The sequence below is a fragment of the Phenylobacterium sp. genome (genome assembly GCF_036563285.1).
GTDB lineage: Bacteria > Pseudomonadota > Alphaproteobacteria > Caulobacterales > Caulobacteraceae > Phenylobacterium.
In genome coordinates, this window is record NZ_DATCMR010000006.1 from 651,262 (window position 1) to 694,835 (window position 43,574).

At 70.8% G+C, this 43,574-nt stretch carries 37 protein-coding genes and 3 tRNA genes (1 of these 40 running past the window's edge); 21 read left to right on the top strand and 19 right to left on the bottom strand.

The features are described from left to right. Positions 1 to 1,191 carry the 5' portion of a carboxylesterase/lipase family protein gene (locus VIL76_RS08100; protein ID WP_332044497.1) on the bottom strand. Its footprint begins 270 nt before the window's first position, so the window shows 1,191 of its 1,461 coding nt (coding positions 1-1,191); its start codon is at positions 1,189 to 1,191; its stop codon lies beyond the left edge, outside the window. Positions 1,192 to 1,267: 76 nt separating this feature from the next. After that, complete coding sequence (locus tag VIL76_RS08105; protein WP_332044498.1) at positions 1,268 to 2,824, bottom strand: PQQ-dependent sugar dehydrogenase; 1,557 nt, start codon at positions 2,822 to 2,824, stop codon at positions 1,268 to 1,270. 276 nt (positions 2,825 to 3,100) lie between these two features. Here VIL76_RS08105 and VIL76_RS08110 point away from each other — a divergent pair, with 276 nt between their 5' ends. The 3 genes from VIL76_RS08110 to VIL76_RS08120 all read left to right on the top strand — a co-directional run bounded on the left by VIL76_RS08110 (position 3,101) and on the right by VIL76_RS08120 (position 7,817). Then, positions 3,101 to 4,606: a sensor histidine kinase gene (locus VIL76_RS08110; protein ID WP_332044499.1), complete on the top strand. Its 1,506-nt coding sequence runs from the start codon at positions 3,101 to 3,103 to the stop codon at positions 4,604 to 4,606. A 68-nt stretch (positions 4,607 to 4,674) separates the two neighbouring features. Continuing rightward, positions 4,675 to 5,769: an AraC family transcriptional regulator gene (locus VIL76_RS08115; RefSeq protein WP_332044500.1), complete on the top strand. Its 1,095-nt coding sequence runs from the start codon at positions 4,675 to 4,677 to the stop codon at positions 5,767 to 5,769. A 77-nt stretch (positions 5,770 to 5,846) separates the two neighbouring features. Then, positions 5,847 to 7,817, top strand: a complete 1,971-nt coding sequence (locus VIL76_RS08120) for a TonB-dependent receptor domain-containing protein (RefSeq protein ID WP_332044501.1) — start codon at positions 5,847 to 5,849, stop codon at positions 7,815 to 7,817. A gap of 42 nt (positions 7,818 to 7,859) precedes the next feature. On the opposite strand, the gene VIL76_RS08125 is transcribed toward VIL76_RS08120, so the two are convergent. Then, positions 7,860 to 8,405: a hypothetical protein gene (locus VIL76_RS08125; RefSeq protein ID WP_332044502.1), complete on the bottom strand. Its 546-nt coding sequence runs from the start codon at positions 8,403 to 8,405 to the stop codon at positions 7,860 to 7,862. A gap of 120 nt (positions 8,406 to 8,525) precedes the next feature. Here VIL76_RS08125 and VIL76_RS08130 point away from each other — a divergent pair, with 120 nt between their 5' ends. Beyond that, complete coding sequence (locus tag VIL76_RS08130; protein WP_332044503.1) at positions 8,526 to 9,482, top strand: alpha/beta hydrolase; 957 nt, start codon at positions 8,526 to 8,528, stop codon at positions 9,480 to 9,482. Between the two features lie 42 nt (positions 9,483 to 9,524). Here VIL76_RS08130 and VIL76_RS08135 read toward each other — a convergent pair whose 3' ends face one another. After that, positions 9,525 to 10,220 (bottom strand): energy transducer TonB, encoded by a 696-nt coding sequence (locus tag VIL76_RS08135; protein WP_332044504.1) that lies wholly within the window; start codon positions 10,218 to 10,220, stop codon positions 9,525 to 9,527. A gap of 139 nt (positions 10,221 to 10,359) precedes the next feature. Here VIL76_RS08135 and VIL76_RS08140 point away from each other — a divergent pair, with 139 nt between their 5' ends. Next, a complete protein-coding gene (locus VIL76_RS08140; protein ID WP_332044505.1) occupies positions 10,360 to 11,187 on the top strand; it encodes a transglycosylase SLT domain-containing protein in 828 nt (275 codons plus the stop codon). A gap of 137 nt (positions 11,188 to 11,324) precedes the next feature. Here the strand turns inward: VIL76_RS08140 and VIL76_RS08145 are convergent, their stop codons facing one another. Together VIL76_RS08145 and VIL76_RS08150 are read right to left on the bottom strand one after the other, a co-directional pair. Then, positions 11,325 to 12,521: a CaiB/BaiF CoA-transferase family protein gene (locus tag VIL76_RS08145; RefSeq protein ID WP_332044506.1), complete on the bottom strand. Its 1,197-nt coding sequence runs from the start codon at positions 12,519 to 12,521 to the stop codon at positions 11,325 to 11,327. 50 nt (positions 12,522 to 12,571) lie between these two features. Continuing rightward, positions 12,572 to 14,347, bottom strand: coding sequence for an ATP-binding protein (locus VIL76_RS08150; protein ID WP_332044507.1), 1,776 nt, complete (start codon positions 14,345 to 14,347; stop codon positions 12,572 to 12,574). 172 nt (positions 14,348 to 14,519) lie between these two features. Between VIL76_RS08150 and VIL76_RS08155 the strand changes: the two genes are divergently transcribed. Together VIL76_RS08155 and VIL76_RS08160 are read left to right on the top strand one after the other, a co-directional pair. After that, on the top strand, positions 14,520 to 15,665 hold the full coding sequence (locus VIL76_RS08155) for a DUF2336 domain-containing protein (protein ID WP_332044508.1): 1,146 nt from the start codon (positions 14,520 to 14,522) through the stop codon (positions 15,663 to 15,665). 38 nt (positions 15,666 to 15,703) lie between these two features. After that, positions 15,704 to 16,489, top strand: a complete 786-nt coding sequence (locus tag VIL76_RS08160; RefSeq protein WP_332044509.1) for an NUDIX domain-containing protein — start codon at positions 15,704 to 15,706, stop codon at positions 16,487 to 16,489. 1 nt (position 16,490) lies between these two features. Here the strand turns inward: VIL76_RS08160 and VIL76_RS08165 are convergent, their stop codons facing one another. From VIL76_RS08165 to VIL76_RS08180, 4 genes are all read right to left on the bottom strand, one after another. Further along, complete coding sequence (locus VIL76_RS08165) at positions 16,491 to 17,720, bottom strand: alpha/beta hydrolase (protein WP_332044510.1); 1,230 nt, start codon at positions 17,718 to 17,720, stop codon at positions 16,491 to 16,493. Between the two features lie 102 nt (positions 17,721 to 17,822). Beyond that, complete coding sequence (locus VIL76_RS08170; protein WP_414695421.1) at positions 17,823 to 18,284, bottom strand: Hpt domain-containing protein; 462 nt, start codon at positions 18,282 to 18,284, stop codon at positions 17,823 to 17,825. 102 nt (positions 18,285 to 18,386) lie between these two features. Beyond that, positions 18,387 to 19,169: an NAD kinase gene (locus VIL76_RS08175; RefSeq protein WP_332044512.1), complete on the bottom strand. Its 783-nt coding sequence runs from the start codon at positions 19,167 to 19,169 to the stop codon at positions 18,387 to 18,389. A gap of 44 nt (positions 19,170 to 19,213) precedes the next feature. Continuing rightward, the gene (locus VIL76_RS08180; RefSeq protein WP_332044513.1) at positions 19,214 to 20,338 is read right to left on the bottom strand and encodes a DUF2336 domain-containing protein; all 1,125 of its coding nucleotides are present in this window, start codon (positions 20,336 to 20,338) and stop codon (positions 19,214 to 19,216) included. 113 nt (positions 20,339 to 20,451) lie between these two features. Between VIL76_RS08180 and glpK the strand changes: the two genes are divergently transcribed. The 6 genes from glpK (at position 20,452) to VIL76_RS08210 (ending at position 30,852) form a co-directional block, all read left to right on the top strand. Then, positions 20,452 to 21,948: a glycerol kinase GlpK gene (glpK, locus tag VIL76_RS08185; protein WP_332044514.1), complete on the top strand. Its 1,497-nt coding sequence runs from the start codon at positions 20,452 to 20,454 to the stop codon at positions 21,946 to 21,948. Between the two features lie 17 nt (positions 21,949 to 21,965). After that, positions 21,966 to 22,874, top strand: coding sequence for an aminoglycoside phosphotransferase family protein (locus VIL76_RS08190; protein WP_332044515.1), 909 nt, complete (start codon positions 21,966 to 21,968; stop codon positions 22,872 to 22,874). 56 nt (positions 22,875 to 22,930) lie between these two features. Next, positions 22,931 to 23,701 (top strand): class II aldolase/adducin family protein, encoded by a 771-nt coding sequence (locus VIL76_RS08195; RefSeq protein WP_332044516.1) that lies wholly within the window; start codon positions 22,931 to 22,933, stop codon positions 23,699 to 23,701. A 156-nt stretch (positions 23,702 to 23,857) separates the two neighbouring features. Then, a complete protein-coding gene (locus tag VIL76_RS08200; RefSeq protein WP_332044517.1) occupies positions 23,858 to 25,324 on the top strand; it encodes an efflux RND transporter periplasmic adaptor subunit in 1,467 nt (488 codons plus the stop codon). Next, entirely contained in the window at positions 25,324 to 28,566 is a 3,243-nt protein-coding gene (locus tag VIL76_RS08205) for an efflux RND transporter permease subunit (protein WP_332044551.1), read from the top strand. Before VIL76_RS08200 ends, VIL76_RS08205 begins: the two co-directional genes overlap by 1 nt. 15 nt (positions 28,567 to 28,581) lie before the next feature. Then, entirely contained in the window at positions 28,582 to 30,852 is a 2,271-nt protein-coding gene (locus VIL76_RS08210; RefSeq protein ID WP_332044518.1) for a TonB-dependent receptor, read from the top strand. 227 nt (positions 30,853 to 31,079) lie between these two features. Here the strand turns inward: VIL76_RS08210 and VIL76_RS08215 are convergent, their stop codons facing one another. Both VIL76_RS08215 and VIL76_RS08220 read right to left on the bottom strand, forming a co-directional pair. Continuing rightward, positions 31,080 to 31,610: a cytochrome c family protein gene (locus tag VIL76_RS08215; RefSeq protein WP_332044519.1), complete on the bottom strand. Its 531-nt coding sequence runs from the start codon at positions 31,608 to 31,610 to the stop codon at positions 31,080 to 31,082. 63 nt (positions 31,611 to 31,673) lie between these two features. Continuing rightward, positions 31,674 to 32,126 carry a YaiI/YqxD family protein gene (locus VIL76_RS08220; protein ID WP_332044520.1) on the bottom strand — a complete coding sequence of 151 codons (453 nt, stop codon included), beginning with the start codon at positions 32,124 to 32,126 and terminating at the stop codon, positions 31,674 to 31,676. Positions 32,127 to 32,187: 61 nt separating this feature from the next. Here VIL76_RS08220 and VIL76_RS08225 point away from each other — a divergent pair, with 61 nt between their 5' ends. Next, positions 32,188 to 33,207 (top strand): glycosyltransferase family 9 protein, encoded by a 1,020-nt coding sequence (locus VIL76_RS08225; protein ID WP_332044521.1) that lies wholly within the window; start codon positions 32,188 to 32,190, stop codon positions 33,205 to 33,207. Between the two features lie 4 nt (positions 33,208 to 33,211). Here the strand turns inward: VIL76_RS08225 and VIL76_RS08230 are convergent. Then, a tRNA-Thr gene (locus VIL76_RS08230) sits at positions 33,212 to 33,284 on the bottom strand. 103 nt (positions 33,285 to 33,387) lie between these two features. On the opposite strand from VIL76_RS08230, the gene VIL76_RS08235 reads away from it, so the two are divergent. Continuing rightward, entirely contained in the window at positions 33,388 to 34,791 is a 1,404-nt protein-coding gene (locus VIL76_RS08235) for an amidase (protein WP_332044522.1), read from the top strand. A gap of 135 nt (positions 34,792 to 34,926) precedes the next feature. Here the strand turns inward: VIL76_RS08235 and VIL76_RS08240 are convergent, their stop codons facing one another. The 4 genes from VIL76_RS08240 to VIL76_RS08255 are packed head-to-tail and all read right to left on the bottom strand — an operon-like array spanning position 34,927 to position 38,610. Further along, complete coding sequence (locus tag VIL76_RS08240) at positions 34,927 to 35,715, bottom strand: ABC transporter permease (protein ID WP_332044523.1); 789 nt, start codon at positions 35,713 to 35,715, stop codon at positions 34,927 to 34,929. Then, positions 35,712 to 36,560, bottom strand: coding sequence for an ABC transporter permease (locus VIL76_RS08245; protein ID WP_332044524.1), 849 nt, complete (start codon positions 36,558 to 36,560; stop codon positions 35,712 to 35,714). Before VIL76_RS08245 ends, VIL76_RS08240 begins: the two co-directional genes overlap by 4 nt. Next, positions 36,557 to 37,507 (bottom strand): ABC transporter ATP-binding protein, encoded by a 951-nt coding sequence (locus tag VIL76_RS08250; protein ID WP_332044525.1) that lies wholly within the window; start codon positions 37,505 to 37,507, stop codon positions 36,557 to 36,559. The genes VIL76_RS08245 and VIL76_RS08250 overlap by 4 nt, the downstream gene beginning before the upstream one ends. Continuing rightward, complete coding sequence (locus tag VIL76_RS08255; RefSeq protein ID WP_332044526.1) at positions 37,504 to 38,610, bottom strand: polyamine ABC transporter substrate-binding protein; 1,107 nt, start codon at positions 38,608 to 38,610, stop codon at positions 37,504 to 37,506. Before VIL76_RS08255 ends, VIL76_RS08250 begins: the two co-directional genes overlap by 4 nt. Before the next feature lie 84 nt (positions 38,611 to 38,694). Here VIL76_RS08255 and VIL76_RS08260 point away from each other — a divergent pair, with 84 nt between their 5' ends. The 3 genes from VIL76_RS08260 (at position 38,695) to VIL76_RS08270 (ending at position 41,338) form a co-directional block, all read left to right on the top strand. Continuing rightward, positions 38,695 to 39,048: a DMT family protein gene (locus VIL76_RS08260; RefSeq protein ID WP_332044527.1), complete on the top strand. Its 354-nt coding sequence runs from the start codon at positions 38,695 to 38,697 to the stop codon at positions 39,046 to 39,048. A 183-nt stretch (positions 39,049 to 39,231) separates the two neighbouring features. Beyond that, positions 39,232 to 41,052 carry a methionine--tRNA ligase gene (gene metG, locus VIL76_RS08265; protein WP_332044528.1) on the top strand — a complete coding sequence of 607 codons (1,821 nt, stop codon included), beginning with the start codon at positions 39,232 to 39,234 and terminating at the stop codon, positions 41,050 to 41,052. Positions 41,053 to 41,110: 58 nt separating this feature from the next. Further along, entirely contained in the window at positions 41,111 to 41,338 is a 228-nt protein-coding gene (locus VIL76_RS08270) for a hypothetical protein (RefSeq protein WP_332044529.1), read from the top strand. Between the two features lie 6 nt (positions 41,339 to 41,344). Here the strand turns inward: VIL76_RS08270 and VIL76_RS08275 are convergent, their stop codons facing one another. Together VIL76_RS08275 and rlmB are read right to left on the bottom strand one after the other, a co-directional pair. Beyond that, complete coding sequence (locus VIL76_RS08275; protein WP_332044530.1) at positions 41,345 to 42,067, bottom strand: TerC family protein; 723 nt, start codon at positions 42,065 to 42,067, stop codon at positions 41,345 to 41,347. Positions 42,068 to 42,107: 40 nt separating this feature from the next. Continuing rightward, entirely contained in the window at positions 42,108 to 42,905 is a 798-nt protein-coding gene (rlmB, locus tag VIL76_RS08280) for a 23S rRNA (guanosine(2251)-2'-O)-methyltransferase RlmB (protein WP_332044531.1), read from the bottom strand. Positions 42,906 to 43,041: 136 nt separating this feature from the next. On the opposite strand from rlmB, the gene VIL76_RS08285 reads away from it, so the two are divergent. From VIL76_RS08285 to VIL76_RS08295, 3 genes are all read left to right on the top strand, one after another. Beyond that, positions 43,042 to 43,127 (top strand) — tRNA-Tyr (locus VIL76_RS08285). A gap of 53 nt (positions 43,128 to 43,180) precedes the next feature. Beyond that, positions 43,181 to 43,254 (top strand) — tRNA-Gly (locus VIL76_RS08290). 38 nt (positions 43,255 to 43,292) lie between these two features. Continuing rightward, on the top strand, positions 43,293 to 43,574 hold a 282-nt coding region (locus VIL76_RS08295; RefSeq protein WP_332044532.1), incomplete at its 3' end, for a GTP-binding protein.

Sequence of the window (43,574 nt, forward strand, 5' to 3'; positions counted from 1 at the left end):
GCTCAGGCCCACGGGGATGGCGCCGAACACATAGGACAGCTCCAGGCCGTGGAAGGCGACGCAGCCCTTCTCCTGGCGCCAGCCCAGCGGCAGCTGCGAGAAGTTGTAGACCCAGGTTGGCCCGCCGGCGGCGCTGTGCAGGTTGGCCATCTCCGGCACGTCGCGGCGCAGCGAGGCCTCGCCGGTGTTGGCGCCGACGATCAGCGGGACCTTGGCCTGCCGACCGGCCTTGAAGATCTCGTGGACCGGAGCCGGGATGACCTCGCCGTCGACCACCACGTTGGCGGAGAACTCGGCCTTGGCGGCCGCCGCAATGACGTCCTGCCAGCTCGCCGCGCGCATGGCGGCGAGCGGGTTCGCGCCGTCCGCGCCCAGCGCGCGGGCAAGCGCCGCGCCGCGGGCCTCCGCAGTCTGCCGCGTCGTGGTCCGCTGGGCGGACACCAACGCCGAGCCGCTCTCCACGATCGCCTTGTGGAACAGGCCGCGGCTGAGCGGCGAGGCCATCTGCGAGATCACCTTGGTGCCCCCGCCGGACTCCCCGAAGATGGTGACGTTGTTCGGGTCGCCCCCGAACGCGGCGATGTTGTCACGCACCCATTCCAGCGACGCGCGGATGTCGAGGGTGCCGAAGTTGCCCGACCCGCGGCCCTCCGCGGCCAGCGCCGGGTGGGCGAGGTAGCCCAGCGGCCCCAGCCGGCTGTTGGCCGTCACCACCACGACGCCCTGGCTGGGCAGCTTGGGGTGGTTGTAGGTGGTCGAGCTGGACGTGCCGGTGGTCAGCCCGCCGCCATGGTAGAAGACCATCACCGGCAGCCGCGCGCCGGGGCTCCGCGCCGGGGTGACCACGTTGAGGTAGAGGCAGTCCTCGCTCAGCGGGGTGGCCGCGCCCATGCTGCTCTCGCCTTGCGGGCAGCGGTTCGGCCACCCGGTGGCGTCGCGCACGCCGCTCCACGCCTGCGCCGGCTGCGGCGGCTTCCAGCGCAGCGGGCCAACCGGCGGGGCGGCGTAGGGGATGCCGCGGAAGATGCGGGCCGTGGCGCCCACATCCGAGACGGTCTCGCCGCGCACCGCGCCCAGCCGGGTCTGCACGACCTCGCCGCCCGCCGCGCCGGCGCCGGGGCCGGAGGGCGCAGTGGCGCAGGCGGACAGGACGATGGCGGCGCCCACGAGCGGCAGCATGGTCTTGGACATGGCGTTTCCCCTTTGGTTTGTCGTTGCGCGCGACCCTAGCGCCATCGGGTCGAACCGTCACCGGTGACGGTTTCCTTCATCGCGCCTCCGCCGGCTCCAGCCGCATCAGGACGCTGTCCTTGCCCTCGTCGGTGGTCACCCAGATCAGGCCGTCGGGGCTCTGCTCCACGTCGCGGATGCGCTGGTGCAGGTCGTAGAGCAACATCTCCCCGCGCACCTGCTCGCCGGCCTCGTTCAGCACGATGCGCAGCAGGTGGCCGGTCCGCGGCGCCTCGTTCAGGCGCATGGCGCCCACGAACAGGTTGCCCTTCCAGGCCGGGAATTTGTCGCCGGTGTAGAAGATCAGGTTGCCCGGCGCGATCGACGGCACGAAGGCCAGGTGCGGCGAGGCGACGCCCTTGCGGGTTGAAACGGGCGAGACCCGCGGGCCGGCGTAGTACCGCCCCTCGCTCACCAGCGGCCAGCCGTAGTTCTGTCCGGCCTTGAGGATGTTCACCTCGTCCCCGCCGTTCGGCCCGTGCTCCGACACCCAGAACTGTCCCGTGCGCGGGTTGAGCGCCAGGCCCAGGTTCACCCGGTGGCCAAGGGTGAAGATCTCCGGGTTGTAGCCCTTGCGGCCGACGAACGGATTGTCCCGCGGGACCGTCCCGTCCGCGTTCAGCCGCAGCACCTTGCCGGCATAGTCGTCGGGCTTCTGCGCCCGGCCGATGGACTCGTCGGTGCCGACGCCCGGACAGCCGATGGTGGCGTAGAGCTTGCCGTCGGGACCGAACATCAGCCGCGTGTAGAGCGCGTCCAGGTCGTCGGCGACGAACAGCTCCTGGCCGTCGACGAGCTCGGCGCCGGTCCAGCGGGCGCGGTAGATGGTGTTGCGGCCGTACGAGCCGTAGGCCGGCTTGTGGTAGGCCAGGTAGACCAGGCCGTTCTTCGCGAAGTCCGGGTGCAGCTTGATGTCCATGAAGCCGGTGGCCGTGCCCAGCGCCGCCACCGCCGGCATGCCCTTCACCGGGTTGGGGTCCAGCACCCCGTCGCGCACAATCCGCAGCCTGCCGGCGCGCTCGGCCACCAGGACGTCCCCGTTCGGCAGGAACTCGATGGCCCGCGGAGAATCCAGCCCCCGCGCCACCACCACCGCGCGCAGGTTCCTCTGCTCCCAGGTCTCGGAGACGAACGGCCCCGCGCCCAGCTTCGGCGCGGCCCAGGCCTGGGCCCGGGGCGCCGTGCTGGCCGTGTCCCGCGGATCGCGCACGCGGCGCAGGGGATAGCTGAAGCCCGGCATGTCCGGCCGGCTGTTGCGCGCCGCCATGGCCAGCGCCACCCGCCGCTCGGCCGGCGCGCCCAGAAAGGCCACCAGCTGTCCGTGCTGCTCCGCCGTCAGGCCCGAGGCCTGGCTGGCCATCAGCCCGCCTGGCTTCAGCGCCGCGCGGACCCGCTCCGGGTCGAGCCTCTGCAGCTGCTCCAGCTCCGGCGCCCGCTCGTCCCCGCCGTCGTGACAGGCGGCGCAGGCGGCCTGGTACGCCGCCACCCCCGCCATCTCCGGCCCCCGCGACGGCGCCCCACGCGGCTGGGCCAGCGAGGCGAAGGCGGCGAACGTCAAGGCGGCTGCGCCCACGGCGGCAGTCAGATGGCGCATGGAGTTCCCCCGTGCTTTCCCGAACCCGCGCGTCCGCCCGACGGGGAGATCGGACCAACGCGCAAAGGAATTGATACCCGGCGTTCCGCCGCCGTCAAAGCCGAGAGGCGGCCCGGGCCAAAACCATCGGCGTCAGCCTCCTTCGGGCAGGCGGGGTGACGGTTGATCAGTTGGGGTTCCATGTCTGCCACGTTCGGCGCGGCGACCCCATCACTGGTAGGCGGCGCGGTAACTAGCTCTGGAAATATGAGCCGCCCTATACAACAAGCTTCCCTGATGACGACCGGCGCCGAGACGACCAAGCCTTCGTTGAACGTAGTTGCGCCGCCAAGCCAAATGGCAGCGCTCGTGGGAGAACACGACTGGGCCTCGTCCCCGCTCGGCGACGCTGACCGGTGGCCGCAACAGCTCAGGACCCTGGTCGGCGTCCTGCTCTGTTCGAAGCAGCCCATGTTCCTGGCCTGGGGCGCCGAGCAGACGCTGATTTACAACGACGCGTACAGCGAGATCCTGGCCAACAAGCATCCGGCCGCCTTGGGCCGCCCTTTCCTAGAGGTCTGGTCCGAGATCCGAGCTGACCTGACCCCGATCGTGGACCAGGCCTACCGTGGCGAGCCGGTCCACATGGACGACATCGAACTGCTGATGCATCGCCGCGGGTACGCCGAAGAAGCCCACTTCGCGTTCTCCTACACGCCGATCGCGAGCGACGACCGCGAGGTTCTCGGCTTCTTCTGCGCCTGCATGGAGATCACGGGCCAGGTCATGGCTGAACGGCGCCTGGTGCAGGAGACGGCCCGGCAGCGGCGGCTGTTCGAACAGGCGCCGGGCTTCATCACCATACTTGCAGGTCCGGAACACAGGTTCGAGTTCGCCAACCAGGCTTATCGCCGCCTGTTTGGGGATCGGGACTACGTCGGCCGTTCCGTTCGGGAAGCCTTCCCGGAGCTGGAAGGCCAGGGCTTCTTCGAGATGCTTGACCGGGTGTGGGCGACAGGCGAGCGGATCGTGGCCGATGGCGTGGAAGCCCGCATCGACGCCGGCGGCGGCGAGCTTCGGAGCCTCTATCTCGACTTCTTCTACGAGCCGGTGACCGACGAGCGGGGCGAGATCACCGGGATCTTCTGCGAGGGCTACGACGTCACCGCCCGCAAGCGCGCGGACGAGCAGCTGCGTCTGATGGTCCTGGAGCTGAACCATCGCGTGAAGAACAACCTTGCGACGGTGCAATCCATAGCCAGTCAAACCCTCCGCGGCACGGAAAGCCTTCCTGCCGCGAGGACGGCGTTCCTCAACCGCATCATGGCTCTGGCGACGGCGCACGACATCCTCACGCGCGAACAGTGGGACGGCGCCGGGGTCGGCGAAATTGCGCACGGGGTGCTTGACCCGATGGGCGCTGCGGAAGGGCGGGTGCGGATCGGCGGGCCCAAGACCCCCCTGCAAGCACGGGCCGCCCTTGCCCTGTCGATGGCGTTCCACGAGCTGGGCACCAATGCGTTGAAGTATGGCGCCCTGAGCAGCGCCGGCGGCTGGGTTGAGCTCACCTGGACGAACCGCGATGGGGAACTTGAACTGACCTGGCGGGAACATGGCGGCCCGCCGGTGACGCCTCCGGAGCGCACGGGCTTTGGCTCGCGGCTGCTGGCGCGGGGTCTTGCTGCCGAACTCGGCGGCCAAGTGGAGCTGCGCTTCGAGCCGGGCGGCGTGCAGTGCTTCATCCGAGCCCGCCTCGACGGCCAGCCAGATGAGCGTCCGGAGACGCACCGCGCGCTGGCCTAGACTGCGAGGTTGGCGGGCCCGCGGACGCGAATATTGCCTTGCCCAGTCGATCTTATCAGGATGACCCCATGCCGGACTTCCTGGAACTGGTGCTGAGGGGCGGGGCGGCGACCACCTTCCTGCTCCTGAGCCTGATCCTGCTGCGTGACGGCGGCAACCGCACCCTGGCCCGTCTCGGCGCCCTCTTCGCGCTCAGCACCGCCTGGTGGGCGCTGAACACCGCCCCGTTCGCCCAGTGGAGCTACCGCTGGGCCTTTCCCCTGGTGGTGATCACACAGGGCAAGACAGCCGCGTTCTGGCTGTTCACCCGCGCGCTGTTCGACGACGACTTCAGGATGAAGCCGCTGGATTGGGCCGTCTGGGGAGGCATGGTGGCGCTCGGCGGCGCATGGATGCTGGCCAGCCAGCTTGGGCTTCCGACCGATCCGGTGCGCATCCCGCACCAGGTGGCGCAGATCCTCCTCGCCGCCTCGGCGGCCTGGATCGCCCTGAAGGGGCGCGGCGCCGACCTGGTGGAGTCCCGTCGGCGCTCCAGGATCATCTTCGTCCTGATCAGCAGCCTGTTCATGATCGGCATCACCACCTCCTACCTCTGGCCGGGCAAGGTGCCGCCCCTGGCGACGGACCTGAACGTCGTCAGGATGTTAGTGATGGGGGTGCTCATGGCGCTGCTGGTGGCGGGGCTTCGGTCGGAAGAGATGTTCTCCACCGCCGGCGCCGTCGCCCCCTCCGCGCCGGGAGACCAGGGCAGGGTGGTGGTCTGCACCGACGCCGCCGAGGCGCGGCTGCTGGCCAGGCTGCAGCGCCTGATGGAGGAAGAGCGCGCCTATCGGCAGGAGGGTCTGACCATCGGCGCCCTGGCCTCGCGCGCCGGCGCGCCCGAGTACGCCCTGCGGCGGCTGATCAACGGCCGCCTCGGCTACAGGAACTTCAACACCTACCTGAACGGCTGGCGGCTGGCCGACGCCAAGGCGGCGCTGCTCGATCCGGCTCAGCGGGAGGTGCCGATCTCGACCATCGCGCTCGACGCCGGCTTCAGCTCGCTCGGCCCGTTCAACCGCGCGTTCAAGGCCGCCGAGGGCATGACTCCCTCCGAGTTCCGGGACCGCTCCGGCCGCCCGCAAGCGCCCAGCGCCGGATCGCCGATTTTGAAATCCGCCTAGCCGGTTTCGAAACCCGGCGCGCGTGAGGCGAGGCGCCGCCTTACCCGGTGAGGCGATGCCTTATTCGGGAACTCGCCTTGCACCAGCTTAGCGTTGGCCGCCGTTGCGGCCTGGGCTGCGGCGCCGCGGCCGCGGCCCTGATCTGTCTCTCGTCCGGAGCCGCCCACGCCCAGCGCGCCGACGAGAACGTGGTCAAGTCCGCCGATGACGCCTTCGGCGCCAGCCTCGGCAATGAGCGGATTGGGCTCTACAGCGACTCCGACGCCCGCGGCTTCAGCCCCGTCGCGGCGGGCAACATCCGCCTCGAAGGGCTCTACATCGACAATCCGACCGGGTTCTCCAGCCGGCTGGTCTCGGGCTCCACCCTGCGCGTCGGCATCGCCGCGCAGGGCTATCCCTTCCCGGCGCCGACCGGCCTGGCGGACTACACGCTGCGGCGGGTGGGGGAGGCCGGCGTCGTCAGCGCGATCGCAACGCTCGGGCCGTTCGGCACGCGCGGCCTCAGCCTCGACACCCAGCAGCCGTTCCTGGACGGGGGGCTGGGCTTCGCCGGGGGGATGGCGTACCGGCGTGACGAGCCCACCCCGGGCGCGGCGGATGAAACTTTCGCCATCGGCGGCGTGCTGCACTGGCGGGCCAGCGAGCGGCTGCTGATCCAGCCATTCGCCGCGCGGTTCGATCTGCCCAGCCTGCGCTCGCCTCCCCTGGTGTTCACCGACGGCGCAGTGGAGCCGCCGCCTTCGCCGGCGCGCAACCTCAGCCCCCGCTGGCTCAAGAGCAGCGCGGTCCGGGGGCTGTACGGCGCACTGGCGACCTACGAGGCCAACGACGCCTGGACCGTGAAGGCGGGCCTGTTCCGCGTCGATAACGAAACCGAGGCGGGTCGCACGGGGCTGCTCATGAACACCCAGCCGGACGGCGCGGTGGACCGCTTCGTCGCCGCCAGCGCGGAGCAGACCTTCGCCTCCACCTCGGGAGAGCTCCGCGCCACCTGGGAGGCGCAGGAGGGGCCGCGCCGCCAGGCGGTCCATCTCTCGGTGCGGGGGCGCGCCGCGGAGCGCGACTATGGCGGCAGCGTGCTGCACCCCCTGGGCCCGGGGAGTCTCTACGAGGATGCCGGCGACCTGCCGGAGCCGGCGTTCGCCCTGGGTCCGCACAGCCGCGACCAGGTGCGCCAGACGACCCTCGGCCTGGCGTACGCCGGCGGCTGGGCCGGTCGCGGCGAGCTGAGGCTGGGCCTGCAGAAGGTGGATTACCGCAAGACGGTCCTGGCGCCCGGCCTGCCCGAGGTGGTCTCCACCGACGACCCCTGGCTCTATGACGCGGCCCTGGCCGTGCAGCTCACCAGCCGGCTGTCGGCCTACGCCGGCTACACCGTCGGGCTGGAAGAGAGCCCTGTCGCTCCCGAGAACGCGGTCAACCGCAACGAGGCGCCGCCGGCGCTGCGCACCAGCCAGAAGGACGCCGGTATCCGCTACCGGCTGGGGCCCGCCATGACCCTGGTCGCGGGCCTCTTCGACGTCCGCAAGCCCTACTTCAACCTAGACCCGGCGCGGGTCTACCGGCAGCTGGGCGAGGTGCGCCACCGCGGCATGGAGCTTTCGCTGGCGGGCAGCCCGATGGCCGGGCTGCGCGTGGTGGCCGGCGCGGTGCTGCTGGACGGCGAGGTCAGCGGCGAGCTGGTGGAGCTCGGCCGGATCGGACCCCGCCCGGTGGGGCAGACCGAGCGGCGCGTCCTGCTGAACCTGGACTACGAGTTGCCATGGTGGCCGGCGCTCTCGATCGACCTGGCGATGAGCAGCACGGGCGACCGCGCCGCCAGCAGCGCGCCGTGGCCGCAGTTGGGGGGCAAGCAGTTCATCCTGCCCGGCCGCACCACGATCGATCTCGGCGGCCGCTGGAGGTTCCGCACGCCGCTCGCGCGCGGGGTGCTGCGGGTGCAGGTGCAGAACCTGACGGACAACCGGGACTGGGACGTCGCCTCGAACGGCGCCTTCATCATCACCAGCCCAAGGCGGGTATCCGCCTCGGTGACGGTGGATTTCTAAGGCCCCGACCAGGCCCGGGGGCCGACGACGGCGGAGCGCGGGCTAGCGGATCCGCCGGTCGACGGCCAGCCAGTTGGTCTCCCAGCTCTGCCCGGCGTCGCCTGAGAAGGCCTGCTCGAACCGCGCCTCGGTCGGCGACAGCACGGTGATCACGAAGCGCACCAGGATCGTGCGGCCGTTCAGGGTATCCTGGCCCACGAACGTCCCGCGCCCCTTGCCATCGAAGGCGCCGAAGACCGGCGCGGTCAGGAGCCCGTCGGCCAGGCTCACGTAGTTCACGCTCCATTGGCCGCTCTTCGGGTTGTAGAGCCTCAGCGAGCCGCCTTCGATCCGGCCGGCGGGCCCCGCGACGTCCAGCTCCACCAGGTTTGCCCGGCCGCCCATCAGCGGTTTCACCAGGCTGCGCCCGCGGTACTCCACCCACTTCGCCGGCTGACCCGATAGCGGATTGGCCAGCACCCGCACCTCGGTCGTCCAGTCGCCGATCTCGAAGTCGAAGTCGTGTCGCCCGTCTCGCGCAGGCTCGGCATGGGCGGCGAGGGGCGAGAGCGTCAGCAACGCAGCGGCGGCCAGGGCGCGGAGAACCATCGGGGTCAGCTCCTTCGGGCGGGCGGGTGGAACGATCGCTCCAGCTGGTCTCCCATATTTCGGCGCCGTCTGCGGCGTGAATGTGTAGTTTGCCCCGACAAGACATCGGGGGGACCGTCCATGAACAGGGTATGGAGCGCGGCGCTCGCCTTGGCGCTGGCCGCCGGCGCCGGCGCCGGCGCCGTGGCGCAGGTTCCGGCACAGCCCGCCGCCGATCCGGGCCCGCCGCTCAGCGGCTATCCCCGCAGGGCCCTTCGAGCGCCGACGCCCGCGGAACTGAAGACGGCCACCTACGTGCGCGACGTCATCTACGGTCACCGCGACGGCATGGCGCTAACCTACGACGTCTTCAGGCCGGTGCGGAACGCCAATGGCGCGCTGGTGGTCAACATGGTGTCCGCCGGCTGGAGATCGTCGTGGGCCCCGCCGGAAGAACGCCAGGCCCGCTATCAGGCGCTGATCGACAAGGGCTTCACCGTGGTGGCGCTCTACCATTCCTCGGCGCCGCGCTTCCAGGTTCCGGACGCGGTCACCGATGTCCGGCTCGGGATGCGCCACATCAAGCGGCATGCCGCCGACTACGGCGCCGATCCCGCGCGGATCGGCGTGTGGGGCGCGAGCGCCGGCGGCCATTTGGCGCTCGTCGCCGGCATGATGGCGGACGACGGAAATCCGGCGGCCGCCAATCCCCTGGAGCGTTCAGGCAATCGCGTCGCGGCCGTGGTCGCCTACTTCCCGCCCACCGACCTGGCCGCGCTCCTGAAGGGTCGCACCAAGGGCGGCGCCATCGACTTCGACGACAAGCTCCTCCCGTCGGTCTCGCCCATCTTCAGCGTGGATGCGCGGGATCCGCCGACGCTGATCCTGCACGGCGACGCCGACAAGGGTGTCCCGCCTGCCCAGGCCCAGGTGATGCAGGCGGCCCTCGACAAGGCTGGGGTCGAGAACAGGCTGACGATGTTCGCGGGGGCCGACCACGACTTCTATGTCAAGGGCGACCCGGCCAGGACCGACGCCTACGCCACCGAGGCCATGAACGCGATGGTCGGCTGGTTCGAGCGCCACCTGAAGAAGTAGTTCGAACCGATCGCCATGCAGCGCGCAGCGCCGGTCGCGGCCTCAGTTCAGGCGGAACTGGATCGGAACCACCAGGATGCCCCCGTCCACCGGTTTGCCGTCGATGGTCTTGGGCGCGATCTGGAGGTAGCGGGCGAGCTTCAGGGCGGCTTGGCCGAAGCCCATGTTGTCGGGCGCCTCCCCGGTGACGCGGCACTCGCGCAGTTGCCCGCTGGCGAGCACTGAGCAGGTGATCTCCGCCTCGCCCTCGCGGCCCAGGCGCATCGCGCGCTCGGGATAGAAGCGGGCGAAGTCGCCGGCATCGGGGCGGCGCACCCACTGGGGATTGCGGATGATCGGGTCGCGCGGCGGAGCGGGCGGCGTGGTCTGCACCGGCGGGTCGAAGGTGGTGACCGGCCCGGTAAGGACTGGGGCCTGGTCGTTGGGCGGTGCGAAGTCCTGCGGCGGGATCGGCGGGTTCAGGGGCGGCGCGGTGTTGTGGATCGGCGGCGTCTGTGGCGGTGGCGGCTGCGGGGAATCGGCAGGCGGGGGCGGGTCCTTCGGCGTGACGAACGGGATTTCCCAGATCGGCGGCTCCTCGATCGCCGGGGGCGGCGGCCCTTGGAATTTCAACATTGCAATGTACGCGCCGATCGCGACATGCACGGCGATGGAGAAGCCCACCGCGACCGTGAGCGGCGAGGCGCCCTTGTGCCGGGGTCCACCGAGGGAAATGGGGAAGGCCTGACGGATAACCACGACGTTCACTCCCTGTCAGTTGCTTGCACGCAACAATATTACAAGACAGATAAGAACGCCGAAGTTCCCGAACGTCAAGCGGGAGGCTTGCGGCTTATGGTTAGCGGCGCATTAACCATGACGGGGCGACTCCTGGGGCATGGCCGTTCAGGGAATCCGAGGGGTGGTGGAGGCGGCGATCTCGCGCGCCTCGAAGGCCACGGGTGTGGACTTCTCGTTCCTGATGAAGACCGCCGGCCGCGAGAGCGGCATGAACCCGCACGCCAAGGCCGGGACCTCCTCGGCCGCGGGCCTGTTCCAGTTCGTCGAGCAGACCTGGCTGCAGACGCTCAAGACCCACGGCTCGAAGTACGGCTACGCCCGCTACGCCGAGCTGATCTCCCGCGGCGCCGACGGCAAGTTCCACGTGAGCGGCGGCGAGGCGCGCCGCGCGGTCATGGACCTGCGACTCGATCCCCACGCCGCCTCGCTGATGGCCGGCGAGCTCGCCTCCGACCACGCCGCCTACCTGAAGGGCCGTACGGGCCGCGCGCCCACCGCCGGCGAGCTCTACGCCGCCCACTTCCTGGGGCCGCAGGGCTCGGCGAAGCTTATCGAGGCCGTGCAGACGAGGCCCGGCGCCTCGGCCGCCTCGCTGTTCCCGGACGCGGCGCGCGCCAACAAGTCGATCTTCTACCGCGAGGGCCGCGCGGCCTCGGTCGCCGAGGTCTACGCCAACCTCACCAAGACCGGCGGCGCCCAGAGGGCCGTCGAGGTTCCCGACGCCCCGGCCGACGAGGACGGCGGCTTCATGCAGTACGCCTCGGCCCGCCGAGCCGAGCGCATCCGCGAGCAGGAGGCCCTGGTGGCCCTGATCCTGCGTGGCGCCCAGCCCGCCGACCAGGCCGGCATCGGCTCGCGCCTGACCGGCTCGCTGTTCACCAGCGAGATGCTGAAGCTCCTGCAGGACGGCCGCGAAGACAGCTGATCGTATTTTTTGGGGTCAGCGGCCCGGCGAGATACACTACGAGAGGATCTTTCTCATTGTGTATCAGCCACTTACGCAACTCCGAGAGTTGTCGCGCTGAGTCGTGGAAATAGGCCTGCCGCGGCGTGTAACATCGCCTAGGCCGCGGCCCCTGCCGCGAACAGCCGCTCGATCTCCGCCTCGCCGTAGCCGATCTCGGCCAGCACCTGGCGGGTGTGCTCGCCAAGTTTCGGGCTGGGCGGCCGGACCGTCGCGTCGGCGCCCGGGAAGCGGGCCGGGGCCGCGGGGTTCGGGAACGTCCCGCCCTCGCCGTTCTCCACCTGCACCAGCGCGCCGGACGCCGCCACCTGCGGGTCCGCGGCCACGTCCGCCGGCGTCTGCACCGGCGCCCAGACCAGGTCGGCCGCATCGAGCCTTCGTGCGACCTCCTCGAAGGGAAGGGCCGCGAACGCCGCGTCCAGCTCGGCCACCAGCTCGCGGGTGTTCTCCCGCCGGGATCGTCCGGTGGCGAAGCGCGGGTCCTGGACCAGGTCCGGCCGCCCGGCCACCTCGCAGAAGGTCTCCCAGCCGCCGTTGCCGCCGCGCGGGTTGTGCACGAACCAGCGGCCATCGGCGCTCTTGAAGAAGGTGGCGATGGGGTTGATCGGATTGTCCCGCGTCCGGTTCGACGCGAGGCGCCCGAACTTCAGCTGCACCGCCAGGTCGGAGCCCATCACGTAGACGCCGGTCGCCAGCAGCGAGGTCTGCACCAGCCGCCCCTGGCCGGTCTTCTCCCGCTCGTACAGCGCCGCAAGGATCGCCGAGACCGTCGCCAGCGCGGTGGTGTGGTCGCCCATGCCCGACCGCAGCATGAAGGGATCGGTCCCCTTCGGCGCGGTCATGTTGGCTACCCCTGCTCGGGCCCAGAACGCGGTGACGTCGAAGCCCGGTTTGTGGGCGTCCGGCCCCTCCAGCCCGTAGCCGGTGATCACCGCATAGACGAGCCGCGGGTTCGCCTGCTTGAGGCTGTCGTAGTCGAGCCCGGCGCGCTTCAGCGCCGCGGGCCGGACGTTGGTCAGGAACACGTCCGCCGTCTGCGCCAGCTTCGCCAGCGCGTCGCGGCCCTCCGGCTTGGAGATGTCGAGCACGATCCCGCGCTTGCCGCGGTTGTCGAGGTCGAAGGTCGGGTTGCCGGAAAGCTCGCTCTTCACGTCGGCGAACGCGGCCCGCATGGTGTCGCCGCCCGGCCGCTCGACCTTGATCACCTCGGCGCCCCAGTCGCCCAGGATGCAGCACGCGCCGGGTCCTGCGATGTAGCTCGCGAACTCGACCACCTTCACGCCTTCCAGCAGCACCGGCGTTCCCCCTTGTCGTTGTGGGGGCACTCTAGACCGGCGCCGCAGCGTTAGGCCACGGCGCGGTCGTGGGTGGGGCTCGCCTGGGCGTCCGCGATCGCGCGGGCCACGGCCGGGACCGTGAACGGCTTGCGCAGCAGGGCGCCGGCCCCGGCCGCCAGGCAGTCGTTGGCCTCCTCCGGATCGCCCCCGATCAGGGCTACGACCGGCGTCGAGGCCGCCTTGCCGTCGAGGGCCCGGAGCGCGCGGATGGTCTGCGGCCCGTCCAGCCCCGGCATCCGGGCGTCGATCATCAGCAGGTCCAGGTCGCAGACGCGGGCGAGCTCCACGGCCCGCTCGCCGCCCTGGGCGTGCACCACCTGGTGCCCGAGCTGCTCGAGCTGGGCCCGCAGCATGGCCGCCGACAGCGCCTCGTCCTCGGCGACCAGGATGCGCAGCCGCCGCTCGGGAGCCCCTGAAGGCTCGACGAGGTCGTCCCCTCGCGCCTGGGCCGCCGCGTCGTACGGCAGCTCGAGGGTGAAGCAGGAGCCCACGCCGACGGCCGAGTGCGCCCGCAGCTCGCCGCCCATCAGCCGGGCGAGCTGCCGGGCAAGTGTCAGGCCCAGCCCCGCGCCGCTGGCGCCGGCGCTGACTCGGGCGATGCGCTGGAACGGCTCGAAGGCCAGCGCCAGCTCTTCGTCGGACAGGCCGGGGCCGGTGTCGACCACCTCGATTGCGATGCGGTTAGGCGAGGGCAGCGAGACCCGCGCCTCCACCCGGCCGCGGACGGTGTACTTGACGGCGTTGCCGACCAGCGCGCCGAGCACCTGGCGCACCCGCGCCGGGTCCGCGATGGCGGCGCCGGCCTCGCGGGCGGCGAGGTCCACCTCCACGTGCACCGCGATCTCCAGCCCCTTCGCCGCAGCCTGCGGGCGCTGCAGCAGGACGAGGTCGCGCACCAGGGCCGCGGCGTCCACCGGCTGCGGCTCGACGGTCAGCCGGCCGGCTTCGGCGGTCTCGGCGTCGAGGGTGGTGTTGAGCACCCCCAGCAGGTCGTTGGCCGCATCCAGCGCGGCCGCGAGCTGGGCCCGTGACGGCGCGGCGCGCCCGCCCTTGCCGGCGGCGGCGGCCAGCACGTGGGCGACGCCGGTCAGGCCGTTGCGGATCTCGTCGCCGAGGGTGCCCACCAGGTCGGACTTGGAGCGGGCAAGCCGCCGCGCGGCCTCCGCCTGCTCGGCCCGCTCGGCCATCAGCACCTCGCGCTCGGCCGCCAGCGCGAACTGGCGCCGCAGGATGCGGTTGACCAGCAGGGCCAGCGCCAGGGCGAGCGCCGCCGCGCCCCAGCCGATCTGCGCGTGCTCGCGGGTCTCGGGCCGGCTGAACAGGAAGTAGAGCGGCCCCGCGAGCGCCGCCGGCGCAACGATCAGCAGGCTGGGCAGCCAAGGCGCCGTGAAGATCACGCACACCACGGCCGCGGCCAGGGAGGTGAGCAGCAGGGTCTCGCGCACCGCGCCGGCGCCGTGGGCGAAGGCGGCGATCTGGGCGATGGTCCCGGCCCACAGCAGCCCGCCCAGGATCTGCACCCGCGCCCGGCGCTTCGCATCGGCCGCGGCCGGCGACTTCAGCCAGTCCATGATCGCGAAGAAGGCGCCCCAGGCGACGGCGAAGTTGACGAAGGAGCCGGTCATCCAGGCGGCGTTGGCCGCATAGCTCCCGGCCCACACGTAGACCGGCAGGCTTATGCCGAACACGGCCAGGGCGTAGGGTAGGAGGGCAGTCTGCGCCTGCAGCGCCTGCTCGCCAATGGAGCGGCCGTGCGCCTCGTCCTCAACCTTACTGCCCAGCACGTGCGCGCCCCTCGGCTGTTTCGCCGCAGAGGATAAGGCTGGCGCGGTTGGCGCAGGGTTACGCGGGATCGTTAATCCCCAGATTCGGTCGGCAACCCCTCGTTAAGCATGACCGTGGGAGCATCGACTCGTGGGACTCCGGGGGTCTCACAGGGGTGGGGTTTCGACGGGCATGGCGACTACGCGCGCGGCGCTGACGGAGGAGGACATCCGTACGCTCGTGCGCGGCGCGACCGCCGACGAACGCGCCGCCGCGGCGCAGAAGCTCTGCCGCACGATCGACAAGACGCCGCTGGGCGAGGACGAGCGCACCCTGGCCGCGGAGATCCTGCGCATCATGGCCGCCGACGCGGCCGAACTGGTGCGCCGGGCGCTCGCCGTCAGCCTGAAGGACTCGCCGCTGGTGCCGCGGGACGTGGCCCTGAAGCTGGCCCGCGACGTCGAGAGCGTGGCCCTGCCGATGCTCAGCTTCTCGCCGACGTTCACCGACGACGACTTGGCCGAGATCGTGCGGCTGGGTGGGCCGGTGCGCCAGCTCGCCATCGCCAAGCGGCCGGCATTGTCGCGCAAGGTCACCGACGCCATCGCCGAGCACGGCCAGGAGCGCGCCGTCGCGACCGCCTGCTCCAACGATGGCGCGGACTTCGCCGAGCGCTCGCTGCAGAAGGTGGTCGACCGGTTCGAGACGTCGGAGCGCGTGCTCGCCGCGGTGGCCTACCGCCGCGTGCTGCCGCTGTCGGTCACCGAGCGCCTCGTCCGGATGGTCAGCGACCAGGTTCGGGACCACCTGATCAGCAAGCACGCGCTCTCCCCCGAGACTGCCCTGGAGCTGGCCATGAGCGCCAGCGAGCGGGCGACGGTGGACCTCGTCGACCAGGCCGGCCGCACGGCCGACGTGAAGGGCTTCGTGGCGCACCTGGCCCAGGCCCAGCAGCTCACCGCCTCCCTGCTGCTCCGCGGGTTGGCTCAGGGGCACATGACCTTCTTCGAGTGGGGCGTGGCCGAGCTCGCGGGCGTGCCGCACCACCGCACCTGGCTGATGATCCACGACGCAGGGCCGCTCGGCCTGCGGGCGATCTACGAGCGGGCCGGGCTGCCGGCGCGGCTCTTCCCGGCCTTCCGAGCCGGCGTCGACACCTACCACTCGATGGAGTTCGACGGCGGCGCCCGTGACCGGGAACGCTTCCAGGAACGCATGCTCCAGCGCTTCCTCACCCAGCCGCAGGCGGCCGGCCGCGAGGACGTGGAGTACCTGATCGACAAGATGGACTCGGTGTCCAAGGCCGCGCGCAAGGGCGCGATCCGCGAGAGCGCCTGAGGGTTGCCGCGCCGGGCGTGAGCCCGCAAGCTGGGGCGATGTCCGAAGCCGCCGCGTCGTCCGAGATCAAGCCTGCCGCCACCATCCTGTTGCTCCGGGACCATCCGGGCTTCGAGGTGCTGATGGTCAAGCGGCACCACCAGATCGACTTCGCCTCAGGAGCCCTCGTGTTTCCGGGCGGCAAGAGCCATGCGGGGGACCACGACGCGGCGTGGGCTGACCACGCCGTGGGCTACGGCGACTTCGACGCCGACCAGCGGGCGCTGCGCATCGCCGCGATCCGCGAGGTCTTCGAGGAGGCCGGCATCATCCTGGCCAGACGGTCGGACGGCTCGCCCATGGGCGGCGAGGCCTGCCCGATGGAGGTGCGCGAGGCGGTGGACGCCGGCCGCACGGCGTTCCTGGACGTGGTGAAGGACCTCGACGCCCGGCTCGATCTCGACGCGCTGACTGTCTTCGCGCGCTGGATCACGCCCCCGCTGACGCCGAAGCGCTTCGATACCTGGTTCTATGCGGTGAAGGCGCCTGACGATCAGCTTGCGGCCTGCGACGGCCGCGAAACGGTCGACGCCGAGTGGATCGCCCCTTCGGAGGCCTTGCGCCTGGCGGAGACCGGCGAGCGCAAGGTGATTTTCCCGACCCGGATGAACCTGAAGCTGCTGGCGGAGGCGTCGAGCGCCGCCGATGCGGTGGCGAGGGCGGCGGCGCGGACCTTGGTCACCGTCCAGCCGCAGATCCAGAGCCGCGCGAGCGGGCGCGTGCTCGTCCTGCCCCCCGACGCCGGCTACGGGGTGGTGGAGGAGCCGCTCGAACGGGTGATGTGACCTAAGGCCTGCGCGGCGTAGGCGGCGGGTCGCCGGGCGCGGGCTGCACGGCCTGGTCCGAGGTGAGGTGGCGCCACAGCCAGTCGGCGGCGGCGTTCGCCCCGGTCTCGAAGGCGTTGCTGGTCACCGTCCGCCCCTGAGCGTCGACGTAGCTGTTCACATAGATCTCGAAGTGGGTGACGGCGGGCACGGTGACGAAGTTCACCGGCACGCCCTTGGCCTGCAGCGGCGCGAGGCCGGGCTTCATCACCTCTGGCTGGCCGCTCAGCTCCTCGAACTCGGCCATCACCACCTGGGTCGGCCGGTTGATCAGCATGGCCCAGGCGCGGTGGAAGGGCGGGTCGCCCTGGTCCAGGTCGATGGCCACGCGCCGCGAGAAGCCGGTCACCATCTCGCCGCCGCGTCCGGTCCGCGCGCGCCGGATGGAGTCCTGCAGGCCGCCCGGAGGGCCCATCTTCGTGAAGGTGGCGGGTCCCTGGAAGGCAGGGATCTGCACGGAGACGGCTTTCACCCGGACGTCCTGGCCCGCCACGGCGAGCGCATTGCCGCCGGCGTAGCTCGAGCCCCAGACGCCGATGCGGTTGGGGTCCACCCCGGGCTCGCCCTGGATGTAGGAGATGGCATTGCGCATGTCGCGCTGCTGGTCCGTGGCGGAGAGCCGGGTGCGCACCATCTCCACCTCCGTCGTCACCACTCGCGTCTTACCCTCCGTGTCGCGCTTGCTGGAGCCGCCGACCCGCAGGGGCTTCGGGAGTCGCGGGACGCCGTCGCTGGCGCCCCAGCCGCGATAGTCGATCACCATCGCCACCAGTCCTCGCTCGGCCATGCGGGCGCCGTACTTCTCGATGGAGTAGTGCGTTCCCGCCCAGCCCTGGGCGAGCACGACGGCGGGCGCCTTACCGTCCGGCCGGAAGCCCTTGGGATAGAAGATCTTGGCGTAGCAAGGCACGCCCTCGCTCCACCAGACCACCTCCTTGAAGGTTACGCCCGGCGCAAGGGTATAGACATAGTCCGGCGCCCAGAGGCCGCCTTTGTAGGGTCGGCCCGTGCGGGCGTTCGGTGGGCCGAGCTCGTTGGGGACCTGGGTCACGGTGAGCGGCGTGCGCGGCGGCGCCGGCGGGGCGACCACATCGCGGCCCTCGACATCGGGCTGGATCGTCTGCGGCCTGTCCGAAGGCGCGCTCGCCCCGGCGGCCTGTAGCAGGAGGGCGGCAACGAGCGCCGTGATCATGGTGGTGTGGCTCCCCGCGGCCCGTGTCTCGTTGCACGGGTCCTCGCGCGGCCACTATCCCGCCGGGCGGAAATCACCGCAAGACGGCGAAGGCGACGAGGTCTAGGCGCCCGTTTCGGCGACGCGGGCTTCCAGTTCCTGGACGAGGACGCGGCCCACCGGGTGGTCCTCTTCCTTGATGTCGTCGCGGACCGCGGCCTTGATGGCGTCGATGTGGGCGTCGACGAGCGGCATGGGCGCGCCGATGCGCTTCTCCTTGTCGTCGATCAGTCGGCACAGGGAAGCCGCAATGCGGGTGATGATCGGGAAGCCGTAGGTGGCGCCCAGGCCCTTCAGGTCGTGGCAGCGCAGGTAGAGGCTTTCCATAGTCTCCGCGGAGACGCCCTCGGTGCGCACGACCTGGCGAGCGGCCTCGAGCTTGGTGATCTCGTCGGCCAGCCACTGGGCGAAATTGCCGGACAGGCTCTTCAGAGCGGCTTCGGCCTTGGCGATCGCCGCCGGGTCGATGCCGCCCAGCCGACCGCCGCCGACCTTGGCCCCGAGCTTGTTCGGGACCTGGATCATCTGACCGGTGTTCTGCTGGCTCACGAGCGAAGCCTCCGTCCGAATTGCACGGCAAGGTAAAGCCCACCCGTTAACAACCTATGATGTGCAACCCACGGTTTCTTAAGCCGAAAACTGTTCCGCCAGGACCCGTTCCTCAAGGCTGTGGCCGGCGTCGAACAGCATCGTCATGGCCAGCGCGCGGTCCTCGGCCACTTCCACGCGCAGCACGTCGCGGACCTCGAAGTTGTCGGCCACGGCGCTGACCGGCCGCTTGTCGGCCTCGAGGATCTCGAAGATCACCTTGGCCGTGTGCGGCAGCAGGGCGCCGCGCCAGCGACGTGGGCGAAACGCGCTGATCGGCGTCAGCGCCAGGACCCGGGCAGCCAGCGGGATGATCGGGCCATGGGCGGACAGGTTGTAGGCTGTCGACCCGGCGGGCGTCGCCACCAGGGCCCCGTCGCAAGAGAGCTCGGTCATGCGGACCACGCCGTCGATGGAGATGCGCAGCTTCGCCGTCTGGCGGGTCTGGCGCAGCAGCGAGACCTCGTTGATCGCCAGCGCCTCATGGCTCTTGCCGTGCAGGCACCGGGCCTGCATGCGCAGCGGATGGATGAGCGCCCGCTCGGCGGCGTTGATCCGCTCCAGCAGGCCGTCCTCGGAGTATTCGTTCATGAGGAAGCCGACCGAGCCGCGGTTCATGCCGTAGATCGGCTTGCCGCTCTGCATGTGCCGGTGGAGGGTCTCCAGCATGAAGCCGTCGCCGCCGAGGGCGACCACGACCTGCGCCTCGTTCTCGCCGGCGTCTCCGTAGCGGCTGGCCAGCCGCTCGCAGGCCTCCTGGGCCTCGGGGCGGTCGGAGGCGGCGAAGGCGAGCCGCGTCACCATGGGCTTGGGGTCGTACATCGGGCTTGAAAAGCCGCCAACGAGGGCCGCTTGTCAAACCGGCTTCAGCCGGCGCGGGCGGCCTGCCGGAAGGCGGCGCCGGCGACCTGCGGCGTGACCGGCCCGAAGGCGCCGGCCGCCTTGCGCGCGCCCTCTGCGCCGCCGGAGGGACGGCCGCCGTTCAGCTCGCGCACCATGTGCAGGATGGTCGGGAAGACGCTGCGGTCGATGCCGACGGCGGCGCAGGCCAGGCCCAGGAGCTCGGGCCGGTCGGAATCGATGGCGCGCCGGATGTGGTCGGTTTCGAAGCGGCCCAGCATGGCCAGCGCCGTGCAGAACAGCGAAAGCCGGCCTTCCCGCAACGCGCGGACGAGGTAGCCGGGCCGCAGCTGGCCGGCCGCGTGCAGCTTGTCGATGAGCTTGCGCTCCATCTCCTCGCGCTCGCCCTGGCGGGCAACCACCAGGAGGCCTTCCTTGTCCGTCGACGGCGTCCCGCCGTGCGCCTCGGCCACCGCGTCGCCCAGCGCCTGGTCGAGCTTGGCGGTGTCGAGCCGGAAGCGGTCGGCCAGCGCATGGCGCAGCGACTGTCCCACCCAGACGTACAGGGACAGCGACAGCTCGGCCGAAAGCCGGGGGTGGCGGGCGAGCGGCGAGCGCAGGGCGGCCACCTTCTTCGCCTGCTCCACCATCAGGCGCATGTCGTTGTCGGTCATCTCCGCCGACAGGTTGTTGGCGAGCGCGGTGAGCACGGCGGGCTCGGCCTGGCGCAGGATCGCGGCGACGACCACACCGCCCACCTGCGGCCGTCGGGCGACCTCGATCTGATGCTCGATAGTGGCCTCGACCAGAAGGCGCACGAGGTCGTGGTCCTTCAGGACGGGGCTGCAGCGGATGACCGGCCGGGCGATCTCGATCTCGTCGAGGGCCAGCACATTGATGAGCGCCGGAGGCGCCCAGTCCGCATGGGCGAGCTTCTCGGCCAGTCGCTGGCGAATGTCCCGCTCGGCCTCGACCACCAGGCCCATGAAGATGGAGGAGAGCAGCTCCTGGGTGGCGGGCGCCTTCATCACCTCGGCATCGCCGTCTGCGGCGCACAGGTCGGTAATGGCCATGAGCAGGCGCTCGCGGTCGGCCGGCGCGCGGCTTCTCACGAGATCCATCAGCTGCTGGCGGGTCGCCCCTGGGCTCAAGGCCCTAACCCCCTCTTGGACGTCCGGACTCGGACGGCTCGCTGGGAATCTCCTCCACCGCGGTGAAAACATGCTTAAAGGGCGTGCACCATGTTTGGGGAGGACGCCGACGCATGGCCGAGCCGCTGATCCTGGCGCTGGACCAGGGCACCACCTCGACCCGGGCCATCCTGTTCGACCGCCAGGGCCGGGCGCTGGCCGAGGCTGGCCGGCCGCTGCAGCAGCATTATCCGGCCGACGGCTGGGTCGAGCACGACGCCGAGGAGATCTTCCAGGCCTGCGTCGAGGTCCTGAAGGAGGCGGTGCAGAAGGCCGCCCGAAGTCTCGACGACGTCGCGGCCATCGGCATCACCAACCAGCGCGAGACGGTCGTGGTCTGGGAGAAGGTCACGGGCCGCCCCATCCATAACGCCATCGTCTGGCAGGACCGCCGCACGGCCGACGCCTGCGAGCGGTTGCGCGGGGAGGGCCGGGAGGGGCGGGTCACCGAGATCACCGGCCTGCTGCTCGACCCCTATTTCTCGGGCACGAAGATCGCCTGGCTGCTGGATCATGTGGACGGCGCCCGCGCCCGCGCCGAGGCTGGCGAGCTGCTGGCGGGGACCATCGACGCCTGGGTGATCTGGAAGCTCACCGGCGGCCGCGTCCACGCCACCGACGCCACCAACGCCTCGCGCACGCTCGTTTACGACATCCGCAGGGGCGAGTGGTCGGCAGAGATGGGCGAGATGCTGCGGGTGCCGCTGGCGCTGATGCCGGAGGTCGGCGACTGCGCCGGGGACTACGGCGAGACGGAAGCCGGCGTGCTCGGCCGGGCGGTTCCGATCCGCGGCGTGGCCGGCGACCAGCAGGCGGCGCTGATGGGGCAGGGCTGCATCCGGCCCGGCGAGATGAAGGCCACCTACGGGACCGGGTGCTTCATGCTGGTGAACACCGGCGAGGCCGCCCCGGTGTCCCAGGCGCGGCTGCTGACCACCATCGCCGCACGCGTCGGCGGCCTCACGACCTACGCCTTGGAAGGCGCGATCTTCATCGCCGGCGCGGCCGTGCAGTGGGTGAACGAGGGCCTTGGCGTGAAGGGCGGCCCGCAGGCGGTGGAGCAGCTCGCCGCCTCCGCCCGGGACGACCACGGCGTGGTCCTGGTGCCGGCCTTCACGGGCCTTGGCGCGCCGTGGTGGGACGCAGGCGCCCGGGGTGCGCTCCTTGGGCTGACCCGCGACGCCGGCCTGCCCGAGATCGCCCAGGCGACGCTGGACGCCAGCGCGCTCCAGACCCGCGACCTCATCGAGGCGATGCGGGGCGACGCTCCCGAGGCGTTCGGGGAAGGTGTGGAGCTGCGGATCGACGGCGGAATGTCGCGCAGCCTGCTGTTCTCCCAGCGCCTGGCGGACCTGACCGGCGTCTGCGTCTGCCGGGCCACCTATCAGGAGACCACCGCGCTCGGCGCGGCCCTGTTCGCCGGACTGGGCGCTGGAATCTACCGCGACCTGGAGGAAGCCGCCGCCGCACGGCCGCAGACCGAGCGGTTCCCGCCGCAGATGGACCAGGAGCCCCGCGAGCGCGCCTACGCCCGCTGGACCGACGCCGTGGGCCGCGTGAGGTCGCGCTGATCGAGCTTCCGCCCCAGGTGACCCGCAACGCCCAGGCGCTGGGCGGCGCCTCCGCGCGCTGGGTGGAGACCCTGCCGGCGCTGGTGGCGGGGCTGTCCCGCGACTGGAGCTTGACGCTCGGGCCCACGTTGCACGGCGGAAGCAGCTCCTACGTGGCCGAGGCGCAGACCGCCGACGGCGAGGCCGCGGTGCTCAAGGTGGCCATGGCCGACTACGAGCCCATAGCGGGCGAGGTGGCCACACTCGAGCTGGCGCAGGGCCGGGGTTATGCGCGCCTGCTCGCCGCGGACCTTTCCCGCGGCGCCCTGCTGACGGAGCGTCTCGGCTTGGCGCTCGGCCGCCACGGGTACGGGCTGGAACGGCGGATGCAGGCGCTTGGCCAGGCCTTGCGCGCCGCATGGCGTCCCCTGGCGCATCCACCGACCGCATTGATGAGCGGCGCCGAGAAGGCCGCCTGGCACGTGGGTTTCGCCCCCCAGACCTGGGAGGCCACCGGGCGGCCGTGCTCCGAGCGACTGCTGGACCTGGTCCTGGCGTTCGCCCAGCGGCGGGGCGGCGCCTATGCGGCTGAAGCGGCGATGCTGTTGCATGGTGATCCACACGAGGCGAACGCCCTGGCCGATCCCGCCGCGCCGGGCGGTTTCCGGTTCGTGGACCCCGACGGCCTCTACGCCGAGCCGGCCTTCGACGTGGGCGCCCTGCTGCGCGACTGGACGGACGAGCTGCTGACCGCAGACCCGCTGGCGCTTGGCCGGTCCTGGTGCGAACAGCTGGCATCCCTCACCGGCGTTCCCGTCGAAGCCGCCTGGGAGTGGGCGGTCATCGAGCGGACCTCCACCGGTTTGCTCCTGATGAAGCTCGGCGCGGAAGCCGAGGGACGCCGCACGCTGGCGGTGGCGGAGGCCTGGGCGAAAGGGTCGGCTTGACGCCTCGCGCCTGGGAGCGGAGTCTTGCGCCCGCTGAATTCACGAGGAGACCTCCCATGGCGGACGGATCGGTAGCGGACGTCGTTTCGCTGAAGGGCAAGGTGAGCGCGGACGAGTGGCAGACCCGCGTGGATCTCGCCGCGCTTTACCGGCTGGTGGCTCTGCACGGATGGGACGACCTCATCTACACCCACATCTCGGCCCGCATCCCGGGACCGGAGCACCACTTCCTGATCAATCCCTACGGCCTGCTGTTCGAAGAGATCACCGCCTCGTCGCTGGTGAAGGTCGATCTCGACGGCAACGTGCTGCAGGAGACGCCGTACTTCATCAATCCGGCGGGGTTCACCATCCACTCGGCGATCCACGCGGCGCGCGAGGACGCCCGCTTCGTGATGCACCTGCATACCGACCAGGGCGTCGCGGTGGCGGCGCAGGCTGAGGGATTGCTGCCCCTCTCGCAGCACGCTCTCATCGTGCTGCCGAGCCTGGCCTACCACGACTACGAGGGCATCGCGCTGAACCTCGACGAGCGCGAGCGGCTGGTCGCAGATGTCGGCGAAAAGACGCTGATGTTGCTGCGCAATCACGGAACCCTGAGCGTCGGTGACACGGCGGCGAACTGCTGGATCGGGATGTACTACCTCGAGCGGGCCTGCAAGCAGCAGGTGATGGCGCTGGCCGGCGGCCGCGCCACCGTGCTGCTCGCGCCGGACGCATCGCAGGCGGAGGTCCGCAACCAGGTTTCGCGCGGGATCGGCGGGGCGCTGGCCTGGCCGGCGTGCCTGCGCAAGCTGGATCGCGAGCTGCCCGGCTACGACGCCTAGGGGCGGCGCCTCTTCCAGAGGCGCCAACCCCCCTGTTTCACCCGCGAAACGCTCAGCCATCGTTCTGTCACTGGACGCGGTGTATCCGGCGCTCGTAAGAGCCTGCCTGATCAGCGTTTAGGCCCGGGACTTCTGTCGGGCACGGAGCACCCAGTTTTGCGTCGCCACTTCTTCCTCGTCGCCGCGGTTGCGGTCCTGCTGCTGATGATAGCGGTGGGCGGCTTCAAGCTGGCGACCCGCGAGAAGGGGCCGGGCGGCGGCGGCCCCGGCGGCGGGGCGATGGCCATGCAGGGCGGCGGTGGACCGCCCGGGAAGGGCGGCCCGATGATGAAGGGCGGCCGTGGTGGCTTCGGCGGCCCGGCGCAGGTCGCCGCCGCGGTGGTCCAGCCGCGCGCCTTCACCGACGCCATCGAGGTGCTCGGCGTGGCCAAGGGCCGCCGTTCGGTCACCCTGACGGCAGCCGCGACCCAGCTGGTGGAGCGCGTGCGGTTCTCCGACGGCCAGAGCGTGCCGGCCGGCGCCGTGCTCGTCGAGCTGCGCGACAACGAACAGACCGCGGGCACGGCGCAGGCCCAGGCGCGCCTTGTCCAGGCCCGCCGCGCCTACGAGCGCTACCGTCAATTGGGCGAGCGCGGGTTCGCCTCCAAGGCCCAGATCGACCAGGTCGAGGCCGCCTACCGTACGGCCCAGGCCGACGTCTCCGCGGCCCGGGCGCGGGAGAACGATCGGGTCATCCGCGCGCCGTTCTCCGGCGTCGTGGGGCTCTCGGACGTGACGCCGGGCGCCCTGGTGAACCCCGGCGCGCCGATCGTGACCCTCGACGACCTGTCGGCCATCCGCGTCGATTTCCAGGTGCCGGAGCGCTACCTGTCCCAGGTCGCCGAAGGCCAGGCGATCACCGCCGAGGTCGACGCCTATCCGGGCGAAGTGATCAACGGCCGGATTTCCCGCATCGACACCCGTGTTGACGAGCGCACCCGCGCCATCACCGCCCGCGCCGAGTTCCCGAACCCCGGGCGCCGGTTGAAGCCCGGCATGATGATCCGTGTCTCCATCTCCCGCGGCGTGCGCCAGAGTCTGGCCGCTCCGGAGTCAGCGGTGTCCGTGCAGGGCAACTCGGCCTTCGTCTACGTGATCCGCCAGATGGGCCAGCGCACGATGACCGAGCAGCGGCCGGTGGTCACCGGTATCCGCCAGGCCGGCTTCGTCGAGATACGTGAGGGCGTGCAGGCCGGCGAGCGCATCGTCGCCGACGGCCTCAACAAGGTGCAGCCCGGCATGCCGGTCCGCGTGGTGGGCGGCCGCGGTCCTGGCGGCCCGGGCCGGCCCGGAATGGGCGGACCGGGGGCTCCGGGCGGTGGCGCGGCCCCGGCCGCGGCCGGCGGTGCGGCGTCGCAAGGCGGCGGCCAAGGCGCCGCGGGCGGCGTCCAGCCCAGCCCGCAGATGCAGGCCGCGCGCCAGGCGATGATGCAGGCCTGCGCCGCTGACATGCAGAAGCTCTGCGCCGGCCAGGACGGCCGTGAGGCCTTCATGTGCCTGCGCCAGAACTCGGCCAAGGCGAGTCCGGCCTGCCAGGCCGCGCTGGCCAAGGCGCGTCCCGCTGGGGGGCAAGCCCGGTCATGATGCTTTCCGACCTTTCCGTCCGCAGGCCTGTCTTCGCCGCCGTCGCGGCGATCATCCTTTGCGTGGTGGGCCTGGCCTCCTTCACCGCCCTGCCGGTGCGCGAGCTGCCGAGCGTCGATCCGCCGGTTGTCTCGGTGGGCACCAGCTATCGCGGCGCCTCTGCGGAGGTCGTCGAGGAGCGGATCACCCAGGTGATCGAGCGCCAGGTGTCCGGCATCCAGGGTATCGACCGCGTGAACTCGTCGTCGCGGGACGGCTCCTCGCGGATCTCCATACAGTTCACCCTCGACCGCGACCTCGACCAGGCCGCCAACGACGTGCGCGACGCGGTGAGCCGCGTCGCCAACCAGCTGCCCGACCAGGCCGACCCGCCGCAGATCTCCAAGGCGAACGCCGACGGCGCGCCGATCATGTTGCTGGCGCTGACCTCGTCCACCCTCAACCGGATGCAGCTGTCGGACTACGCCAACCGCTACCTCGTGGAGCGGCTGTCGACGGTGCCCGGCGTGGCGCAGGTGGGCCTGGGCGGCGCCCAGTTCTACGCCATGCGCATCTGGCTCGACCCCGACCTGATGGCCTCGCGTGGCGTGACGGTGGACGACGTCCAGACGGCGCTGACCAACCAGAACCTCGAGCTGCCGGCCGGCGCCCTGGAAGCGCCCGCCAAGGACTTCACGATCCGCGTGGCGCGCGGCTACTCGCGGCCCGAAGAGTTCGCCCAGATGCCGATCGTGCCGGGCGGCCAGCGCGCGGCTACCGCCACCGGGACGGCCGCGGTCGGCGGGACGCAGGCCTCGGCAGGCGCGCCGAGCGGCGTGCGCTCGGCGGTCACGTCAGGCTCCAACGCGCAGGCCTACGTCACGCGCCTGGGCGACATCGCCCGCGTCGAGGAAGGCGCAGACGAATACCGTCGGCGCTTCCGCACCAACGGACAGGACCTCGTCGGCATCGCGGTCATGCGCCAGTCTCAGGCCAACGACCTCGAGATCTCCAACGGGGTGCGCAAGGCGCTCGAGGAGATCAACCCGACCCTTCCCAGGGGCACCAAGCTCGAGGTCTCGGTCGACTTCACCAGCTTCACGCGACACGCGATCCAGGAAGTCTGGATCACCATGGGCATCTCGCTCGCTCTGGTGGCGCTGGTGAACTTCATCTTCCTGGGGACGTGGCGCGCAGCGCTGATACCCTCGATTGTCGCCCCGATCTGCATCCTATCCACCTTCATCGTGCTGGCCCCGCTGGGCTTCTCGATCAACCTGCTGACCCTGCTGGCGCTGGTCCTCGCGATCGGCCTCGTCGTCGATGACGCCATCGTGGTGGTCGAGAACATCCAGCGGCGCGTCGACGAGGGGGAGCCTCCCGTGGTCGCCTCGCAGCGCGGCGCGCGCCAGGTGTTCTTCGCCGTCGTGGCGACGACCATCGTGCTGATCTCGGTCTTTGCGCCACTGATGTTCATGCCCGGCTTCATCGGCCGGCTGTTCGTCGAGCTGGCGGTCGCGGTCGCCGCGGCCGTCGCCTTCTCTGCGCTTCTGGCGCTCAGCCTCTCGCCGATGCTGGCGTCCAAGATCCTGCGCCCCGCCGCGGGCGAGGGGTTCATCGCCCGCAAGGTCGAGGCGGGGATGAACCGGCTGAAGGGGTCCTACCACGCCTCGCTGGACATGCTTCTGGGCAAGCGGATCGCCACGGTCACTGCGGGCGTGCTGGTGCTGGTTCTGGCCGTGATGGCCGGCGGGCTGTTCCAGATGCTGCCGAAGGAGCAGGTGCCCAACGAAGACCGCCGCCAGATCGGCATCAACATCCAGGCGCCCGAGGGAGCCGGCTTCGATTACACCATGCGCATCGCGCAGCAGGTCGAGCCCCGGCTGCTGGAGCTCGTGAAGAACGGAACCCTGGAGCGGTACGCCTTCTCGGCCCCCGGCTTCGGCGGGAACTCGTTCAACTCCGGCGGCGGCAACCTGATCATGCCGGAGGACAAGGGCAAGGGCCCCAGCTCGCAGGAGCTCTCCGCCCAGCTGAACCGCGAGTTCTCCTCGATCACTGGCGCCCGCGTCATCACCTCGGTGCGGCCCAGCCTTCAGCGTGGCGGCCCTGGCGGCGGCGGCGGCGGCTCGTTCATGGACCTCGTGCTGCTCGGCAACGAGTACGCCGAGATCAATGCGCAGGCGCAGCCGCTCCTGCAGGCGGCGCAAGAGAACCCCGGCATGTCCAGGCCGCGGATCGAGTACGAGCCCACCAGCCCGCGGGTGCTCGTGAACATCGACCGGGAGAAGGCGGCTGCGCTGGGCGTCTCGCCGGCCTCGGTGGGCCGCACCCTGCAGGCGCTGTTCGGATCGACGCGAACCACGACCTACATCAAGAACGGCCAGGAGTACGACGTCCTCCTGCAGACCGACCGCGCCAAGCGGCAGACCGAAGAAGACCTGCAGAGCGTCTACGTCCGCACGAACACCGGCTCGACCGTCCCGCTCGCCTCGGTGGTCACCACCCAGGTGGTGGGCGACACGCCCAACCGGCCCAGGCTGGACCGCCAGCGCTCGGTGACGCTCGCGGTGCAGCTGAACCCTGGCTACACGGTGGACGAGGCCATCAGGTTCTTCGAGGCCGAGATGGCCAAGCTGCCCCAGCAGCCCAACTACACCTGGGGCGGCACCGCCCGCGACTATGTGGAGGGCGGCAGCTCCGTTGCCCTAGCCTTCGGCCTGGCGCTGCTGCTGGTGTTCCTGGTGCTGGCCGCGCAGTTCGAGAGCTGGATCCACCCCGCGGTGATCATGCTGACGGTGCCGGTGGCGGCGCTGGGGGGGCTGTTCGGCCTCCTGATCGCCGGCTCCTCGATCAACATCTACAGCCAGATCGGCTTGATCATCCTCGTCGGCATCGCGGCGAAGAACGGCATCTTGATCGTGGAGTTCGCGAACCAGCTTCGGGACGAGGGGCTGTCGATACGCGAGGCAGTGATCGAGAGCGCCTCCATCCGCCTGCGGCCGATCATCATGACCTCGATCTCGGCGGCGGCCGGCGCCATCCCGCTGATCATATGGGGCGGGGCCGGCGGCGAGAGCCGGAAGACCATCGGCGTGACCATCTTCTCAGGGGCGATCTTCGCGACCCTGGTTACGCTCTTCATCGTGCCGGTCTTCTACAACCTGTTCGCGCGCTTCACGAAGTCGCCGCAGGCCACCGCCCGCCGCATCGAGGCCTTCGAGGAAGCCGAGAAGGCCCGCGTCGCCAACGCGGCCGAATAGGGTCTCGGGGGCGGGATGAGGTTCAGAGCGGCGTGGCCGCTGGCCATAGCGGCGCTCGCGCCCGCGCCGCTGCTCGCCGCCGAGGCGGAGCCGCCGTCCGTGGGCGAGCTCGTGGTGGTGGGCTCGCCGCTTTCCGAGGGCGTTCCCGCCGAGCGCGTGCCGGCGCAAGTGCGAACCCTGGACCCGGCCGTGGAGCGTCCCGGCACGCCCGGCGTCTCGGACGCCCTGGTGGAGCGGCTCGGCGGCGTGGAGAGCGTGGACAGCCTCGGCAACCCGCTGCAGCAGACGGTCAGCGTGCGCGGCTTCTTCGCCTCGCCCGCGCTCGGCGAGCCGCAGGGCGTCACCGTCCTGCAGGACGCCATGCGGGTGAACGAGGCCTTCGGCGACGTCGTCCAGTGGGACCTGGTGCCGGCCTTCGCCATCGCCCGCGCCCAGGTGGTTTCCGGCTCAAACCCGGTCTACGGCCTCAACACCACTGGCGGGGTGGTGACGCTCTCCATGAAGGACGGCTTCTCGGCGCCGGAGCGGTCGGTGGAGGTCTCCGCCGGCTCGTTCGGTCGCCGTGCGGCCATCGCTCAGGCGGGTTTTTCCGCGGGCGATCTGGGCGTCTACGCAGGCCTGGACGGGCTGGAGGAGGACGGCTGGCGTGACGCCTCGCCGAGCGAGTTGGCGCGAGCCTATGCCGACGTCGCCTGGCGGCCCTCGGCCGTCGCGGAGGTGGGGCTCGGCCTGACCGCCGCCGACAGCCGCCTGATCGGCAATGGGCCTGCGCCGGAGGACCTGCTGGCGGCGCGGCGCAGCGCCATCTTCACCTATCCGGACATCACCGACACCCGCCTGCTGGCGGCGGCGCTGCGCGCCACGTTCCGGCCGGCGGCGGGCCTTACCATCGGTGGCGGCGCGTTCGTGCGCGACCTGGAGAGGAGCACCGCCAACGGCGACCGAGCCGAGTTCGAAGAGTGCGACGAGTTGGGCGTCGAGGCCCCGGACGACGCGCTCTGCTTCGGCGACCACCCGGAGGTGCTGCTCGACGCGGCCGGCGACGCAGTCACCGAGGACGAGGCAGACGCGGTCTTCAACCACACCCGCACGCGCACCCGCAGCGGCGGCGTCAGCGGGCAGCTCACCTGGGCGGCCGATGTTGGCGGGCGGGCCAATGTGCTGGTCGCCGGCGGAGCTTACGAGACAGCGGACACCCGCTACCGCAGCGGCAGCGAGCTTGGCCGCCTTGGCGCCGACCGCGGCGTGGAGAGCCTGGGCGCGGCGCTCGGCAACCCGGAGTTCAACGTCGGACTGGAGACGCGCAGCCGCTCGACCGGCGTCTATGTCAGCGACACCTTCTCCTTGACGCCGGAGCTGCACCTGTCGGGCTCGCTGCGCTGGAACCGGACGGAGCTCGAGCTGCGCGACCAGCTCGGGACTGCGCTCACCGGCGACCATGCCTTCGAGCGGCTGAACGCCGGGCTGGGCGTGGCGTGGAACGTCACCGACGCGTTCATGACTTACCTTTCCGCTGCGCAGAACAGCCGCGCCCCGACGCCGGCCGAGCTCTCGTGTGCGGACCCGGAGACGCCCTGCCGCTTCCCGAACGCCTTCCTAGCCGACCCGCCGCTGGAGCAGGTGAAGGCGCGCACGCTGGAGGCCGGCGGGCGCGGCGCGCTGGGCGCCATGCGCTGGTCGGCGTCGGTGTTCCGCACCGACCTGGACGACGACATCATCTTCATTTCGGCCGGCCCGGTGATGGGCACGGGGTACTTCGACAACGTCGGGGGCACGCGCCGCGAAGGGCTGGAGGCCGACCTCAAGGGGGAGGCGGGGCCGTTCGCCTGGTCGGCGTCCTACGCTTACGTCCGGGCGACCTACCGCACGAGCTTCGCCATACAGGCGCCCGATAACCCCGAGGCGGAGGCCGACGGCGACATCGAGGTCGGGCGGGGTGACCGGATCCCCGGCATTCCGCTGCACAGCCTCAAGCTGAACCTGGACTGGCAGGCGCGGCCATCCCTCACGGTGGGCGCCGACCTGCGGGCGTCGTCCAGCCGCTTCCTCCGCGGCGACGAGGCCAACCTGACCGACCCACTCGAGGGGTTCGCCGTCCTGGGCGTCAGCGCGAGGTGGCGGCGCGGGCGCATCGAGGCCTGGGCGCGGGTGGAGAACCTGCTGGACGCCGAATACGCCACCTTCGGCCTCTACGGCGACGCCGACGAGCTCGGCTTCGAAAGCCCGCGCTTCGTCTCGCCAGGGACGTCGCGGACGCTGGCCATCGGCCTCAGAGCCAGGTTCTGAAAAAGAGAGGCCTTCCCCGCGGCGACGCGGGGAAGGCCAATCAGGAACGGGACGCGCTCGCCGAGCGGGGGATCGCGAGGCAGGCGCGCTCGGCGCCGACGCTTGGGGTCACATCGGCGCAGAGAAGATGTCGACCGGACAGAGGCTCGACACCCGCGACGATGCGCCCGACCAGAATTCGCGTCAAGGTTGTCATCGCGGCGGGTTCGCTCGAAGCGAACTGGCGATCACTTCGGCTTGTAGCCCGTCTCCATCGCCACGTAGGCGACCAGATCCCGGCGGTCGTTGGCGTCCTTCACCCCGGCGAAGGTCATCTTGGTGCCGGGCAGGAATCCCTTCGGGTCCGCCAGCCACTGGTCGAGGTGCGGAAGGTCCCAGGTGAAGGTCGCCGCCTTGATGGCGTCCGAGTATTTGTAGTCGGGGTTGTTGGCGCCGGCCTTCTTGCCGAACACGCCGTGCAGGTTCGGGCCGGTCATGTTCGTGCCGCCGGCGTTGATCGTGTGGCACGAACGGCAGAGGCCGAACTGGGTCTCGCCGTTGGAAATGTCTGCGGCGTTGTAGGGCGCGGGGAAGGAGGCCAGCAGGGCCTTCTTCTCGTCCTCGCTCAGCGCCGCGGGCTCGGTGGCGGCGCTGCCGCCCGGCTGGCTGGAGGCGGTGGCCGCGGCGCCTTCGCCGGCTTTGTTGGCATCGGACTTCCCGCACCCTCCGAGGCCGGCGGCCAGGACGGCGGCGGCGATCGTCAAACCCAGGCGGCGCATGCGGAAGTCTCCTGACTGAAAGGGCGCGGCAAGCTAGCGCAGGCGGCCTGCGATGCAAGCGGCTCAGCGGCGCTTGCGGCGCTCGCGGTTCACCGCCTCGTCGAGCGCCTGCAGGAAGCGGGAGCGGGCCTGGCGGTCGAACGCCTTGGGGCCGCCGGTGACTTCGCCCATGGACCGCAGGTGCTCGCCGATCGCGCGGCCGGCCAGGGCGGAGCCGATGGAGTCCGGGGTGAACACCCGGCCGTTGGGCGCGATCGCCGCGCCGCCGGCCTTCAGCACCCGGTCTGCGAGGGGAATGTCGTTGGTGACCACGATATCGCCGGGCTGCGTTCGCTCGGCGATCCAGTCGTCGGCGACGTCGGGGCCGGCGTCGACGATCATCCGCTCGATCAGGGCCGAGACCGGGATCTGGATGAAGCTGTTGGACACCACGGTGGTCTTCAGACCGTAGCGGGCGGCCACCTTGTAGACCTCGTCCTTCACCGGACAGGCGTCGGCGTCGATGAAGATCTGCATGGGCCGGGGTTAGGCGGCGTCGTTGCAAGGCGCAAGCGGGCTCGGATACGAGGGGCGCAGCATGTCCATCAACTCCCAGTTCGAGCAGGCCTACGCCGCCCAGTTGCGCGGCGAGCTGAACAAGGCCGCCAAGCTCTACGGCGGGCTCGTGCTGTCCATGCCCTACCGCGCCAACCACAACCTCGGCGTGGTCTACCTGCACCTGGGCCGGCGCAAGGAGGCGGAGGCCGCGTTCCGGGCGGCGATGGCGGCCGATCCCGCTGGGGCCGAGCCGGCGTTCGTCCTCGGCGCCATGCTGCTGGAGGACGGCCGCTTCGAGGAGGGCTGGCCGCTCTACGAGCGCCGGCGTGAGGTGCGCGGCATGACCCGGCTGCCGCCGGAGGTCGCCTATCCCGAGTGGCAGGGCGAGGACGTGGCCGGCAAGCGCCTGCTGGTGCTGGGCGAGCAGGGCTTCGGCGACGCCATCATGCTGGCCCGGTTCTTCCAGCCGCTGAAGGAACGCGGGGCGCAGATCGTCTACGTCTGCTCCGATCCGATCCGCCCGCTGTTCGAGGGCCAGGGGCTGGAGCTGGTCGGCAGCGAGGAGAGCGTCGAGGCCGACCACTGGGTGTTCAGCTTCTCGCTGCCGATGCGGTTGGGGCTCAGCGTCGAGACCATCCCGCCGCCCTCCGGGCTGACCTTGCCGCCGAACGGCTCCGGCGGCGGGATCGGCGTCGTGCCCACCGGCAACAAGGACCACCGCAACGACGCAAACCGCTCCCTGGGCGCACGGGACGCCGCGCGGCTGCTGAAGATGGGCCGCGACCTGCGCCCCGAGGCGACGGGCGCGAAGGACTTCATGGAGACGGCGAAGATCATCGCCGACCTCGACCTGGTGATCTCGGTGGACACCTCGGTGGCGCACCTGGCCGGCGCCATGGGCAAGCCGGTGTGGATCCTGATCCCGGCCCGGGAGACCGACTGGCGCTGGCTGCGGGGGCGGGAGGACAGCCCCTGGTACCCTTCGGCGCGGCTGTTCCGGCAGCGGGTGGCCGGCGACTGGGCGCCGGTGTTCCGCAGGATCGAAGGCGCGCTGAAGTAGGCGGTGCCGGATGCAGGACTCGAACCCGCGACCTTCGGTTTACAAAACCGCTGCTCTACCAGCTGAGCTAATCCGGCGGCCGTCACGCGCTTATGAGGCGTTCCCCCGGGCTTGAGCAAGCGCGGCGGTTGGACGCCGGCTCCCGATGTGCTTGCCTGCTTCCGCATTGGGGGGCGCCAGATGAACGTCGAAGAGTACCGCAGCTACGACGCGGTGGGACTTGCCGAGCTGGTGGCCAAGAAGGAGGTGGGCGCGGGGGAACTGCTCTACGCCGCCTTCAAGCGCCTGCACGCCGTCAATCCGAAGATCAACGCCGTCACCATGGACCTCATGGAAGGCGCCCGCGCCGAGGCCGTGACCAAGGGCCCGCTGGCCGGGGTGCCGTTCCTGCTGAAGGACCTCGGCGCGGCGCTGGCCGGGACGGTGACGAGCTCGGGCTCGCGGCTGTTCGCAGAAGCCGTGGCGCCGGCCGACAGCGCCCTGGTGCGCCTCTACCGTGAAGCGGGCCTGGTGATCTTCGGCAAGACCAACACGCCGGAGTTCGGCTTGTGGCCGGTGACCGAGTCGACGCTGCTGGGCACCTGCCGCAACCCCTGGGACCTGTCGCGGACGCCGGGCGGCTCGTCGGGCGGGGCCGCTGCGGCGGTGGCGGCGGGTATCGTGCCGGCGGCCCACGCCAGCGACGGCGGCGGCTCGATCCGGACGCCCGCGTCCTGCTGCGGCCTGTTCGGCATGAAGCCGTCGCGGGGCCGGGTCTCGTTCGCGCCGCAGGGCGAGGGCTGGGCGGGGGCTTCGGTGCAGCACGCCGTCACCCGCTCGGTGCGGGACAGCGCAGTGCTGCTGGACATTGCCTGTGCGCCGCAGCCCGGCGACCCGTACTTCCTGCCCGCGCCCGCGCAGCCGTTTGCGAAGGAGGTGGGGGCCAAGCCCGGCAAGCTGCGGATCGGCTTCACGACCGGCGCGCTGCAGGCCCAGAAGCTCGACCCGGAATGCGAGCAGGCCGTGAAGGATACGGCGAAGCTCTGCGAGGCGCTCGGCCACACGGTCGAGGAGGTGACGGTTCCCGGCGACTTCGCGGCCATGCAGGCCGCCGCCGGGGTGGTGATCGCCGCCTCCGTCGCCGCGACCCTGGACGCCGAGGCCGATCGCCGGGGGCGGCCGGTGCGCGAGAGCGAGGTCGAGGCCCTGACCATGGCCACCTACCGCCGCGGCCAGGGGGTGTCGGCGCAGGCCTATGTGCGGGCGCTGGCGACGCTGCACGCGTTCGGGCGCGCGGTGGCGGAGCTGTTCGAGACCTACGACGTACTCTTGCTGTCGACACTGGGGAGCCCGGCGATCCCGATCGGCTGGATCACCGAGGACCCGAAGCTGATCGGGGAGCGGCTGTTCGCCTTCATGCCCAACACCCAGGCCTTCAACAACACCGGCCAGCCGGCCATGACCGTGCCGCTGGCCTGGAGCTCGGGGGGCCTGCCGATCGGGATGCAGTTCGTCGGGCGGATGGGCGAGGAAGCGACGCTGTTCCGCCTGGCGGGGCAGCTGGAGGAGGCCCGGCCCTGGTTCGACAGGGTCCCGCCGCTCTGAGTGTTGCACGCGGCCCAGGCCTATTTGCGCGAGTCAGCGCGACAACTCTCGCTGTGAGCTAACCTCTTGATTCACTTTGTCAAAGATCCTCTCGAAGTGTATCGCGCCGTCTCCTGATCGCCAAAGAATTGCGCATCAGATCGCGCGGCGGCGGCGCTGCTGGACCAGCCAGGCGGCGATCACGCCGGTGGCGACGAGGCCGATCAGCAGGGTGGAGACGGCGTTGACCTCCGGGTTCACGCCGAGCCGGACCTGGCTGTAGAGGCGCATGGGCAGGGTGGTGGCGCCCGGACCGGAGGTGAAGCTGGCGATCACCAGGTCGTCGAGGGAGAGGGTGAAGGCCAGCATCCAGGCCGCGGCGATGGCCGGGGCGATGACCGGCAGGGTCACTGCTAGGAACGCCTGCAGCGGCGTGCGGCCGAGGTCGCGGGCGGCCTCCTCGAGCCGCTGATCGAAGCTGCGCAGCCGGGCCTGGATGACGACCGTGGCGTAGCAGAGGGTGACGGTGGCCTGGCTGAGCGTCACGGTCCAGAAGCCCCTTGGCAGGCCCAGGCTGACGAAGAGCAACAGCAGTGACAGGCCGAGGATCACCTCCGGCATCACCAGCGGGGCGTAGACCATGCCGGCGAAGGCGGTGCGGCCGCGGAAGCGGCCGGCGCGCACGAGGGCGACAGCGGCCAGCGTGCCCAGCACGGTGGCCAGGGTCGCCGAGATCACGCCGACGCGCAGGGTGACCCAGACCGCGTCGAGCATCTGGGCGTCGTGCAGCAGCTGGCGGTACCAGCGCAGCGACCAGCCGCCCCAGACGGTGACCAGCCGGCTGGCGTTGAAGGAGTAGATCACCAGCAGGACGATGGGGGCGTAGAGGAAGGCGACCCCCAGGACGACCGACACCCAGTTGAAGAGGCTGGGGCCGCGCCTCATCGGAGCACCTTCGCCTGCTGGCGTTCGAACAGCAGGATCGGCGCGACCAGGGTGGCCAGCAGCACGATGGCCACCGCCGAGGCCGCGGGCCAGTCGCGGTTCGCGAAGAACTCGGTCCAGATGGTCTTGCCCAGCATGAGCGTGCCGGAGCCGCCGAGCAGGTCGGGGATCACGAACTCGCCGACCATGGGGATGAAGCAGAGCAGGGCGCCGGCCGCGACGCCCGGCAGGGATAGCGGGAAGGTGACGCGCCAGAAGGCCTGGAGCCTGGAGGCGCCGAGGTCCTGGGCGGCTTCGAGCAGGCCGGGGTCCTGGCGCTCCAGGACAGCGTAGAGCGGCAGGACCATGAAGGGCAGGTAGGCGTAGACCAGGCCGATGATCACCGCGGCGTCGGTGTTGATCAGGGCGAGCGGCGGGATGCCGAGGGCGCCGAGGGCCGCGTTGAGGACGCCGGCGGGCTTCAGGATGGCGATCCAGGCGTAGATGCGGATCAGGAAGCTGGTCCAGAACGGCAGGATCACCGCCAAGACGAGCGCGCTACGGGCGCGGGGCGGGAAGCGGCTCATGCCGTAGGCGATGGGGTAGCCGATCACCAGCAGGATGGCCGTCGCCGCGGCCGCGAACCGCAGGCTTGAGGCGTAGGCGTCGAAGTAGAGGCGGTCGCTGGCCAGGCGGGCGTAGGTCTCCAGATCGAGGCCTTCGAAGGACGGCATCGCCGGCGCGTAGGGCGGCATGGCGAGCACGCTGTCGGACAGGGACAGCTTGGCGACGAGGGCGAACGGGAAGGCGAAGAACAGCGCCAGCCATAGGCAGGGCGCGAGCGCGGCGAGGGTGGGGCGCCTCACCGCTCCAGCCTCACCGCAGCGTCTGTCGGCCAGGTCAGCCAGACCTGGTCGCCCGAAGAGAAGGTGGGGGCGCCGGGGGCTGTGGCTTTGACCAGGGCGGCCTCGGTCTGGACAAGATAGCGGGTGCGGTCCCCGAGGTAGGCGTAGTCGGTGACGGTCCCGGCCAGGGCGTCGGGCTGCGGCTGGCGGTGGAGGGTGATGCTTTCGGGCCGGACGGCCTGGTCGCCGAAGAGGTTCACCTCGCCGATGAAGCGGGCGACGGCGCGGCTGGCGGGCCGTTCGTAGAGCTCGCGGGGCGGGCCGACCTGGGCGAGGCGGCCGGACTGCATGACGGCCATGCGGTCGGCGACGACCATGGCCTCGTCCTGGTCGTGGGTGACGATCATGAAGGTCATAGCCAGGCGCCGCTGCAGGGCCATGAGCTCGAGCTGGGTCTCTTCGCGCAGCTTGCGGTCGAGGGCGGCCATCGGCTCGTCGAGCAGCAGGATGCGGGGGCGCGGCGCGAGCGCGCGGGCGAGCGCCACGCGCTGCTGCTGCCCGCCGGAGAGCTGGTGGGGTTTGCGCGCCCCCAGCCCGTCCAAACGAACCAGGGCCAGCATCTCCTCCACGCGGGCGGCGGCGGCGGCCTTGGGCAGGCCCTTCAGGCCGAACGCGACGTTCTGCGCCACGCTCAGGTGCGGGAAGAGGGCGTAGGACTGGAACATCATGTGCACCGGGCGCCGGTGCGGGGGCAGGGCGGCGATGTCCCGGCCGTCGAGCAGGATGCGGCCAGCGTCGGGCGCCTCGAAGCCGGCCAGCAGGCGCATGAGGGTGGTCTTGCCGCAGCCGGAGGGGCCCAGCAGGGCGAAGAACTCGCCTTCCTGGATGTCGAGCGAGACGTCCTCGACGGCGACGGTGCCGCCGAACCGCTTGCTGACCCCTTCGAAGCGGACGAGCGGCGGGCTCACCGGCCGGTCAGCACCCGGGTCCACTGGCGGTTCAGCTCGCGCAGCAGGGCCTGGTCCTTGGTGGTGGTGACGAAGAGGCGCTTCGATAGCTCGGGGCCCACATACACGTTGGGGTCATCGCGGACCTCGGCGTCGAGCAGCTTCGTCGAGGCGGCGTTGGCGTTGGCGTAGTGGGTGAAGTTGGACGCCTTGGCGATCACGTCGGGCCGCAGCATGTAGTCGATGAAGCGGTGGGCGGCCGCGGCGTTTGGTGCATCCTTGGGGATGACGAAGAGGTCAAACCAGATCTGGCTGCCCTCCCTGGGCACGGCGTAGGCGACCTTGACGCCGTTCTTCGCCTCCCCGGCGCGGTCCTTGGCCTGCAGCACGTCGCCGGAGTAGCCGACCGCCACGCAGGCGTCGCCGTTGGCGAGCGCGTCGATGTACTCCGAAGAGTGGAACTTCCGCACGTACGGCCGGGCCTTCACGAGCAGGTCGGTGGCGGCGGCGTAGTCGGCCGGGGCCTTCGAATTAGGGTCGTTGCCCAGATAGTTCAGGGCGACGGCGTACATGTCCTCCGAGGCGTCGAGAAAGTAGACGCCGCAGTCCTTGAGCTTCGCGAGGTTGGCGGGGTCCAGCACGATGGCCCAGCTGTCCACCGGCCTGCCCAGCCGCTTGGCCACCGCGTCCACGTTGTAACCGATGCCGATGGTGCCCTGCATGTAGGGCACGGCGTACTTCGCGCCGGGATCGAAAGCGGCGAGGTGGCCCATCAGGGCGGGATCGAGGTTGGCGAGGCCGCTGAGCTTCGACTTGTCCAGCGGCTGGATGGCGCCGGCCTGGATGTAGCGGGGCAGGTTGTGGTTGGACGGGACGACGAGGTCGTAGCCCGTCCCGCCCTGCAGGACCTTGGTCTCCAGCACCTCGTTGGAATCGAAGGTGTCGTAGCGGACCTTGATCCCGGTTTCCTTGGTGAAGGCCTCCAGCAGGGCGGGGTCGATGTAGTCCGACCAGTTGTAGATGCGCAGCTCGCCGCCGCCCGCGGCCTTGTCGGAGCCGGCGCCGCAGGCCGCGAGGAGCGCCGCCGCCGCGAGCGCGCCCAGCGCCGAGATCCACTTCCGCATGCCCGCTCCCCCGGAATCTGCGCCACGGTTATAGGCGGGCAGGCCGCGCCCTCAAACGGCCCGGCGCCTGGAGGACCTCGTTCGATGCCGCCTGCCTATGCCTTCATCGCCCCGGTGCTGCTGCTGGTGGCTTCCAATGTGTTCATGACCTTCGCCTGGTACGGGCACCTGAAGGTGGAGCACCGGGCGCTGTGGGTCATCGTGCTGGTGAGCTGGGGGATCGCCTTCTTCGAGTACTGGCTGGCGGTGCCGGCGAACCGGATCGGCCGCGCGGTCTACGAGCCGGCCGAGCTCAAGGCGATGCAGGAGGTGATCACGCTGGCGGTGTTCGCGGTGTTCTCGGTGACCTACCTGGGGGAGCGGTTCACGCTGAACCACGGGGTGGGGTTCGCGCTGATCGCCCTGGGGGCCTGGTTCGTGTTCAAGGGACCGCTGTGATTTCCCTTCCTTGACGGGGAGGGACGCCTCGCCGGAGGCGAGCCGGGCGAGGGGGTAAGGGCCGAAGCTTCCACCCCTGCGCCTGATCCATACCTCCTCACCCGGACGGCTTCGCCGTCTGTCCCTCCCCAGGAGGGGAGGGAAAGGTTATATGCCCCGCTTCCTTTGAACCTCCTGAGCCGCATGTCCCGCATCCTGATCACTTCCGCGCTGCCGTACATCAACGGGATCAAGCACCTGGGGACGCTGGCGGGGTCGATGCTGCCGGCCGACGTCTATGCGCGGTTCCAGCGGAGCCGGGGGCGCGAGACGCTCTATATCTGTGCGACCGACGAGCACGGAACGCCGACGGAGCTGGCGGCGGCGGAGAAGGGGCAGGACCCGGCGACCTTCTGCGCCGAGCAGCACCGCATCCAGCACGACCTGGGGCGCGCCTTCGGGCTGTCGTGGGACCATTTCGGGCGGTCGTCGTCGCCGCAGAACCACCGGCTGACCCAGCGGTTCGCCCAGACCCTGTGGGAGGCGGGCTTCATCGAGGAGCGGGTCACCCAGCAGGTCTATTCCAACGCCGACAGGCGCTTCCTGCCGGACCGCTACGTGATCGGCACCTGCCCGCACTGCGGCTATGACGCGGCGCGCGGCGACCAGTGCGAGAACTGCACGCGGGTGCTGGACCCGGCGGACCTGCTGAAGCCGCGTTCAGCGGTGTCGGGGTCGGAAGACATCGAGATCCGCGGGTCGAAGCACCTGTTCCTGCGCCAGAGCCTGTTCGCTGGAAAGCTGCGCACCTGGATCGAGGGCAAGCGGGCGCAGTGGCCGCACCTGGTCACCTCCATCGCGCTGAAGTGGCTCGACGAGGGGCTGCAGGACCGCGGGATCACGCGGGACCTGGAGTGGGGCGTGCCTGTCAACGCCATGGACTGGGGGCCGAATCCCGAAGGGCAGCTGCCGGACGCGGCCGGCCTCGCGGGCAAGGTGTTCTACGTCTGGTTCGACGCCCCCATCGAGTACATCGCCGCCACCTGGGAATGGGTGACCTCGCGGGCCAAGGAGGCCGGGCGTGATCCGGACGACGCGGAGTGGGAGCGCTGGTGGCGGCTGCCGCAGGCGTCGGACGTCACCTATGTGGAGTTCATGGGCAAGGACAACGTGCCCTTCCACACCGTGGGCTTCCCCTGCACCCTGATCGGGGTGAACGAGCGGCTGGAGGCCGACGGCGCCTGGCGGCCCAGCGAGAACGCGCCCTGGAAGCTGGTCGACCAGCTCAAGGGCTTCAACTGGCTGGACTATTACGGGGGCAAGTTCTCCACGTCGCAGCAGCGCGGGGTGTTCATGGACCATGCCCTGGAGCTGCTGCCGGCCGACTACTGGCGGTGGTGGATCACGGCGAACACGCCGGAGACCTCGGACGCCACCTTCACCTGGGAGCAGTTCCGCGACCAGGTGAACGCCGACCTGGCCGACGTGCTGGGCAACTTCGTCAACCGGATCCTGAAGTTCACGGAGAGCCGGTTCGACGGCGCCGTCCCGGACGGCGGGTCCCCCGGGCCGCTGGAGGAGAAGCTGGAGGCGGACGTCCTAGCCAAGCTGCGCGAGCTCACCGGCCACATCGAGGACCGCGAGTTCCGCAAGTCGGCGACGGCGCTGCGCCAGCTGTGGGTGCTGGGCAACCAGTACCTGACCGAGGCGGCGCCCTGGACGGCGATGAAGACCGATCCTGTGCGCGCGGCGGTGGCTGTGCGCTATGGCCTGAACCTGGTGGCGCTGTTCGCGAAGGTCTCGGAGCCCTTCATCCCGTTCACGGCGGAGAAGATCGCGCTGGCGGTGGGGGAGGGGTTCCCCGGCCGTTGGCCGGATCTCGACGGGCTGCACTTGCTGCGCACGCTGGAGCCCGGCCGGAAGGTGGCCGCCCCGGAGGTGCTGTTCCGCAAGATCGAGGAGACCCAGGTCGCCGACTGGCGCGAACGGTTCGGCGGGCCGGAGCAGGGCGCCGAGTCCGCCTGAGCCGGCAACTCCGCGACGGCCCCTGCGGTTGACGTCTCCTCAGTTGAGGAGATGCGGGATGACCAGGACTGATCTAGCGATCGAAGGGATCGCCGGCGCCTGCGCAGCGATCGGCACGGCGCTGCTGATGGACCGCCTGAAACCGGCGGGCCGCGCGGCCGAGGCGGCGGACGCAGATCCGGATAGCCCGCCGATGGGCGCGAAGCTGCTGGAAGGGGTGCTCGGCTACGTGGTCTTCCGCGCGTTCATGGAAGCCGCACGGCGCACGGCCCACGCCGCCGCCTGAGCGGCCTCAATGCGCCCGCTGGCGGGCTTCCTCGGCGGCCGAGATGTCGAGGAAGTCGGGCACGGCGGCGTTGTACTGGGGCGTCCAGTTCATATCGACGACGACCGTGCGATGGCCTTCCCACATCATGTGCAGGGCCACGTAGAACACGATCAGCAGGCCCACGTAGCCGATCCAACGGAAGCGGTGCAGCAGGCGCGCGATCCAGGTCGCCGCAACGCCCATCAGCGCGATGGACAGCAGCAGGCCGAAGACCAGGATGCCCGGGTGCTCGCGCGCGGCGCCGGCCACCGCCAGAACGTTGTCCAGGCTCATCGAGACGTCGGCGATCAGGATCTGCAGGAAGGCGTCCTTGAACGACTTCGCCGGCTTCACCTTCGGCTCGGTGGTGGGGTCGTTGTCGAGGGCGGCCTCGGCGGCGGCCTCGTCCGGCTGGGCCTGGTCGCGCAGCTCGCGCCACATCTTCCAGCAGACCCAGAGCAGCAGGAGGCCGCCGGCGAACAGCAGGCCGACAACGGCGAGGAGCTGGGTGGTGATCAGGGCGAAGCCGATCCGCAGGACCACGGCGGCGATCAGTCCGTAGAAGATCGCCTTGCGCCGCTGCTGGGGCGGCAGGCCGCCTGCGGCCAGGCCCACGGCGACGGCGTTGTCGCCCGCCAGCACGAGGTCGATCATCAGGACCTGGAAGAGCGCCGCGAGGGCGCCGGCGCTGAACAGCTCTTCGAACATGCGCGCCTCAATGCGTCAGCCGCGCCGCGGCTGCAACCGCTCAGGTGCGCGGGCGTGAGGCCTCGTAGAGGGCGACCGCGGCGGCGGCCGAGACATTGAGACTCTCGAAGCCGCCGGGCATGGGGATGCGGGCGAGCTCGTCGCAGTGTTCCGATACCAGCCGACGCAGGCCCTCGCCCTCTGACCCCAGCACCAGGACGGTCGGGCGGCCGTCGAGGACGTCGGCGAGGTCCTGCCCGCTGGCGCCCGTCAGGCCCACGGCGCGCCAGCCGGCGTCGGTGAGCTCGTCGAGGGCCCGGGAGAGGTTGACGACGCGCGCCACTGGGATCTGCTCCAGCGCGCCGGCCGCGGCCTTGGCCAGCGCGCCCGTGAAGCGCGGGGCATGGCGGTCCTGCAGGATCACCCCCTTGGCGCCGAAGGCCGCGGCCGAGCGCAGGATGGCCCCGACGTTCTGCGGGTCGGTGACCTGGTCGAGCATCAGCACCACCGCGCCGGGGCCGGCTTCCAGCTCGTCGAGGCCGACCGGCTCCAGCGGGGGCGCGCGCAGGGCCACGCCCTGGTGGACGGCGCCCTGCGGAAGGTTCTGGGCGATGAAGCCGTTGTCCTGCACCTCCAGGCCCGGCAGCCGTCCGAACGCGGCCTCGATCTGGCGCGCTCGCTCGGGCGTGGCGAGCAGCCGCTCGGGCGGGCCACGGCGGGGGTTGGCCAGCGCCGCTTCCACGGCGTGCCAGCCCCAGATCCAGTCCTCGGACGGCCGCTCCCCGCGCTTGTGGAAGCGGGGCTGGAAGCCCGGCTTTTTCCCCTTGCGGGGCGCGTTGCGTTCGGGGTGCGACGACACTATAAGACCCGCTCCAAATTGGGGCCCCCGCTTCGGGCGCCTCCGTCAGGGATGGCTTCCGGGGCTCTTAGCACCGCGGGGCCCCCCAGGCGGAAGGCTTTCGCGGGCTGGGGCTTCGAAGTGGCTCCAAGCGCGCGGGGGAATGTCCCGAGTGGCAAAGGGGGCGGACTGTAAATCCGCTGCGTTATCGCTTCGTAGGTTCGAGTCCTACTTCCCCCACCACGCCTCGGAGCTTCGAAGGAGAAGAGTTCTGGACGATCCCCGTCCAAGCTTCGGCGGGTATAGCACAATGGTAGTGCAGCAGCCTTCCAAGCTGAGGATGCGGGTTCGATTCCCGCTACCCGCTCCAGTATCTGAAACCGCTTAGCAAACGCCGGCAGGACCCTGATGGCCAAAGAGAAGTTCGAACGCAACAAGCCGCACTGCAACATCGGCACGATCGGTCACGTGGACCATGGCAAGACGACGCTGACGGCGGCGATCACCATGGTGCTGGCGAAGTCCGGCGGCGCGACGGCGAAGTCGTATGCGGACATCGACGCTGCGCCGGAAGAAAAGGCGCGCGGGATCACCATCAACACGGCGCACGTGGAGTATGAGACGCAGGCGCGCCACTACGCCCACGTCGACTGCCCCGGCCACGCCGACTACGTGAAGAACATGATCACC

Bases quoted from the DNA above. Each gene is read 5' to 3' on its own strand.
- VIL76_RS08105 (WP_332044498.1), bottom strand. From the start codon at position 2,824: ATGCGCCATCTGACTGCCGCCGTGGGCGCAGCCGCCTTGACGTTCGCC.
- VIL76_RS08110 (WP_332044499.1), top strand. From the start codon at position 3,101: ATGACGACCGGCGCCGAGACGACCAAGCCTTCGTTGAACGTAGTTGCG.
- VIL76_RS08115 (WP_332044500.1), top strand. From the start codon at position 4,675: ATGCCGGACTTCCTGGAACTGGTGCTGAGGGGCGGGGCGGCGACCACC.
- VIL76_RS08125 (WP_332044502.1), bottom strand. From the start codon at position 8,405: ATGGTTCTCCGCGCCCTGGCCGCCGCTGCGTTGCTGACGCTCTCGCCC.
- VIL76_RS08130 (WP_332044503.1), top strand. From the start codon at position 8,526: ATGAACAGGGTATGGAGCGCGGCGCTCGCCTTGGCGCTGGCCGCCGGC.
- VIL76_RS08140 (WP_332044505.1), top strand. From the start codon at position 10,360: ATGGCCGTTCAGGGAATCCGAGGGGTGGTGGAGGCGGCGATCTCGCGC.
- VIL76_RS08155 (WP_332044508.1), top strand. From the start codon at position 14,520: ATGGCGACTACGCGCGCGGCGCTGACGGAGGAGGACATCCGTACGCTC.
- VIL76_RS08160 (WP_332044509.1), top strand. From the start codon at position 15,704: ATGTCCGAAGCCGCCGCGTCGTCCGAGATCAAGCCTGCCGCCACCATC.
- VIL76_RS08165 (WP_332044510.1), bottom strand. From the start codon at position 17,720: ATGATCACGGCGCTCGTTGCCGCCCTCCTGCTACAGGCCGCCGGGGCG.
- VIL76_RS08170 (WP_414695421.1), bottom strand. From the start codon at position 18,284: ATGATCCAGGTCCCGAACAAGCTCGGGGCCAAGGTCGGCGGCGGTCGG.
- VIL76_RS08175 (WP_332044512.1), bottom strand. From the start codon at position 19,169: ATGTACGACCCCAAGCCCATGGTGACGCGGCTCGCCTTCGCCGCCTCC.
- glpK (WP_332044514.1), top strand. From the start codon at position 20,452: ATGGCCGAGCCGCTGATCCTGGCGCTGGACCAGGGCACCACCTCGACC.
- VIL76_RS08195 (WP_332044516.1), top strand. From the start codon at position 22,931: ATGGCGGACGGATCGGTAGCGGACGTCGTTTCGCTGAAGGGCAAGGTG.
- VIL76_RS08205 (WP_332044551.1), top strand. From the start codon at position 25,324: ATGCTTTCCGACCTTTCCGTCCGCAGGCCTGTCTTCGCCGCCGTCGCG.
- VIL76_RS08210 (WP_332044518.1), top strand. From the start codon at position 28,582: ATGAGGTTCAGAGCGGCGTGGCCGCTGGCCATAGCGGCGCTCGCGCCC.
- VIL76_RS08215 (WP_332044519.1), bottom strand. From the start codon at position 31,610: ATGCGCCGCCTGGGTTTGACGATCGCCGCCGCCGTCCTGGCCGCCGGC.
- VIL76_RS08220 (WP_332044520.1), bottom strand. From the start codon at position 32,126: ATGCAGATCTTCATCGACGCCGACGCCTGTCCGGTGAAGGACGAGGTC.
- VIL76_RS08225 (WP_332044521.1), top strand. From the start codon at position 32,188: ATGTCCATCAACTCCCAGTTCGAGCAGGCCTACGCCGCCCAGTTGCGC.
- VIL76_RS08235 (WP_332044522.1), top strand. From the start codon at position 33,388: ATGAACGTCGAAGAGTACCGCAGCTACGACGCGGTGGGACTTGCCGAG.
- VIL76_RS08240 (WP_332044523.1), bottom strand. From the start codon at position 35,715: ATGAGGCGCGGCCCCAGCCTCTTCAACTGGGTGTCGGTCGTCCTGGGG.
- VIL76_RS08255 (WP_332044526.1), bottom strand. From the start codon at position 38,610: ATGCGGAAGTGGATCTCGGCGCTGGGCGCGCTCGCGGCGGCGGCGCTC.
- VIL76_RS08260 (WP_332044527.1), top strand. From the start codon at position 38,695: ATGCCGCCTGCCTATGCCTTCATCGCCCCGGTGCTGCTGCTGGTGGCT.
- metG (WP_332044528.1), top strand. From the start codon at position 39,232: ATGTCCCGCATCCTGATCACTTCCGCGCTGCCGTACATCAACGGGATC.
- VIL76_RS08270 (WP_332044529.1), top strand. From the start codon at position 41,111: ATGACCAGGACTGATCTAGCGATCGAAGGGATCGCCGGCGCCTGCGCA.
- VIL76_RS08275 (WP_332044530.1), bottom strand. From the start codon at position 42,067: ATGTTCGAAGAGCTGTTCAGCGCCGGCGCCCTCGCGGCGCTCTTCCAG.